This window comes from Bradyrhizobium vignae, from assembly GCF_004114425.1.
Taxonomy (GTDB): domain Bacteria; phylum Pseudomonadota; class Alphaproteobacteria; order Rhizobiales; family Xanthobacteraceae; genus Bradyrhizobium; species Bradyrhizobium vignae.
Genome location: NZ_RDQF01000064.1, coordinates 1 through 40,628, shown reverse-complemented (window position 1 = coordinate 40,628; position 40,628 = coordinate 1). Strand labels below are relative to the sequence as shown.

Annotated in this window: 37 protein-coding genes; 27 read left to right on the top strand and 10 right to left on the bottom strand. The window is 64.2% G+C overall.

Annotated features, from left to right (window positions below; all coding sequences use genetic code 11):
- The 10 genes from EAV90_RS33805 to EAV90_RS33760 all read left to right on the top strand — a co-directional run.
- A partial coding sequence (locus EAV90_RS33805; protein ID WP_129145860.1) for an MFS transporter occupies positions 1 to 594 on the top strand: 594 nt, incomplete at its 5' end.
- 194 nt (positions 595 to 788) lie between these two features.
- Positions 789 to 1,895, top strand: coding sequence for an efflux RND transporter periplasmic adaptor subunit (locus EAV90_RS33800; protein ID WP_122404885.1), 1,107 nt, complete (start codon positions 789 to 791; stop codon positions 1,893 to 1,895).
- A gap of 283 nt (positions 1,896 to 2,178) precedes the next feature.
- Positions 2,179 to 5,316 carry an efflux RND transporter permease subunit gene (locus tag EAV90_RS33795; RefSeq protein WP_122404884.1) on the top strand — a complete coding sequence of 1,046 codons (3,138 nt, stop codon included), beginning with the start codon at positions 2,179 to 2,181 and terminating at the stop codon, positions 5,314 to 5,316.
- Between the two features lie 34 nt (positions 5,317 to 5,350).
- A complete protein-coding gene (locus EAV90_RS33790; RefSeq protein WP_129145859.1) occupies positions 5,351 to 5,950 on the top strand; it encodes a TetR/AcrR family transcriptional regulator in 600 nt (199 codons plus the stop codon).
- Positions 5,951 to 6,131: 181 nt separating this feature from the next.
- Complete coding sequence (locus tag EAV90_RS33785) at positions 6,132 to 6,755, top strand: flavin reductase family protein (protein WP_164937221.1); 624 nt, start codon at positions 6,132 to 6,134, stop codon at positions 6,753 to 6,755.
- A gap of 308 nt (positions 6,756 to 7,063) precedes the next feature.
- Positions 7,064 to 9,331 (top strand): acyl-CoA dehydrogenase, encoded by a 2,268-nt coding sequence (locus EAV90_RS33780; RefSeq protein ID WP_164937220.1) that lies wholly within the window; start codon positions 7,064 to 7,066, stop codon positions 9,329 to 9,331.
- Positions 9,331 to 10,614, top strand: coding sequence for an acetyl-CoA C-acetyltransferase (locus EAV90_RS33775; RefSeq protein WP_129145856.1), 1,284 nt, complete (start codon positions 9,331 to 9,333; stop codon positions 10,612 to 10,614). The genes EAV90_RS33780 and EAV90_RS33775 overlap by 1 nt, the downstream gene beginning before the upstream one ends.
- Before the next feature lie 2 nt (positions 10,615 to 10,616).
- Positions 10,617 to 12,713, top strand: a complete 2,097-nt coding sequence (locus EAV90_RS33770) for a 3-hydroxyacyl-CoA dehydrogenase NAD-binding domain-containing protein (protein ID WP_164937219.1) — start codon at positions 10,617 to 10,619, stop codon at positions 12,711 to 12,713.
- A 21-nt stretch (positions 12,714 to 12,734) separates the two neighbouring features.
- Complete coding sequence (locus EAV90_RS33765) at positions 12,735 to 13,145, top strand: acyl-CoA thioesterase (RefSeq protein WP_129145854.1); 411 nt, start codon at positions 12,735 to 12,737, stop codon at positions 13,143 to 13,145.
- A 224-nt stretch (positions 13,146 to 13,369) separates the two neighbouring features.
- Complete coding sequence (locus EAV90_RS33760) at positions 13,370 to 13,561, top strand: hypothetical protein (protein ID WP_122404878.1); 192 nt, start codon at positions 13,370 to 13,372, stop codon at positions 13,559 to 13,561.
- A gap of 237 nt (positions 13,562 to 13,798) precedes the next feature.
- Here the strand turns inward: EAV90_RS33760 and EAV90_RS33755 are convergent, their stop codons facing one another.
- A complete protein-coding gene (locus tag EAV90_RS33755) occupies positions 13,799 to 14,251 on the bottom strand; it encodes a nuclear transport factor 2 family protein (RefSeq protein WP_122406829.1) in 453 nt (150 codons plus the stop codon).
- A gap of 154 nt (positions 14,252 to 14,405) precedes the next feature.
- On the opposite strand from EAV90_RS33755, the gene EAV90_RS33750 reads away from it, so the two are divergent.
- Both EAV90_RS33750 and EAV90_RS33745 read left to right on the top strand, forming a co-directional pair.
- A complete protein-coding gene (locus tag EAV90_RS33750) occupies positions 14,406 to 15,092 on the top strand; it encodes an HAD family hydrolase (RefSeq protein WP_129145853.1) in 687 nt (228 codons plus the stop codon).
- 89 nt (positions 15,093 to 15,181) lie between these two features.
- On the top strand, positions 15,182 to 16,024 hold the full coding sequence (locus EAV90_RS33745) for a DeoR/GlpR family DNA-binding transcription regulator (protein ID WP_129145852.1): 843 nt from the start codon (positions 15,182 to 15,184) through the stop codon (positions 16,022 to 16,024).
- Positions 16,025 to 16,026: 2 nt separating this feature from the next.
- Here EAV90_RS33745 and EAV90_RS33740 read toward each other — a convergent pair whose 3' ends face one another.
- Together EAV90_RS33740 and EAV90_RS33735 are read right to left on the bottom strand one after the other, a co-directional pair.
- Entirely contained in the window at positions 16,027 to 16,443 is a 417-nt protein-coding gene (locus tag EAV90_RS33740; protein ID WP_122404875.1) for a type II toxin-antitoxin system VapC family toxin, read from the bottom strand.
- The gene (locus EAV90_RS33735) at positions 16,443 to 16,694 is read right to left on the bottom strand and encodes a type II toxin-antitoxin system Phd/YefM family antitoxin (protein ID WP_129145851.1); all 252 of its coding nucleotides are present in this window, start codon (positions 16,692 to 16,694) and stop codon (positions 16,443 to 16,445) included. Before EAV90_RS33735 ends, EAV90_RS33740 begins: the two co-directional genes overlap by 1 nt.
- Before the next feature lie 289 nt (positions 16,695 to 16,983).
- On the opposite strand from EAV90_RS33735, the gene glpD reads away from it, so the two are divergent.
- The 7 genes from glpD to EAV90_RS33700 all read left to right on the top strand — a co-directional run bounded on the left by glpD (position 16,984) and on the right by EAV90_RS33700 (position 24,698).
- Positions 16,984 to 18,534, top strand: coding sequence for a glycerol-3-phosphate dehydrogenase (glpD, locus tag EAV90_RS33730; RefSeq protein WP_129145850.1), 1,551 nt, complete (start codon positions 16,984 to 16,986; stop codon positions 18,532 to 18,534).
- A complete protein-coding gene (locus EAV90_RS33725) occupies positions 18,531 to 19,607 on the top strand; it encodes an ABC transporter ATP-binding protein (RefSeq protein ID WP_129145849.1) in 1,077 nt (358 codons plus the stop codon). Before glpD ends, EAV90_RS33725 begins: the two co-directional genes overlap by 4 nt.
- Before the next feature lie 11 nt (positions 19,608 to 19,618).
- A complete protein-coding gene (locus EAV90_RS33720; protein ID WP_129145848.1) occupies positions 19,619 to 20,704 on the top strand; it encodes an ABC transporter ATP-binding protein in 1,086 nt (361 codons plus the stop codon).
- Positions 20,704 to 21,678, top strand: a complete 975-nt coding sequence (locus EAV90_RS33715) for a carbohydrate ABC transporter permease (protein ID WP_129145847.1) — start codon at positions 20,704 to 20,706, stop codon at positions 21,676 to 21,678. The genes EAV90_RS33720 and EAV90_RS33715 overlap by 1 nt, the downstream gene beginning before the upstream one ends.
- Positions 21,678 to 22,484, top strand: a complete 807-nt coding sequence (locus tag EAV90_RS33710; RefSeq protein ID WP_091898072.1) for a carbohydrate ABC transporter permease — start codon at positions 21,678 to 21,680, stop codon at positions 22,482 to 22,484. The genes EAV90_RS33715 and EAV90_RS33710 overlap by 1 nt, the downstream gene beginning before the upstream one ends.
- 10 nt (positions 22,485 to 22,494) lie before the next feature.
- Positions 22,495 to 22,824 (top strand): DUF2160 domain-containing protein, encoded by a 330-nt coding sequence (locus tag EAV90_RS33705; RefSeq protein WP_129145846.1) that lies wholly within the window; start codon positions 22,495 to 22,497, stop codon positions 22,822 to 22,824.
- Positions 22,825 to 22,955: 131 nt separating this feature from the next.
- The gene (locus tag EAV90_RS33700; RefSeq protein WP_162500628.1) at positions 22,956 to 24,698 is read left to right on the top strand and encodes an ABC transporter substrate-binding protein; all 1,743 of its coding nucleotides are present in this window, start codon (positions 22,956 to 22,958) and stop codon (positions 24,696 to 24,698) included.
- An 80-nt stretch (positions 24,699 to 24,778) separates the two neighbouring features.
- Here the strand turns inward: EAV90_RS33700 and EAV90_RS33695 are convergent, their stop codons facing one another.
- Complete coding sequence (locus tag EAV90_RS33695; protein WP_129145845.1) at positions 24,779 to 25,486, bottom strand: TetR/AcrR family transcriptional regulator; 708 nt, start codon at positions 25,484 to 25,486, stop codon at positions 24,779 to 24,781.
- Between the two features lie 160 nt (positions 25,487 to 25,646).
- On the opposite strand from EAV90_RS33695, the gene EAV90_RS33690 reads away from it, so the two are divergent.
- Positions 25,647 to 26,843 carry an ABC transporter substrate-binding protein gene (locus EAV90_RS33690; protein WP_430644760.1) on the top strand — a complete coding sequence of 399 codons (1,197 nt, stop codon included), beginning with the start codon at positions 25,647 to 25,649 and terminating at the stop codon, positions 26,841 to 26,843.
- Between the two features lie 9 nt (positions 26,844 to 26,852).
- Entirely contained in the window at positions 26,853 to 27,896 is a 1,044-nt protein-coding gene (locus EAV90_RS33685) for an aromatic ring-hydroxylating dioxygenase subunit alpha (protein WP_129145843.1), read from the top strand.
- Positions 27,897 to 28,108: 212 nt separating this feature from the next.
- Here EAV90_RS33685 and EAV90_RS33680 read toward each other — a convergent pair whose 3' ends face one another.
- The 3 genes from EAV90_RS33680 to EAV90_RS33670 all read right to left on the bottom strand — a co-directional run bounded on the left by EAV90_RS33680 (position 28,109) and on the right by EAV90_RS33670 (position 31,600).
- Positions 28,109 to 29,209 carry an alkene reductase gene (locus EAV90_RS33680; protein ID WP_129145842.1) on the bottom strand — a complete coding sequence of 367 codons (1,101 nt, stop codon included), beginning with the start codon at positions 29,207 to 29,209 and terminating at the stop codon, positions 28,109 to 28,111.
- 177 nt (positions 29,210 to 29,386) lie between these two features.
- Positions 29,387 to 29,890 (bottom strand): DUF1993 domain-containing protein, encoded by a 504-nt coding sequence (locus EAV90_RS33675; protein WP_122404864.1) that lies wholly within the window; start codon positions 29,888 to 29,890, stop codon positions 29,387 to 29,389.
- A 393-nt stretch (positions 29,891 to 30,283) separates the two neighbouring features.
- Positions 30,284 to 31,600, bottom strand: a complete 1,317-nt coding sequence (locus EAV90_RS33670) for a lytic murein transglycosylase (protein ID WP_164937218.1) — start codon at positions 31,598 to 31,600, stop codon at positions 30,284 to 30,286.
- A 536-nt stretch (positions 31,601 to 32,136) separates the two neighbouring features.
- Between EAV90_RS33670 and htpX the strand changes: the two genes are divergently transcribed.
- Entirely contained in the window at positions 32,137 to 33,084 is a 948-nt protein-coding gene (gene htpX, locus EAV90_RS33660) for a zinc metalloprotease HtpX (RefSeq protein ID WP_122404862.1), read from the top strand.
- 135 nt (positions 33,085 to 33,219) lie between these two features.
- A complete protein-coding gene (locus tag EAV90_RS33655) occupies positions 33,220 to 33,855 on the top strand; it encodes a tetratricopeptide repeat protein (RefSeq protein WP_208738563.1) in 636 nt (211 codons plus the stop codon).
- A gap of 197 nt (positions 33,856 to 34,052) precedes the next feature.
- Here the strand turns inward: EAV90_RS33655 and EAV90_RS33650 are convergent, their stop codons facing one another.
- Both EAV90_RS33650 and EAV90_RS33645 read right to left on the bottom strand, forming a co-directional pair.
- Positions 34,053 to 34,415 carry a hypothetical protein gene (locus EAV90_RS33650; protein WP_129145840.1) on the bottom strand — a complete coding sequence of 121 codons (363 nt, stop codon included), beginning with the start codon at positions 34,413 to 34,415 and terminating at the stop codon, positions 34,053 to 34,055.
- 172 nt (positions 34,416 to 34,587) lie between these two features.
- Complete coding sequence (locus EAV90_RS33645; protein ID WP_122404859.1) at positions 34,588 to 35,394, bottom strand: hypothetical protein; 807 nt, start codon at positions 35,392 to 35,394, stop codon at positions 34,588 to 34,590.
- A 401-nt stretch (positions 35,395 to 35,795) separates the two neighbouring features.
- On the opposite strand from EAV90_RS33645, the gene EAV90_RS39855 reads away from it, so the two are divergent.
- Entirely contained in the window at positions 35,796 to 36,089 is a 294-nt protein-coding gene (locus EAV90_RS39855) for an antibiotic biosynthesis monooxygenase (protein WP_014497428.1), read from the top strand.
- An 82-nt stretch (positions 36,090 to 36,171) separates the two neighbouring features.
- On the opposite strand, the gene EAV90_RS33635 is transcribed toward EAV90_RS39855, so the two are convergent.
- Positions 36,172 to 37,617, bottom strand: coding sequence for a helix-turn-helix domain-containing protein (locus EAV90_RS33635; RefSeq protein ID WP_122404858.1), 1,446 nt, complete (start codon positions 37,615 to 37,617; stop codon positions 36,172 to 36,174).
- 222 nt (positions 37,618 to 37,839) lie between these two features.
- Between EAV90_RS33635 and EAV90_RS33630 the strand changes: the two genes are divergently transcribed.
- The 3 genes from EAV90_RS33630 (at position 37,840) to EAV90_RS33620 (ending at position 40,465) form a co-directional block, all read left to right on the top strand.
- Positions 37,840 to 39,471: an isocitrate lyase gene (locus EAV90_RS33630; RefSeq protein ID WP_129145839.1), complete on the top strand. Its 1,632-nt coding sequence runs from the start codon at positions 37,840 to 37,842 to the stop codon at positions 39,469 to 39,471.
- 32 nt (positions 39,472 to 39,503) lie between these two features.
- The gene (locus EAV90_RS33625) at positions 39,504 to 39,716 is read left to right on the top strand and encodes a DUF4170 domain-containing protein (protein WP_024341447.1); all 213 of its coding nucleotides are present in this window, start codon (positions 39,504 to 39,506) and stop codon (positions 39,714 to 39,716) included.
- A 194-nt stretch (positions 39,717 to 39,910) separates the two neighbouring features.
- On the top strand, positions 39,911 to 40,465 hold the full coding sequence (locus tag EAV90_RS33620; RefSeq protein ID WP_122404856.1) for a hypothetical protein: 555 nt from the start codon (positions 39,911 to 39,913) through the stop codon (positions 40,463 to 40,465).
- Positions 40,466 to 40,628: the final 163 nt, after the last annotated feature.

Here is a 40,628-nt window from a genome sequence, read left to right as displayed (position 1 = left end):
CTGGGCGAAGCCTTGTCCTCGCCGAAGGTGATCGCGCTCAGCCTGATCTATTTCGGCTTTGTCGGTGCGCTCTATGGCATGCAGTTCTGGCTGCCACAGATCGTCAAAGCGTTCGGCCTCACCAACGCGCAGACCGGCTTCGTCACCGCGATCCCCTATCTGTTCGGCACCATCGCCATGATCCTGTGGGCGCGGCATTCGGATGCGAGCCGCGAGCGCGTCATGCATGTCGGCGCCCCGCTGCTGCTCACCGCCGTCGCGCTCGGCGTCTCCTCCTATCTCACCGATCCCACCCTCACGATGGTGGTGCTGACGGTGGCCGCGGTCGGCGTGTTCTGCTGCTTCGGCGTGTTCTGGACCCTGCCGACCGCCTGGCTGTCCGGCACGGCGGCGGCCGGCGCCATCGCCCTGATCAACTCGATCGGCAATCTCGCCGGCTTCGGCGGTCCCTATCTGATCGGCTGGGTCAAGGAGGCCACCGGCCAGACCTCGACCGGCCTCCTGGTGCTCGCGGTGCTGCCGTTGATCGCCGGGACCCTCGTCTTCGTCGGCGGCCACGACAGCAAGCACGAGTTCAGCGAACAGAAGCGGTGAGGGCGAAACCCACCGCTGCGTAGATCTTATGGGTGACGGGTGGTCCAGGCGCCATCCGGGCACCCGCCTGGCAACGGTCCTCTCAAACGCTCACCAGCCTTGATGATCACACTTTCCTGATGACTGACGATTATTGACTTTTATCAGTGATTAGTCGACATTCCTCTCATTCGAGATGCTAGGAGTGTCCTTCGATGTTCGTCCGGTCCGTTTTGTCGAGCTATTCCAGGCTGTTGGCAGGTGTGTCGCTGGCCCTGATGGCCGCCAGCCTCGCCGGATGCAATGATACCGTCGCCGAGAAGGCCGAGCCTCCACGGCCGGTCCTGGTCGCGACCGCGCATTATGATGCCGAAACTCCGGAGCGCAGCTTCGTCGGGACCATCAAGCCGCGGATCGAAAGCGATCTCGGCTTCCGCGTCGCCGGCAAGGTGGCAAAGCGCCTGGTCGAAGTCGGCCAGACGGTCGAGGTCGGCCAGCCGCTGGCCACCCTCGACGAGGTCGACCTGAAGCTCCAGGCCGAGCAGGCGGTAGCGGAGCAGACCGCCGCAACCGGCGTGCTGGCCCAGGCCGCTGCCGCCGAGCAGCGCGCCAAGGATCTGAAGGCGAAGGGCTGGACCACGGATGCGCAGCTGGATTCGAGCCGTGCGGCCGCCGACGAGGCCCGCGCACGCCTCGATCGCGCCGTTCGCTCGGTCGAGCTGACCAAGAATTCCCTTTCCTACGCGACGCTTGTTGCCGACGCCCGCGGCGTCGTCACCGCAACGCTGATCGAGCCCGGCCAGGTGGTCGCCGCGGGCCAGGCTTCGATCCGTGTCGCCCGCTTTGCCGAGAAGGAAGCGGTCGTCGCGATCCCTGAGACGCTGGTTGGACGCGCCAAGTCGGGCGTCGCCAGCGTCACTCTTTGGTCCGAGCCGGATAAGAAATATGCGGCCAAGCTGCGCGAGATCGCGCCGGCCGCCGACCCGGCCACGCGCACCTATCTGGCAAAGTTCTCGCTGCCCGAGGCGGACGACAAGGTCGCGCTCGGCATGACCGCGACGCTGACGCTGTCTGACGCCGCAACCGAGCGCGTCGCCCGGCTGCCCCTGTCGGCGCTGTTCAACGAAGGCGGCAAGCCGTCCTTCTTCGTTGTCGACGACAATGGCTCCGTCACCTTGAGGCCGGTCGCGGTGAAGTCCTACGAGAGCAACGACGTGCTCATCACCGGCGGTGTCGAAGAGGGCGCCAAGATCGTCGCCCTCGGCGTGCAGAAGCTCGATCCGAGCCAGCGGGTGCGGATCGTGTCGTCCCTGAGTTTCTAGTTTCCGTCATTTCGGGGCGCGCGTAGCGCGAACTACGGTGCGCAATTGCGCCCCTGAGAATCTCGAGATTCCGGGTCTGGTCCTTCGGACCATCCCGGAATGACAAGGAAATTGAATTCCGTCGTGTGAGGTGAGTTTCGGCCTTTGTCCCTAAGCAAAGGCTGAAGCGGCGAAGCGATCCAGAACCTGCCCAGCCCCCTGGATTTGCTTCGCTGCCTCGCGACGACGGTTCGAACAGAGCGGCTGTGGTTGTTTGCAACTGGATCGTCTTTCGGAGAGTGCGATGAAGCGCTTCAACCTTTCGGCCTGGGCCGTCAGCCATCCGACGCTGGTTCTCTTCCTGATGGTCGTGCTCGGCGTTGCCGGCTTCTTTTCCTATGAGAAGCTCGGCCGTGCCGAGGATCCGTTCTTCACGGTGAAGGTGGTCAACGTGTCCGTGATCTGGCCCGGCGCAACCGCGCAGGAGATGCAGACGCAGGTCGCCGATCCCATCGAGAAGAAGATCCAGGAGCTGCCCTATTTCGAGAAGGTGCAAACCTATTCCAAGCCCGCCTTCACCGCGCTCCAGGTCACCTTCCGCGACAACACGCCGCCGAAGGACGTGCCCTACCTCTTCTACCTGCTGCGCAAGAAGCTGGTCGACGTGCAGGGCCAGCTGCCCTCCGGCATTCTCGGACCCGTCGTCAACGACGAGTTCTCCGACGTCGATTCCATCCTGTACATGATGACCGGCGACGGCGCCGACTATGCCCAGCTCAAGAAGGTCTCGGAAGGATTCCGTCAGCGCCTGTTGAAGGTGCCTGGCGTGACCAAGGTCGACGTCTACGGCAACCAGGACGAGCGCATCTTCGTCGAGTTCAGCCACGCCAAGCTCGCCACGCTCGGCATCACGCCGCAGGCACTGTTCGATTCCCTTGCCAAGCAGAACAACGTGACGCCGGCCGGTACGGTCGAGACTTCGTCGCAACGCGTGCCGCTGCGCGTCACCGGCGCGCTCGACGGCGCCAAGGCCGTCGCCGAGACCCCGGTCGAGAGCAACGGCCGCGTGTTCCGTCTCGGCGATATCGCCACCGTCACCCATGGCTTCGTCGATCCGCCGAGCTTCGTCGTGCGCCAGGAAGGCAAGCCCGCGATCGGCATCGGCATCGTCACCGCCAAGGGCGCCAACATCCTCGATCTCGGCAAGGAGGTCGAGAAGGCGACCGCCGAGTTCATGAAGGCCGTGCCGCAAGGCATCGACGTCAAGCTGATCGCCGACCAGCCCAAGGTGGTCGAGCACGCCGTCGGCGAGTTCGTTCACTCCTTCATGGAGGCGCTCGTCATCGTGCTGTTCGTCTCGTTCCTGGCGCTCGGCTGGCGCACCGGCATCGTGGTCGCGCTGTCGGTGCCCTTGGTGCTCGGCATTGTCTTCATCGTCATGAACACGATGTCGCTCGACCTGCATCGCATCACGCTCGGCGCGCTGATCATCGCGCTCGGCCTGCTCGTCGACGACGCCATCATCGCGGTCGAGATGATGGTGGTGAAGATGGAGCAGGGCTGGGATCGCATGCGCGCGGCGTCCTTTGCCTGGGAATCCACTGCGTTTCCGATGCTCACGGGGACGCTGGTCACGGCCGCTGGCTTCCTCCCCATCGGCTTTGCCAATTCCGCGGTCGGCGAATATGCCGGCAGCATCTTCTGGATCGTGGCGATCGCGCTGGTCGCCTCCTGGTTCGTGGCGGTGATCTTCACGCCCTATATCGGCGTCAAGCTGCTGCCCGACATGAAGGCCCACCACCACCATGATCCGCACGCGGTCTACGAGACCCGGATGTACCGGGGCCTGCGCGCCATCGTGCAATGGTGCGTCAACCATCGCATCACCGTGGTGGCCGCGACCGTCGGCGTCTTCATTGCTTCGATCGTCGGCTTCGGCCATGTCCAGCAGCAGTTCTTCCCGCTGTCGGAGCGGCCCGAGCTGTTCCTGCAGCTGCGCCTGCCCGAGGGTACCGCCTTCAACGTCACCGAGAAGGCGGTGAAGGAGGCCGAGACGCTGCTCAAGGATGACCAGGACATCGAAACCTACACCGCCTATGTCGGCCAGGGCTCGCCGCGCTTTTGGCTGGGCCTCAACCCGCAGCTGCCGAACGAGGCCTTTGCCGAGATCGTCATCGTCGCCAAGGGCGTCGAAGCGCGCGAGCGCGTCAAGGCCAAGATCGAGAACGCGGCAGCTGACGGTTTCCTCTCCGAGGCGCGCGTGCGCGTCGACCGCTTCAACTTCGGTCCGCCGGTCGGCTTCCCCGTCCAGTTCCGCGTGATCGGCCCCGACGCCAACAAGGTGCGCGAGATCGCCTATCAGGTCCGCGATGTCATGCGGCAGAACAAGAGCGTCAAGGACGTCCAGCTCGACTGGAACGAGCAGTCTCCCTATCTCAAGCTCGTCGTCGACCAGGATCGTGCCCGCGCCATGGGACTGACCCCGCAGGACGTCTCGCAGGCACTCGCGATGCTGATCTCGGGCGCGCAGGTCACCACCGTGCGCGACGGCATCGAGAAGGTCGGCGTGGTCGCCCGTGCGATTCCCTCCGAACGCCTCGATCTCGGCGGTGTCGGTGATCTCACCATCACCTCGCGCAATGGCGTCGCTGTGCCGCTGCAGCAGATCGCCAGAATCGAGTATTCCCACGAGGAGCCGATCATGTGGCGGCGCAATCGCGACATGGCGATCACGGTGCGCTCCGACGTCGTCGACGGCGTGCAGGCGCCCGATGTCACCAACCAGATCACGCCGAAGCTGAAGGCGATCAAGGATCATCTCGAGCCGGCCTACCGGATCGAGCCGGGCGGGGCGTTCGAAGAGTCTGCCAAGGGCAATGCCTCGATCTTCATCCTCTTCCCGGTGATGGTCATGGTGATGCTGACGCTGCTGATGATCCAGCTGCAGAGCTTCTCGCGCTTGATCCTGGTGTTCCTGACCGCGCCGCTCGGCATCGTCGGTGCCTCGCTCGGCCTCAACGTTGCCAATGCCCCGTTCGGCTTCGTGGCCCTGCTCGGCCTGATCGCGCTCGCCGGCATGATCATGCGCAACACCGTGATCCTGGTCGACCAGATCGAGACCGACGTCTCCCACGGCCTGACCCGGCGCGAGGCGATCGTGGAAGCGACCGTCCGCCGCGCCCGTCCGGTGGTGTTGACGGCGCTGGCCGCCATCCTCGCCATGATCCCGCTGTCGCGCTCGGCCTTCTGGGGCCCGATGGCGATCACCATCATGGGCGGCTTGTTCGTCGCGACCTTCCTGACGCTCCTGTACCTGCCGGGTCTTTACGCCCTGTGGTTCAGGAAGAGCCTGGACGAGGCCGGCACCGCCGAACAGCCTGCCGCGCCGCAGCATGGGAGCGATGACCGGCGCGCAATTCCACTTGCTGAGGCGGCTGAATAAGTGAGATGAAGTACTGAGGAACGAGTCCTGAGAGATGACACTGGTTGCGGAACATATCGAAGGCGACACCCGGGATCGTATTCTCGAGGTGGCTGAGCGGCTGTTCCGCCAGATCGGTTACCAGAAGACCACGGTCGGCGACATCGCCAAGGAACTCCGGATGAGCCCCGCCAACGTCTATCGCTTCTTCGAATCGAAGAAGGCGATCCACCAGGCGGTGGCCCGGTCGCTGATGGGGGAGGTCGAGCTCGAGGCCCAGCGGATCGTGGCGAGGCCCGGTCCGGTCAAGGAGCGCTTCCGCGAGTTGCTCACCACCATCCACCGCATGAACACCGAGCGCTATGTCGGCGACAACAAGCTGCATGAGATGGTCGAGATCGCCATGCAGGAGGACTGGGACGTCTGCGTCTCCCACATGGAATGTATCGCCGGATTGATTGGGCAGATGATCGCGCAAGGCGTGGCCTCCGGCGAGTTCGAGGCTCCCGACCTGCAACTGGCTGCGCTCTGTTCCTGCACCGCGATGATGCGCTTTTTCCACCCGCAGATGATCGCCCAGTGCGCCACCAAGCCGGGCCCGAACATCGACCAGATGATCGATTTCGTCATCGCGGGTCTGTCCCTGCGCCACTGACGGGCGGGGCCGTTTCTTCCTATAAGCAGGCCGACCGCTCCGGGCTGACCGCCGCGTGGCGGCCCAGGACGGATCATCAAACTCCGTCATTGCGAGCGTAGCGAAGCAATCGAGGCTGTCTCCGCGGACGGATTCCGGCTTGCTTCGCTGCGCTCGCAATGACGAGCAGGGGAAAGCCAGCGTGACCGACAAAGACCTCCACTTCTACGAGCCCTCCAAGGGCCACGGCCTCAAGCACGACCCCTTCAATGCCATCATCGCGCCGCGGCCGATCGGCTGGATCTCTTCGCGCGACGCCAGGGGCCACGTCAATCTCGCGCCCTACAGCTTCTTCAACGCGTTCTGCTACGTGCCGCCGATCATCGGCTTCTCCTCTACCAACTGGAAGGACACGGTCGAGAACATGCAGCAGACCGGCGAGTTCGTCTGGAATCTGGCCACGATGGACCTGGCGAAGCACATGAATGCGACTGCGGCCCATGTCGCCCCCGAGGTCGACGAGTTCGAGGTCGCGGGCCTCACCGCTGTACCCGGCAAGCTCGTCAACGTGCCGCGCGTGGCTGAGAGCCCCGTCGCCTTCGAGTGCAAGGTGTCCGATATCGTCCGCCTCAAGGGTGCCGACGGCAGGGAGGCCGACGCGTGGCTGACCCTCGGCGAGGTCGTCGCCGTCCACATCGACAAGGCCTTGATCAAAGATGGCGTCTACCAGACCGCCGCCGCCCGGCCCATCGTTCGCGCCGGCCGCCGCGGTGACTATTTCGAGATCAAGCCGGAAAACATGTTCGAGATGGTGCGGCCGGATTAGGCCGGCTTCTCTCTCCACACGTCATTCCGGGGCGCGCCGTCAGGCGCGAACCCGGAATCCATTCATCGACCCACGCTGCCGCACGATGGATTCTCAGGTGCGCAATTGAGCACCAGAGTTCACGCTTCGCGCGCTCCGGAATGACGGCGAGAGATCGACCCCATTTCTTCTCCCGGAACTGCCGCCGCACCCTCGCCGTTATGGTTCGGGGCCGCCAGGCCGCGTCAATTTTGCAGGCGAACGCTCCACCGCGGCCAGCCAATTTCCGCTAAAATGCCCGACACCCGCGCCGATGCATGAGGTCCGCCATGAGCTTCCGCCGCGACACCCTGACAAAGCTGATCTTCTCCCGGGCGCGCGGCGTGTTGCCCGCGATGTCCGATACCGAGCGCGAGGCACTGGAGGCGGGCGACGTCTGGTGGGATGCCGATCTTTTCACCGGCAACCCTGATTGGTCGAAGCTGCTGAAGGTCCGGCAGCCGACGCTAACGGACGAGGAACGGGCCTTCCTCAATGGTCCCGTCGACGAGCTCTGCGCCATGCTCGACGAGTGGAAGATCTTCTGGGAATTGCGCGATCTGCCGCAGGACGTCTGGCACTTCGTCAAGCGCGAAAAGTTCTTCGGCATGATCATTCCGAAGGAGTTCGGAGGGCTCGGCTTCTCGCCCTACGCGCATTCGGAAGTGGTGCGCAAGATCTCGACCCGCTCGATCGCCGCGGCCGTTACCGTGATGGTGCCGAACTCGCTCGGTCCCGGCGAGCTCCTGATGCGGTTCGGCACCAGGGAGCAGCAGCAGCGCTGGCTGCCGCGCCTCGCCGACGGCCGCGACATTCCCTGCTTCGGCCTCACCAGCCCGGAAGCCGGCTCCGACGCCGCCTCCATGGTCGACACCGGCATCATCTGCAAGGGCGACTTCGAGGGGCGCGAGGTCGTCGGCCTCAGGTTGAACTGGCACAAACGCTACATCACGCTCGGTCCGGTCGCGACGCTGCTCGGCCTCGCCTTCAAGGCCTATGATCCCGATCGCCTCGTCGGCGATCAGGAAGAGCACGGCATCACCGTGGCGCTGATCCCGACCAACCTGCCCGGCGTCGAGATCGGGCAGCGCCATCTGCCCTCGATGCAGGTATTTCAGAACGGCCCGAATCGGGGCCGCGACGTGTTCATCCCGCTCGACTATGTCATCGGCGGCAAGGAGCGGCTCGGACAAGGCTGGAAGATGCTGATGACCGCGCTCGCCGCCGGCCGCGGCATCTCGCTGCCGTCGCTCTCTGCTGCGGGTGCCGCCTATGCCGCGCGCACCACCGGCGCCTATGCCCGCATCCGCGAGCAGTTCGGCATCTCGATCTCCAAGTTCGAAGGCGTCGAGGAGCCGCTCGCGCGCATTGTCGCGACTGCCTACCAACTCGATGCGGCGCGCCGGCTAACCTGCGCGGCGCTGAATGCCGGCGTTCATCCCGCCGTCATCTCCGGCATCATGAAGCTGCACGCGACCGAGCGGATGCGGGTTGCGATCGACGACGCCATGGACATCCATGGCGGCAAGGCCGTGATCGACGGTCCGCAAAACTATCTCGGCAATCTCCATCGCGCCGTGCCGGTCGGCATCACGGTGGAAGGCGCCAACATCCTGACCCGCAATCTCATCGTGTTCGGGCAGGGCGCCATCCGCGCCCATCCCTATCTGCTCGACGAAATGAATGCGCTGGCGGATGCCGATCGTGAGCGCGGGCTCACCGCGTTCGACAAGGCGTTCTGGAAGCACGCCGGCCACAGTTTCCGGACACTGTTCCGCGCCTTGGGCCGCAGCTGGACCTTTGGCGCATTCGCGCCGGCGCCCGATGCGGGCGAGGCTACGCCATTCTACCGCCAGCTCTCGCGCTATTCGGCGGCCTTTGCGCTCTGCGCCGACCTGACGCTGCTGACGCTCGGCGGCGCGCTCAAACGCAAGGAGATGCTGTCGGCCCGCTTCGGCGACATCCTGTCCGAACTTTATCTGCTCTCGGCCGCGCTGAAGCGCTGGCAAGATGAAGGCCGCCAGAAGGAAGATTTTGCCGCGTTGGAATGGTGCATGGCGACCGGCTTCAAAACCATCGAGAGCCGGCTTGCCGAAATCCTCGCCAATCTGCCCAACCGGTTCGTCGCCGGCTTCCTCAAGGTCGTGGTCCAGCCTTTCGGCGCCCGTGTGCTCGGCCCTTCCGACCGCGTCGTGCACCGATGCGCGAGCCTGGCGCTGGAGCCATCGGCGGCACGCGAGCGCCTCACGCCGGATCTGGCCCATGTCGATGACGACGGCGGCTTTGCCCGGCTGGAACGCGCGTTCAAGCTGGTCGCGAGCACGGACGCCATCGCCAAGCGCCTGCGTGCCGCGCGCGTCCGCGACTGGAAGGAGGCGGTCACAAAAGGCGTGATCACGCAAGCCGAGGGCGAGCAACTCGCCGCTGCCCGCGAAGCCGTCGCAAAGGCGATCGAGGTCGACGATTTTGCGCCGGATGTACTGTCGCCGATTTACAAGAAAACCGTCAACGTGCATCAGTTCTTCCAGGAACTCGGTGAACAGAGGGCGGCGAGCTGATGGCGCGACCGGTATTCATCGTCGACGGCAGTCGGACCCCGTTCTTGAAGGCGCGTTCGGGGCCAGGTCCGTTTACGCCGGTCGATCTCGCCGTGCAGTGCGGCCGGCCGCTCCTGGCGCGCCAGCCGTTCGTCCCTGACAGCTTCGATCAAGTCATCCTCGGCTGCGTCAACGTGATCGCGGACGAGATGAATCCCGCCCGCGTTGCCGCGCTCCGGCTCGGCATGGGCGAGGACATGGTCGCCTTCACCGTGCAGATAAATTGCGGCTCCGGCATGCAGTCGATCGACACCGCCTACCGCTACATCCGCGAAGGCCATGCCGACATGATCCTCGCCGGCGGCACCGAGGCGCTCAGCCACGCGCCGCTGGTTTGGCCAAACGCGGGCGTGCGCTGGTTTGCCGGCCTTGCCACCGCCAAGGGCGTTGCCGCGAAGATCGCCTCGGCGTTCAAGCTGCGGCCGCGCTATCTCAAGCCGATCATCGGTCTCGAGCGCGGCCTGACCGATCCCGTCACCGACCTGAACATGGGCCAGACCGCCGAGGTCGTCGGCCATCTCTTCGGCATCACGCGCGCGCAGTCCGATGCCTATGCCGCCGAGAGCCATCGCCGCCTCGCGCATGCGCAAGGCGCGGGTTTTCTCAAGGGCGAGGTCGAGACCGCCTTCTCACGCGACGGCAAGTTCTTCGACCACGATGACGGCGTGCGGCCGGACTCGACGCCCGAGTCTCTGGCAAAGCTGAGGCCGGTGTTCGAACGCCCCTGGGGGCAGGTCACCGCCGGCAATTCCTCGCAGATCACCGACGGCGCGTCCTGGATCATTCTGGCTTCCGACGCGGCGGTGGCCAAGCACAAGCTGACGCCGAAGGCCGTCATCGTCGACAGCCATTGGGCTGCGCTCGACCCCAGCATCATGGGGCTCGGTCCGGTGATGTCCGTGACGCCGCTGCTCACGCGCAACGACCTCACCATCAAGGACGTCGAGACCTGGGAGCTGAACGAGGCTTTCGCCACCCAGGTGCTCGGCTGTCTCGGCGCCTGGAACGACGACAAGTTCTGCCGCGAGATTCTCGGGCTCGACGGCGCGGCCGGTGAGATCGACCGCGATAGGCTTAATATCGACGGCGGCGCCATCTCGCTCGGCCATCCCGTCGGCACCTCCGGCAACCGCATCGTGCTGCATCTCGTCAACGCGATGAAGCGGCTCGGCACGCGGCGCGGCGTTGCCACCGAATGCATCGGCGGCGGGCTCGGCGGCGCCATGCTGATCGAGGCGGTGTGACCATGGATTCCAAGATCATGACTGCGCTTGGCGACCGGCTGCTGGAGCTCGGGCCCAAGCCGGCGGCAGACAGTCGCTACAAGCATTTCAAGTTGACGCGCGATGCCGACGGCGTCGCCTGGCTGCTGTTCGATCGCGCCGAGACGAGCGCCAACACGCTGTCCTCCGACGTGATGGAGGAGTTCGACGCCGTGCTTGCAGCGATCGAGACCGAGCGTCCCGCCGGCCTCGTCATCCGCTCGGCAAAGCCCTCCGGCTTCATTGCGGGCGCCGATGTCAACGAATTCCGCGGTGCGTCCGACCCTGGAATGGTGGAGACGCGCATCCGCGCCGCGCATGCGGTGGTCGACCATCTGGAAGCCTTGAGGCTGCCGACGGTCGCGGTCATCCACGGCTTCTGCCTCGGCGGCGGGCTCGAGGTGGCGCTGGCCTGTCAGGCGCGCATCGCCATCGACGGCGCGCGCTTCGGCTTCCCGGAGGTGATGCTCGGCCTGCATCCCGGCCTCGGCGGTACCGCGCGGTTCACCGCGCTGGTCAATCCGACCCAGTCGATGGCGCTGATGCTGACCGGCCGCACCATCGACGCGCGCCGGGCAAAATCACTCGGCCTCGTCGATGCCGTGACGCAGGAGCGGCACGTCCAGGGCGCCGTGAGGGATGCGCTGTTCGGCCGGCTCAAGCGGTCCAAGCCCGGTCTGCTCGCGCGTGCGGCCAATCTCGGAGCGATACGTGGCCTGCTGGCCAAGCGCATGCGTGCGGAGGCGGCAAAGGCCGCATCCCGCGAACATTATCCCGCGCCTTACGCGCTGATCGATCTCTGGGAGACCCATGGCGGCAGCAAGGCCGCGATGCTGAAGGCCGAGCAGGCGTCCTTCGCCAAGCTGATGGTGACGCCGACCGCGCAGAATTTGATCCGCGTGTTCTTCCTGCGCGAGCAAATGAAGAAGGCCGCAGGCTCCGGCAGCACGGTGAAGCACGTCCACGTCATCGGCGCCGGCGCCATGGGCGGGGACATCGCGGCCTGGTGTGCGGGGCAGGGGCTGCGCGTCTCGCTCGCCGACATGAAGCCGGAGCCGATCGCGGGCGCGGTCAAGCGGGCGGCCGAGCTCTACGGCAAGATCATCCGCAAGCCCACGGAGGTGCGCGACGCGCTCGACCGCCTTATCCCCGACATGGACGGTGAGGGTGTCGGTAACGCCGATCTCATCATCGAGGCAGTGCCGGAGAAGCTGGAGCTGAAGCAGAAGGTCTATGCCGGCCTCGAACCACGGATGAAGCCCGGTGCGATCCTCGCCACCAATACCTCGAGCATTCCGCTTCAGGATCTGCGCACCACGCTGGCGCGGCCGGAGCGGCTGGTCGGCCTTCACTTCTTCAATCCGGTATCGCGGCTGCAGCTGGTCGAGGTCGTCAGCCATGACGGCAACCCCCCTGAGGCGCTGAAGGAGGCGCTCGCCTTCGTCGGCGCGATCGGCCGACTGCCGCTCGCGGTGAGGACCTCACCCGGCTTCCTCGTCAACCGCGCGCTGACGCCGTACATGCTGGAAGCGATGGTGATGCTGGACGAGAAGATCGACCAGCGCCTGATCGACGCCGCGGCCGAGCAGTTCGGGATGCCGATGGGGCCGATCGAACTCGCCGATCAGGTCGGGCTCGACATCTGCCTCGACGTCGGCGACATGCTGCGCACCAAGTTCGGCGATCTCCTGCCGCCGACGCCGGCCTGGCTGCGCGAGAAGGTCGCCAAGGGCGAGCTCGGTCGCAAAGCCGGCAAGGGTTTTTACACCTGGAGGGACGGCAAGGCCGTGAAGGCGCCGCTGCCGGAGACCGGCCCGCGCGTCACCGACCAGATGATCGATCGCCTGGTGCTGCCGATGTCCAATGTCTGCATCGCGTGCTTGCGCGAAGGCATCGTCGATGATCCCGATGCGGTCGACGGCGCCATGATCTTCGGGACCGGCTATGCACCGTTCCGTGGCGGTCCGCTGAACTATGCCCGCACGCGCGGCGCGGAAAACATTGTATCCACCCTGCGTGCGCTGGCGGAGCGATTCGGCGAGCGCTTCGCGCCCGATCCGGGCTGGGACAATTTCAATTGAGCAATCTCGAGCGAGAGAGGCATGAACGAACAAGCCACGACCGGGCCGAGCGGTGATCTCTGCATCCGCACGCTGGCGATGCCCGCCGACACCAATGCCAACGGTGACATCTTCGGCGGCTGGCTGCTGAGCCAAATGGATGTCGGCGGCGGCGTGTTCGCCTCGAAGGTCGCGCGGTCGCGCACCGTGACGGTCGCGATCGAGGCGATGAATTTTCGCAAAGCGGTCTATGTCGGCGATCTCGTCTCGGTCTATGCCAATCTCGTGCGCGTCGGGCGCACCTCGCTGACCGTGCATCTCGAGGCCTGGGCATTGCGGCGCAAGGAGCTGCATCCGTTCCTCGTCACCGACGGCAATTTCACCTACGTCTCGATCGACGATCACGGCCGCCCACAGCCGATCCAGCGAAACGATCCGCCGAGCGCGACGTAGTCGCGCGCGACGCTCTGCCTCATCTCACGACGACGCGGCAAGCGCTGCCAAACGCGGCGCCCGTGCGTCATGCCCGTCGCGGCTTCGCCAAGAACCAGTCATAAAACGGATGAGGTACCAGCGTACTCAATTGGGTGTCGATTCGGGGTGGAAACGGCCTCAAATGCCTGGGAACCTTTGGGCAGGAGCACCGTTATTTGCCCGCACTGAGGAATCCACGGACCATGCCGGACAGCTACATCATCGAAGTCGATTCGCAGACCGCGGGTATCGTCGTTCGTTCTTCTGGAGGCTATCGCTTTTTCGCGTCATCCGACCGCTTCAACCGTCTCGAAGGCCAGCTCTTCCGCAACGCGCGCGAAGCAGAACGCGCCGCACGCAGGCTGGTGAATGGCGATGTAAAGGAGGCGGCGTAAGCGCCTTCCGCTGGTGATTTTGATGCGCGAAGCGTGGTCGGAATTTTTTGCCGCGCACGCCGCTGCCCTTCTCCCCTTGTGGGAGAAAGTGGCGCGAAGCGCCGGATGAGGGGTTCTATCGGCGGCCTCAAAGGCAGGTTGCCCCGCGGAAGTATACCCCTCACCCGACTCGCCGCTATGCGGCGAGCCGCCCTCTCCCACAAGGGGGCCCACAAGGGGAGAGGGTCAGAAGCGCGGTCACAGCTTCGTCGCTGCGCGCGACAAGAGCTTCCACTCGTCGCCCTGCTTCTGCCAGTTCATCAGGATGTGAAGGTTGGTGGATACTTTCTTCCCATCGGCTGCCATCTCCTGCTCGCCCAGCCAGTGGAAACGCACGATCGCTGCAGGGCCGACGACCTTGATGGTGGGATCCTTATATTCGATCGACAGGAATTTCGATTTGCCGTCCGTGGCATTGGCGATGAACGTCGCCTTGTCCTCGACCTTGCCGCTGGAATGGCTGTAGCTCAGCTCCTCCGCGCACAGCGCGCCCAGCGCTTTCGGATCGGCCGCGATCTGGGCAAGGCGGAAGGCCTCGACCTGCTTCGCCACGGCTTCCTCTTCCGCTGAAGCGGCGAGCGCCGGCATGGCGAACGCGAGCGCCGAGACGGCGAGAGTCGAGAGAGCCAGATCGCGTCGGTTGATCGTCATCGTTTCCTCCTTTTTGATCTTGGCCAGAGTGTTGCAGCCGCGCGCGGCTTTGTCGAGTGTCGCGGCATCGTCATGCACGCGCATGATTGCGCGACAGAGGCAATATTGATACCCCTTCTGTATTGATATGTTGGGTATTCGGAAAAGTGCGGAAATGATCGAGGCGAAAGAGCGAGCAATGGGGCGGGCATTGCTGTTCGATATCGACGGCACACTGGCCGACACCGATGCCCTTCATCGCGAGGCCTTCAATCGCGTGTTCGGCCCGCGCGGCCATGTCGTAGATGACGAGCGCTTCAAGCGCGAGCTCCAGGGCTTTTCCAACGTGTCGATCGGGGAGCGATTTCTGCCGGACGAAACGCCGGAACGACGGATCGCCATCCTCGACGAGAAGGAGGCGATTTTTCGCGGCCTCGTGGCGGGCCGGATCGCGCCGCTGCCGGGCCTGATGGCGCTGCTCGACCGGGCGGACGCCGCCGGCATCCCCATGGTCGCGGTGACCAACGCGCCGCGTCTCAACGCGGAGCTGCTGCTGTCGGGGCTTGGCATCACCGAGCGGTTCAAGGCGATCGTGATCGGCGACGAGCTGCCGCACGGAAAGCCGCATCCGCTGCCCTATCAGGAAGGGCTGCGCTTCGTCGGCGCCAGCGCGGCGGGCTCCATCGCGTTTGAGGACTCCCGCTCCGGCGTGCAATCGGCCGCCGCGGCCGGAATCCCGACCATCGGGATGCGCACCACGCTCGGCCATGCCGATCTCGTTGCAGCCGGCGCTATTGCGTCCGCGAGCGCCTATGACGATCCTGACCTGCTCGCGCGTGTTGCCACGGCAATGGCGTGGTGAGATTCCTGGTCGGCTAGCCGGTGGGTTCCGGCATTGACCGGAAGCGCGAACCGCCGCACCATGCATCATCCTGATTTGAGGCCGTTGCCGTGACCGGACTGACCCATCGCCAAGCCGAAATCCTCAACATCGCGCGCGCCTCCGGCCGCGTCATGGTCGACGAGCTGGCGCGCCGGTTCGAAGTCTCCGCGCAGACCATCCGCAAGGATCTCAACGATCTCTGCGAACGGAGATCGCTGACCCGCATTCATGGCGGCGCCATTATCGCCTCCGGCGTGGAGAATCTCGCCTATGAGGCGCGCCGTTTCGTCGCCGCCGACGAGAAGAAGGCGATTGGCGCTGCAGCCGCCTCGCTGATCCCGAACGGTTGCTCGCTGTTCATCAACATCGGCACCACGACGGAGGAGGTCGCGAGCGCGCTGACCTCGCACGAGGACCTCCTCGTCATCACCAACAATCTCAATGTCGCGATGCTGCTCTACCGCCATCCCCGCATCGAGGTGGTGGTGGCCGGCGGCACGGTGCGGCGCGCCGACGGCGCGGTGGTCGGCTCGACCGCGACGCAGCTGATCGGCCAGTTCAAGGTCGACTATGCCATCATCGGGGCGTCCGCGATCGACGAGGAGGGCGCGCTGCTCGACTTCGACTATCGCGAGGTTCAGGTGGCGCAGGCCATCATCGCCAATGCCCGCAGCGTCATGCTGGTCGCCGATTCCACCAAGCTGCGCCGCAGCGCGCCTGTGCGCATCGCCCACATCACCCAGATCCAGACCTTCGTGACCGACCAGGAGCTGCCCGAGCGCCTCGCCACGATCTGCCACAGCAAGGGCATCGAGGTGGTGGAGGCGCTGCCGAAGGGGGCGGATATCGACGATGCGGCCGATGCTCAGGATGCGGCATCGGAAGTCGCGCCGGTCGTGCGGCTGCGCTAAATTTAGGTGCCGCTCCACGGATTCAGCAGCGTCACGCCCGTAGGGTCGAAATCCCCCACATTGCGCGTAACGACCGTCAAGCCGTGAACAAGCGCGGTCGCAGCGATAAGGGCGTCGCGTTCGGCCCACGGGTTGGGAACATGCAGCTGGGCGCAACGCTGCGCCACGGCGGTGTCGATCGCCAGAATCCTTCCTTCGAAGCGGGCCAGAATGTGATCGTTGATCCAGGCACGCAGGACAGCACCTTGCGCCGCGTCTTTGCGCTCGATCAGACGCGCACCAAGTTCAATCTCAAGAATCGAGATGGCGGACATGAAAAAATTCGCCGCAGGCACAGCATTGGCCCAAGCGAGGACATTGCGATTGGCCTTATCCGGCCGCCTCAGTTCGGAAATGACATTGGTGTCGAGCAGAAACATCAGTCGAGATCAGCGGGCCTGGAGATGCCGACGGTCACGCGAGGCGGTTCGAAATCGAAATCCGCGTTCGCCTGTGCCAGAGCTTCGGCAAGGCTCATATGCCCGCCGCTCAGGCGCAAATAATCCTCGATCCTCAATAGGACATGGGCCGGGCGACCGCGGTCGGTAATAAAGACGGGACCCTGCGATGCGGCTTTCTTGGCGCCGCTGGTATCTTGATTGAATTGTCGGCTGGTCAGGGTGGTCACCATCGTTTGAGCCTCCAAGCCGTGGCTATGCTCCGCCTGCGGAATCTACGTAGAGATGTTGCTACATTCAAGTCCGCGAGCACGTCGGTCGGCGGGCCCACGTCAGCCTGCCGTTCAATCAAGCTGTTTGCCCCTAAATCTGCCCGTCCGGCTGCTGATTTCGCTGTCTCATTGCCGTTGAAAAAGTTCCTCTTTCACTTTCTTTCGTCTCTCTTTCGTCTTGCTTTCGTTTTGCGGTGTGATCTAATCAAAAACGAAAGTAACCGCTCGAGGAACGGGCGGTCGCCGGGGGATGCGTCTGTTGGAGCGTATTTTCGATCTCGCCATCATCGGAGGCGGTGTTAACGGTTGCGGCATCGCGCGCGACGCGGTAGGCCGCGGCAACACGGTTTTCCTGTGCGAAATGAACGATTTGGCGAGCGGAACCTCGTCCTGGTCGACCAAGCTGGTGCATGGCGGCCTGCGCTACCTCGAATATTACGAGTTTCGGCTGGTGCGCGAGGCGCTGATCGAGCGCGAGATCCTCTGGGGCATCGCGCCCCACATCATCCGCCCCCTGCGTTTCGTTCTGCCGCATCATGCAGGGCTCCGCCCCGCCTGGCTGCTGCGCCTAGGCCTCTTCCTTTATGATCACATCGGCGGCCGCCATCTGCTGCCCGCCACGCGCTCGGTCGATCTCAAGCGCGATCAGGTCGGCAAGCCGCTGATCCCGAACCGCTACAGCCGCGCCTTCGAATATTCGGACTGCTTCGTCGATGACGCCCGCCTCGTCGTGCTCAACGCGCGCGATGCCGCCGACAAGGGTGCGGAGATCCGCACTCGCACCCGCGCCACCGAGATCCGCCAGGCCGACGGCCTCTGGATCGTCAACATGGTCAACATGCTGACCGGCGAGCGTTCGCAGGTCCGGGCGCGTGCGCTGGTCAATGCCGGCGGTCCCTGGGTCGAGGACGTGCTCGGCCGCGGTGCCGGCGTCAATGCCAAGGCAAAAGTCCGCCTGGTGCAGGGCTCGCACATCGTCGTGAAAAAGCTCTACGACCACGACCGCGCCTACATGTTCCAGAACGCCGACGGCCGCATCATCTTCGTGATCCCGTACCAGGACGATTTCACGCTGATCGGCACCACCGATCGCGACTATGACGGCGATCCCGCCAAGGTGAAGGCGACGGCTGAGGAGATCGAATATCTCTGCAAGGCGGCGAGCGAATATCTGGCCAAGCCCGTGACGCCCGAGGATGTGGTTTGGACCTATTCCGGCGTGCGTCCCCTCTACGACGACGGCGCCAGCGAGGCCAAGGCCGCAACCCGCGACTACGTGTTCGAGCTCGACACGCCCGGCGGGACGCCGCTGCTGTCGATCTATGGCGGCAAGATCACGACCTATCGCCGGCTCGCCGAGGAGGCGCTGGAGCGGCTCGCGCCCTATCTTCGCAGTGCCAAGGCGCGCGAAGGGTGGACCGGCAAATGGCCGCTACCCGGCGGAGATATGGACGTCTCCGCCGTCGATGGCCTGATTGCGGAATTGCGGCGCGGCTATCCGTTCCTCAGCCACGAGCATGCCCGGCGCCTCGCGCGCGCCTATGGCACCCGTGCCATCAAGCTGCTCGGCGATGCGAAATCCGCCGCCGATCTCGGCCAGGCCTTCGGTGCGACCCTGACCGAGCGCGAGGTCCGCTATCTCATGGCCAATGAATGGGCCGTCACCGCCGAGGACATCGTCTGGCGTCGTTCCAAGCTCGGCCTGCGACTAACCGCCGACGAGATCGCGGCGCTTGACGACTGGATCAGGACCCACGCCGTGCCGCAAAGTCCTCTGCTGGAAGCGGGAGGACGCTCATGACCGTGACACTCGATCACGTGACCCGGACCGTAGATGGCGTGCCGCACATTCGGGACGTCTCGCTGACGCTGGAGAGCGGCACGCTCAACGTCCTGCTCGGGCCGACGCTGTCGGGCAAGACCTCGATCATGCGATTGCTCGCGGGCCTCGACAAGCCGACATCAGGCAAGGTGCTGGTCAATGGCAAGGACGTCACCGGCGCCGACGTGCGCCAGCGTTCGGTCGCGATGGTCTATCAGCAGTTCATCAACTACCCCTCGCTGACGGTCTACGAGAACATCGCTTCGCCCTTGCGCGTGCAGGGCAAGCCGCGCGATGAGATCGAGGCGCGCGTGGCGGAGGCGGCAAAGCTGCTGCGGCTCGAGCCATTCCTGAAGCGCACGCCGCTCCAGCTCTCCGGCGGCCAGCAGCAGCGCACCGCGATCGCCCGCGCGCTGGTCAAGGGCGCCGATCTCGTGCTGCTCGACGAGCCGCTCGCCAATCTCGACTACAAGCTGCGTGAGGAGCTGCGCGCCGAGCTGCCGCGCATCTTCGAGGCCTCCGGCGCGATCTTCGTCTATGCCACTACCGAGCCGAGCGAGGCGCTGCTGCTCGGCGGCAACACGGTGTGCATGTGGGAGGGGCAGGCGCTGCAGATGGGCGAGACCTCTAACGTTTACCGCCGGCCGCAGACCTTGCGCGTCGCGCAGGTGTTTTCGGATCCGCCGCTCAATCTCGTCGGCCTCGAGAAGGGAAATGGCATGGTCCAATACGCCGGCGGGAGTGCAGCGCCCGCGTCCGGGCTTTATGCCGGTCTGCCCGACGGCTTCTACCGCATCGGCTTCCGTGCCCATCAGCTCGGGCTCGCAAGTGGCCAGGCCGATCGCCACGCCTTCCACGCCACTGTCACGGTGACCGAGATCACCGGTTCGGAGAGTTTCGTGCATCTGACCCGCGATGGATCGAACTGGGTGGCCGTGCTGCACGGCGTGCACGAATTCGAGCCCGGCCAGACCATCCATGCCGTGCTCGATCCCAATGATGTTTTTGTGTTCGACGCGGCTGATCGCCTCGTCGCAGCACCGAGCTCCTGAGGAGGTGCGTCATGGCCCGCATTGACCTCGTCGATCTCGCCCACTCCTACGGCGGCAACGGTGCCGCGCCGGAGAGCTTTGCGCTCAAGCCCGTCACCATGACTTGGCGGCAGGGCGGCGCCTATGCGCTGCTCGGCCCGAGCGGCTGCGGCAAGACCACGCTGCTCAACGTCATTTCCGGCATCATCACGCCTTCGCGCGGAAAAATCATGTTCGACGGTGTGGACATCACACCGCTGTCAACCCAGAAGCGCAACATCGCCCAAGTGTTCCAGTTTCCGGTGATTTACGACACCATGACGGTCGGGCAGAATCTGGCGTTCCCGCTGAAGAACCGCGGCGTGCCGAAGGCCGAGATCGACCGGCGCGTCGCCGAGATCGGCCGCCTGCTCGATCTCGAACCCTATCTCAATCGCAAAGCAACTCGGCTCACGGCGGATGCCAAGCAGAAGATCTCGCTCGGCCGCGGCCTCGTCCGCTCCGATGTCGCCGCTGTGCTGTTCGACGAGCCGCTGACGGTGATCGATCCCGAGCTGAAGTGGCAGCTTCGCTCCAAGCTGAAGGCGCTGCATCGCGAGCTCGACCTCACGATGATTTACGTGACCCACGACCAGACGGAGGCGCTGACTTTCGCCGACACCGTGGTCGTCATGCATGACGGCCGCGTGGTGCAGAGCGGCACGCCGGCCGAGCTGTTCGACAAGCCGGCGCATACCTTCGTCGGCTATTTCATCGGCTCGCCCGGCATGAACATCCTGCCAGCGGAGGTGCGGGGACGCGAGGCCAGGCTCGACGGCCACGTCATCGCGCTCAACCGCAGCTACGACAACCTGCCTGCGGGAGCGAAGATCGAGATCGGCGTCCGTCCCGAATTCGTCGAGGTGGTCGCGCCCGCGCCGGGCCTGCTCACCGCGAAGATCGAGCGCATCGACGATCTCGGCCGCATCCGTTTCGCGCGTGCGCGCCTTGGGGACGCAAAGCTCGCGGCGCGCGCCCCTGGCGGCTTCACCAGTCCGGACGGCACCGCCGGGCTGAAATTCGACCCGTCGCATGTGCACGTCTATGCCGACAGCCTTCTGGTGGAGGGAGCCGCCTGATGGACAAGACCGTCAACCAAAAAGCCTGGTTCCTGGTGCTGCCGGTGTTCCTGGTCGTCGCCTTCTCGGCGGTGCTGCCGCTGATGACGGTGGTGAACTATTCGATGCAGGACACGTTCGGCAATAACCAGTTCTTCTGGAACGGCGTCGGCTGGTTCAAGGAACTGCTCGATCCCTCGACCGATCTCGGCGGCCGCTTCCTCGCCTCGCTCGGGCGTAACCTGTTTTTCTCGCTGGTGATCCTCGCCATCGAGGTGCCGCTCGGCATCGTCGTCGCGCTGTCGATGCCGCGCGAGGGCTGGACGGTCGCGGCCTGCCTCGTGATTCTCGCGCTTCCGCTCTTGATTCCGTGGAACGTGGTCGGAACCATCTGGCAGATCTTTGGCCGTCCGGACATCGGCCTGCTCGGCTATGTGCTCAACGCTGCCGGCTTCGACTATAATTACGTCTCCAACGACATCGATGCCTGGGTCACCGTCATCGTGATGGACGTCTGGCACTGGACCAGCCTCGTCGCGCTGCTCTGCTACGCTGGCCTGAAGTCGATTCCCGAAGCCTATTACCAGGCCGCGCAGATCGACGGCGCCTCGCGCTGGGCGGTGTTCAAGGCGATCCAGCTGCCCAAGATGAATCGCGTGCTGCTGATCGCCGTGCTGCTGCGCTTCATGGACAGCTTCATGATCTACACCGAGCCCTTCGTCGTCACCGGCGGCGGGCCCGGCAACTCCACGACGTTCGTGTCGATCGAGCTCGTCAAGATCGCGCTCGGCCAGTTCGACCTCGGCAAGGCCGCGGCGCTGTCGCTGGTCTACAACCTGATCATCCTGATCGTCTGCTGGATCTTCTACACCGTCATGACCAATGCCGGCGTCGAACGCAAAGTCCAGGCTTCGAGCGAGGAGGCGACGGAGCCGAAGCCTTCGGCCGCGCTCAAACCCGTGCCCGCGCTCAAGCCAAAGGAAGGAGTGGCCTGATGCATTCGATCCCCGGCCGCCGGCTCGTCATGGGGCTGTTCCTGATCTTCCTGCTGCTGCCGATCTATTGGCTCGTCAACATGAGCTTCAAGACCAACAGCGAGATCGTCTCGACGATGACGCTATGGCCGCACACCCCGACGCTGCAGCACTACAAGCGCATCTTCACCGACGAGAGCTGGTATTCCGGCTACATCAATTCGCTCGAATACGTCGTCCTCAACACCATCATCTCGATCGCTGTGGCGCTGCCTGCGGCCTATGCGTTCTCGCGCTACCGCTTCCTCGGCGACAAGCACCTGTTCTTCTGGCTGTTGTCGAACCGCATGGCGCCGGCCGCGGTCTATGCGCTGCCGTTCTTCAACCTCTATTCGGCAATCGGGCTGTTCGACACGCCCTGGGCCGTCGCGCTCGCGCACTGCATCTTCAACGTGCCGCTGGCGGTCTGGATCCTCGAAGGCTTCGTCTCCGGCGTGCCGCGCGAGATCGACGAGACCGCCTTCCTCGACGGCTATTCCTTTCCGCGCTTCTTCATCAAGATCCTGGTGCCACTGATTGCGAGCGGCATCGGCGTCGCCGCCTTCTTCTGCTTCATGTTCTCCTGGGTCGAGCTTCTGCTGGCGCGCACGCTGACCTCGGTGCAGGCCAAGCCGATCGCCGCGATCATGACGCGCACGGTCTCGGCCGCCGGCATGGACTGGGGCCTGCTCGCGGCTGCCGGCGTGCTCACCATCATCCCGGGCGCGCTGGTGATCTGGTTCGTCCGCAACTACATCGCGCGCGGCTTCGCGCTCGGCCGCGTATAAGGGGGCGACCATGGAGTCTATTGCATGGATGGCCTGGACGCTGCCGACCGCGATCTTCTTCGCCGGGCTGGCCTGCACGCTCGCGGTGATGACGTGGCTCGCTGCGGTCTATCCGGAGGCCGAGCGCATCGGCGTTCTCAGTATTCCGACCACGCGCGGCGACCGTCTGTTCATCTCGCTGATCGCGGCCGCCGTCATCCATCTCGTGTGGATCGGCCTCGTCGGGACCGATCCGATCGCCACGCTGCCGATCGGCGAGGAGGGGTTTGAAATTTCGAGCCTGTGGCTCGCAAGTGGAATTTCGCTGGCCACGGCAGTGCTTGTTTTTCGCACGGTCTGAAGCTCGCGAAGGGACGGCCAGATCCGGGGGGCAACCCGGACCTGTATAAAAGTTTGTCGCTGCAACGGAGGAACAACATGCGACAGTTTAGGAGAAGGAAAGGTCCATTGACCAAGAATAGTTTTCTGACCATGTCCAGCGCCGCTGCGATCGTAGCAGTGTCGTTCGCCGTCTCGGCGCCCGTTCGCGCCGCCGACGACGCCGTGATCCAGAAGTGGATCGCGGAATTCCAGCCCTCGACGCTGTCGAAGGAAGATCAGAAGAAGGAGCTGGAGTGGTTCGCCAAGGCCGCCGAGCCGTTCAAGGGCATGGAGATCAACGTCGTCTCCGAGACCATCACGACCCACGAATACGAGTCGCAGACGCTGGCCAAGGCGTTCTCCGAGATCACCGGCATCAAGCTCAAGCACGACCTCATCCAGGAAGGTGACGTCGTCGAGAAGCTGCAGACGCAGATGCAGTCGGGCAAGAACGTCTATGACGGCTGGATCAACGACAGCGACCTGATCGGCACGCATTTCCGCTACGGCCAGACCGTGGTGCTGTCGGATTACATGACCGGCGAGGGCAAGGACGTCACCGATCCCATGCTCGACGTCAACGACTTCATCGGCAAGTCTTTCACGACGGCTCCGGACGGCAAGCTCTACCAGCTGCCCGACCAGCAGTTCGCCAACCTCTATTGGTTCCGCTACGACTGGTTCACCAATCCGGACTACAAGGCCAAGTTCAAGGCCAAGTATGGCTACGAGCTCGGCGTGCCCGTGAACTGGTCCGCCTATGAGGACATCGCCGAGTTCTTCACCAACGACATCAAGGAGATCAACGGCGTCAAGGTCTACGGCCATATGGACTATGGCAAGAAGGACCCCTCGCTCGGATGGCGTTTCACCGACGCCTGGCTGTCGATGGCCGGCAACGGTGACAAGGGCATTCCGAACGGCCTGCCGGTCGACGAATGGGGCATCCGCATGGAAGGCTGCCGCCCGGTCGGCTCATCGGTGGAACGCGGTGGCGACACCAACGGTCCGGCCGCGGTCTACTCGATCACCAAATATCTCGAGTGGCTGAAGAAGTATGCGCCGCCGCAGGCGCAGGGCATGACCTTCTCTGAAGCCGGCCCCGTTCCGGCGCAGGGCAACATCGCCCAGCAGATGTTCTGGTACACCGCCTTCACCGCCGACATGGTGAAGCCGGGCATCGCCGTGATGAACGCGGACGGTACGCCGAAGTGGCGTATGGCGCCCTCGCCCCACGGTGCGTACTGGAAGGAAGGCATGAAGCTCGGCTACCAGGACGCCGGCTCCGCGACGCTGCTGAAGTCGACCCCGCCGGACCGCCGCAAGGCAGCCTGGCTCTATCTCCAGTTCATCGTCTCCAAGTCGGTGAGCTTGAAGAAGAGCCATGTCGGTCTCACCTTCATCCGTGAATCCGACATCTGGGACAAGTCGTTCACCGAGCGTGCGCCGAAGCTCGGCGGCCTGATCGAGTTCTACCGCTCGCCCGCCCGCGTGCAGTGGACCCCGACCGGCAACAACGTGCCCGACTATCCGAAGCTCGCGCAGCTGTGGTGGCAGAACATCGGCGATGCGTCGTCCGGTGCGAAGACGCCGCAAGCCGCGATGGATGCCCTTGCGGCTGCCCAGGACTCCGTGATGGAGCGTCTGGAGAAGTCCGGCGTGCAGGGCGCCTGCGGTCCGAAGCTGCACAAGAAGGAGAAGCCGGAGTACTGGTTCGCCAAGGCCGAGAAGGACGGCACCATCGCGCCCCAGCGCAAGCTCGCCAACGAGAAGCCGAAGGGCGAGACGGTCGACTACGACACGCTGATCAAGTCGTGGCCGGCGACCCCGCCGAAGCGCGCGGAAGCGAAGTAAGCGGCGCGCAGCGTCATCAAAATGAAAGGCCGGGAGCGATCCCGGCCTTTTTCTTTCATGCCGCATTCACTTCGCCGACCTTACTCCTTCCGCTTCACAGAATCTTCGATCATCTTCTGCACGTGTGCAAGCCAGGCGTTCCGCATCGCCTGGTCCGCAAGATCGATCTGCGTGTAACTCGACAACGTGTAGAGGTTGGCGCGGTAGAAATAGGTGAGCGAGAGGATCGACAGATAAAGATGGAAGCGGTCGCAGTCCGCCCTGAACTCGCCCCGTTCGACCCCGCTCTGGAGCACGCGCTCAAGCATGCCGAGCTGCGTATTGGCGAAGCTGCGACGGATATTGTTCTTGACGTGACGGCCCTTGAAGAGATTTTCCGTGGCGAGAATGCTCAATAGCTCCGGATGGGCCCAATAATAGTTCCAATTGAAGGCAACCAGCGCCGCCAGCGACTGGCGCGGGCTGGAAAAATCGAGGTCGAGCGCCTCTTCCGACGCGACCAGATCGGCATAGCAATGCTCGATGACCTGATGAAAGAGCTTCTCCTTGCTCTTGAAGTAATAATAGAGCATCCGGTCGTTGCTCTTGGCGGCCTTGCTGATGCGATCGACCCGCGCGCCGCCGTAGCCTTCGCGGGCAAACTCGGCGACGGCCGCACGCAGAATGGCTTCACGGGTCTGATCGGGCGCTCGCGTCCGTCGAACCGTTGAGGCCCTTTTCCGCTTGGCCGCCCGCTTGAGGCGCGGGCCGGCCAGTGTACGGGCTGGCAGCTCTGTATCGTTGGCCATTGCGTATCCCAGGGAATCACAGCCAGCAGGATGGGGCCTGCCGCTTTTTTGGCAAGCCCCGCCGATTCTTCGCCATTGACAACCATCAGCCCGTGGTATTCGCTATGTAGTAAGTACTACATACATACGCGAGTCCCAATGGCGGGAGGCTGATATGCGCATTTCGGCTGCTGCGAAGTTCGTCGGACTTATCCTGGCGGTGGCCTGCGCCCCAGGCCGGGCCGCAGAGCCACCGCCGATCAAGATCGGCGAGATCTCAAGCTATTCGGCCCTCCCGCTGGGGACCCGCGGTTATCGCCAGGGCTGGGAGCTCGCGCGCGACGAGATCAACGGGAAAGGCGGCGTGCTCGGCCGCAAGCTCGAGATCATTGCCCGCGACGACGCCGGCAAGCCGGACGTGGCCATCACCGCAGCCGGTCAGCTCGTCGACGGTGAGCAGGTCGAGCTCCTGACGGGCACGATCCTCTCCCATGTTGGCCTTGCCGTCGCCGATTTCGCCAAGCAGAAGCGGACATTCTTCCTCGCCTCGCAGCCCCTGACCGATGCTCTCATCTGGGAGAAGGGCAATCGCTATACGTTCAGGCTGCGGCCGAGCACGTATACCCAGGCCTTCATCCTGGCAAAGGAGGCGGCCAAGTTCCCCGCGCGGCGCTGGGCGACGATTGCACCGAACTACGAGTTCGGTCAGGCGGCGGTGGCGAGCTTCAAGCGCGAACTGAAGCGATTGAAGCCCGACGTCGAATTCGTCTCCGAGCAGTGGCCGCCGCTCGGCAAGATCGATGCCGGTGCAGTCGTGCAGGCAATGGCGGGGGAGAACCCGGATGCCATCTTCAATGCGACGTTCGGATCGGATCTTGTCAAGCTCGTGCGCGAGGGATCGACGCGAAATGCCTTCGCGAACCGCGCCGTGGTAAGCATTCTCTCCGGCGAGCCGGAATATCTGGCACCGCTGAAAGATGAGGCGCCGCCCGGCTGGATCGTGACCGGATATCCCTGGAGCGAGATCAAGACACCTCAGCATGACTCGTTCTTGAAGGCCTATATCGCCCGATTCAAGGAGCCGCCCAACATCGGCGCGCTCATCGGCTACACCAACACGCTGGTCCTCGCGAAGGCGATCGAGACCGCCGGCTCGACCAAGTCCGACGATCTGATCAAGGCGATGGAACATCTGAAGGTCGATACGCCGGTGGGGCCGATCGCGTTCCGTGCGATCGATCATCAATCCACCATGGGCGTCTACGTCGGCAAGCTCGCAGTGCGAGACGGCCAGGGCATAATGACCGACTGGCGCTATGTCGACGGTGCCGATTACCAGCCCGCCGACGCCGAGGTCATGGCCAAGCTCAAGAACTAGAGGTGCCGCATGAACCTGTTCGCTCCCCGCAATACCTGGTACCCGCTGACGTGGTCTCGCAACGTCACGCGCTCGCTGTCGCGCCACCGCATCCTCGGCATGGACCTTGTCGTCTATCGCAGCGAAGGGGGTGGCGTCGTTGCGCTCGACGACGCATGTCCACACCGGTTGGCGCCGCTGTCGATGGGCAAGCTCAAGGGCGATGCGATCGAGTGCGGCTATCACGGCATGACGTTCGGGGCCGACGGTCGCTGTGTCCGGATTCCGGGGCAGCCGATGATCCCGCCGAATGCACGTGTGTCGTCCTATCCGCTCAGGGAGAAGATGGGACTGGTCTGGATCTGGCCCGGCGATCCCGCACTCGCCGACCCCTCGCGGATCTATGATCTGCCGCAATACGGTCAGAACGACTGGCATGCGGCGGAAGGAGACGCTCTTCGAATCGAAACCAACTATCTCAACCTTGCCGACAATCTCTGCGATCCCGCGCATGTCAGCTTCGTCCACCTGTCGACGCTCGGCAATTCGGCCAGCGAAGACATTCCGGTGGAGCACACTTTTTCCGAGGATGGCGTGCTGGTGTGGCGGTGGATCAGGAACGCGCCGCCGATCCCGCTGTTCGCCAAGTACGGCAATTTCGCCGGCAACGTCGATCGCTGGCATTACTATGACTATATCGCGCCCTGTATCGCGGTGATCGATTTCGGCAGCGCGGATGCCGGCAAGATCGCAGATCCCATTGACCGGGACGGGGGACTGCGCATCTTCGCATGCCACTTCATCACGCCGGTCGACGACCACATCTGCATCGACCACTGGCTCCATGTGCGCAATTTTGCGCTTGACGACGGCGACGTCGATCAGCGCCTGCACGCCGATTTCCGTATCGCCTTTAACGAGGACAAGGAGATTCTGGAGCGAATCGAGAAGGTCGCGCAGGCCCGCCCCAATGCCAAGACAATCCGTCTCGCCATCGATGCCGCCCCGCAGCGCATGCGTCGCATCGTTGAACGCATGGTGGCTGCGGAGAGCGAGACGCGCGCATTGGCGTGAGCCTGCCGGCAGGCACAGGCCGGCAGCAGCCCCGGCCTTCTCGAGTGGTGAGCGGATCCTCTTGCCGCACAGTCATTGCGAGCGCAGCGAAGCAAATCCAGAGTCGTTCCGCGGATGCAGTCTGGATTGCTTCGTCGCATCAGTGCAAAATTGCTTCGCAATTTTGTCACTGCCTCCTCGCAATGACGGAGGATGGAGTGACGACGGGGCGGCTACTCCGCCGGCTCGGCCGCCAGCGTCGGATAGTCCGTATACCCCTTGGCGCCGCCGCCGTAGAACGTGGTCTTGTCCCAGTCGTTCAGGCCTGCGCCCTGCTTCAGCCGCTCGACCAGGTCGGGGTTGGAGATGAACGGCTTGCCGAAGGCGATGAGATCGGCCGCGTTCGCCTCCAGCATCTTGGTGGCGAGGTCGAAATCGTAGCCGTTGTTGGCGACGTAGGCGCCGGAGAACCGCTTGCGCAAGGAGGCATAGTCGAACGGCGCGATGTCGCGCGGGCCGCCGGTGGCGCCCTCGACGACGTGGAGATAGGCGAGCTTGAGCGCGCTGAGGCCATCGACGATGTGGTCGAAAAGCGGTTGCGGGTTGCTGTCGGAGAGATCGTTCGCCGGCGTCACCGGCGAGATGCGGATGCCGGTACGGTCGCTGCCGGCCTCAGTGGCAACAGCCCCGGCGACTTCCAGCATCAGCCGCGCGCGGTTCTCGATCGAGCCGCCATAGGCATCGGTGCGCTTGTTGGCGCCGTCCCGTGCGAACTGGTCGAGCAGATAGCCGTTGGCGCCGTGGATCTCGACGCCGTCGAAGCCGGCCTCCAGCGCGTTCTTCGTCGCACGCTTGAAGTCGTCGATAATGCCGGGAATTTCGGAAAGCTCGAGTGCGCGCGGCTCGGAGACGTCGGCGAAGCCGCCGTTGACGAAGGTCTTGCCCTTGGCGCGGATCGCGCTTGGCGCGACCGGAGCTGCGCCATTCGCCTGGAGATCGACATGCGAGATGCGGCCGACATGCCAGAGCTGGATGAAGATCTTGCCACCGCGCTCGTGGACGCGGTCGGTGACCTTGCGCCAGCCGGCGACCTGATCCTTCGAGTAGATGCCGGGCGTGTCTTGATAGCCTTGGCCCTGTTGCGAAATCTGGCTCGCTTCAGTGATCAGGAGGCCTGCGGAGGCGCGCTGGGCGTAATAGTCGGCGGCGAGTGCGCCGGGCACGAACGTGCCGGGAACGGCGCGGTTGCGCGTCAGCGGCGCCATGACCAGGCGGTTGGCCAGCGTGATCGGGCCGAGCTTGTAGGTCTCAAGCAATTTGGTCAAACGGCTCATGGGAAATGCTTCCAGGCGGTGAGAGGTCTTGAACACTTGTGCATCGCGACATCAGGCGCAAGGGATGAGCCATACGGAAAGTGCAGGCGAGCTACGCGTCAACGCCCGCGTAGCACAATTCATACGCCATTTTGGCCACGACAGTGGAATACGGCTGTCGTGGCCGTGCAATCGCAATCAGTTTGCACCCAGGAAATCGCGCTTGCCGATCTCGACGCCGTTGTGGCGCAAAATACCGTGGGCGATCGCGGCGTGGAAATAGAAGTTCGGCAGCGAGAACGAGCTCAGGAATTGCTGGCCCTTCATGGTGATGGATTTGTCGGGGCCGGCCGGGAAGGTGACGTCCCTGACATCGGCGCCTTCGAACTGCTCGGGCTTGAACGACTTCACATAGTCGATCGTCTTCGCCAGCCGCTGCTTCAATTCCGCGAAACTGGTCTCCGTGTCGGGCGTCGACGGCACCTCGCTGTGGGTCAGCCGCGCGCAGCCCTTGGTGGCGAAATCGCTGACGAGCTGGATCTGCTTCGACAGCGGCAGCATGTCCGGGAAGAGGCGGGAGCCGAGCAACACGCCGGGGTCGATCTTTTTCGCTGCACAATGCGCCTCGGCCTTGGTGAGCAGGCCGGTCAGGCTGTTCAGCATTTGCAAATAGGCGGGAACGACGGCGTCGTGGAAGGACATGTGATGCTCGCTTCGATGAGGGAAAATCTCAGGAGAAAACCTGAGTTACTCACATGGGAATGTCATGGAAAAATACAATCGCGAGAAGCGGCTTGTGCAATGCGAAAATTCTCTCCAGGTGTCATCGCCCGCGAAGACGGGCGATCCAGTAAGCCGAGACGGCAGTGATTGACCGAGAGGCCGCGGCGTACTGGATGCCCCGCCGGCCGCCTTCGCTAAAGCTTCGGCGCCCCTGGACCTTCACCCCGGCGAAGCCTTGGCGTAGCCGGGTCGCGGGGCATGAGAGAAGGGCTTAAAGCGCGATGAGATTTGGATGAATCGTCATCGCGCTTTAGCTTGTTGTTTACGCAGGATCTTTCCGGAAAACCGCTTCGCACTTTTCCGGATCATGCTTTAGCGCACCACGCCCGCCGGTTGCGCCTGCGCCGTGCTGCCGCGCATGCGGGCGAGCAGCTCTGCCGTCGGCCAGGAATCCGCCGGCAGGCCGTACTTGATCTGCATTGCCTTCACGGCCGCGCGGCTCTGCTGGCCGAGCACGCCGTCGATCTTGCCGACATTGAAGCCGGCTTGGACGAGGAGCTGCTGCAATTGCTTGAGTTCATTGAACGGCAGCTGCGCGACCGGCGCGGCAGGTTTGCGCATCGGCGGCGCGCCCGCGATGCGCGAGGCGAGATAGCCAGCCGTGGTCGAATAGATCAGCGAATTATTCCACTCCGTGTAGGCCGAGAAATTCGCGTATGCCATGAAGGCAGGACCGGTCCGTCCCATCGGCAGCAGCACGGAGGCCGGCAGGTTGTCGCTCGGCAGCGGTCGTCCGTCGGGATAGGTCACGCCCAACTGCGCCCATGTCGAGCGCGGCTCCCGCACCGTGAGATCGGTCTTCTCCCACGGCAGGTTTGGCGGCACCTTGATCTCTTCCAGCCATGGCTCGCCGCGCCGCCACTTCAATCCGTTTGCGATGTAGTTCGCGGTCGAGCCGATCACATCAGCCCTAGAGTGCAACAGGTCGCGCCGCCCGTCGCCGTCATAATCGACGGCGTAGTTGACGTAATGCACGGGCAGGAATTGGGTCTGCCCGAGCTCGCCGGCCCAGGAGCCGATCATCTCGTCGGGATGCAGATCGCCGCGGTCGATGATCTTCAGCGCGGCGATGGTCTCGTTCACGAACATCTCGGAGCGGCGGCAATCATAGGCGAGCGACACCAGTGATTTCAGCGTCGGCAGGTTGCCCATGTTGGCGCCGAAGTCGCTCTCGAGCCCCCAGAAGGCGGCGATCACGGCCGGCGGTACGCCATACTCCTTCTCGGCGCGCGCGAACGCGGCAGCGTATTGCTTGATGTGCTGCTGTCCGTTCTGCATGCGATAGGGCGCGGCCATGCGTCCGGCAAATTCAGTGAAGAGCTGGCCGAACACGCGCTGGCCGCGGTCGCGATTGACGATGCCCTGGTCGTAGACGAGATAGGGCGAAGCCTCCGCGATCGCGCGCTGCGACACGCCGGCGGCCGCCGCCTGTTGCTTCACGTCGGCCAGGAAGCGATCGAAGCTCGCGCCGTTATGGCACGAGGCCGCGCGCGGCGAGGGGGCCGTTGCTTTTGGCGCGACGGGCCTGGCGGGCGGCGGCGCGAACTGGGCGGAGGCGGGTAGTGCGAGGGCAAGCGAGACCGCGATCGTTGCGATCGCAAGGCGAGAACCAAGGCAGTTCATCGGCATCAATATCTCTGGTGCTGTCAGGGGAAGCCGCTAGGCGGCCAATACGGCGCGTTTCACCGCGAGGGGAAGGGCTGTGTCGCGAAGGAAGGTTTTCGGATAAAGGTAATCCTCGCCACGATTACCAGTTGGTTGCTTCGCGACTTCGTCATGATTCACGGAACATGTTCTTGATCTTGAATTCCTTGCGGCCGATACCGCCAGCTTCATACCAATGTATCTCAGCGAGATGGGTAGAGCCATCGCATAATCGGACTTGGGCAATACCCTTGCGCTTTCGCCAGCGTCCCTCCCGTAGATTCGCCGCAGCCGGGCAATTTCGCGATACCCGAGCCACTGGCGAAAGTTTCGACGTCGGTAATCTCGCCGAGAATTTCGAATTGCATGGCCGCGATCGTGCCCGGCCGTTCCGGCCCGGGTCAAGTGCCGCGGCTCCGCGACGCACCCGGAAACCTTGCACCCGGGCCGGGGTCATCCCCACCTGATATGTGCCGGCCTGCAGGCGTTCCAGCGGCCGCGGCCGGCCAGGAGGGACGGCCATGAACTATCTTCGTACCGCAATGCTGCTTGCAGGCCTGACCGCCCTGTTCATGGGCGTCGGCTATCTGATCGGTGGCGCCTCCGGCGCCATGATCGCGCTCGTCATTGCCGCCGCGACCAATCTCTTCACCTATTGGAACTCCGACCGCATGGTGCTCTCGATGTATGGGGCTCATGAGGTCGACCGTTCGACCGCGCCGGAGCTGGTCGGCCTCGTCGCCGAGCTCGCGGGCCGTGCAGGCTTGCCGATGCCGCGCGTGTTCCTGATGGACGAGATGCAGCCCAATGCATTCGCGACCGGCCGCAATCCTGAAAACGCCGCGGTCGCCGTCACCACCGGTCTTGTGCGCCAGCTCAGCCGCGATGAGCTCGCCGGCGTGATCGCGCACGAGCTCGCGCACATCAAGCATCACGACACGCTCTTGATGACCATCACCGCGACGATCGCCGGCGCCATCTCCATGCTCGCGCAGTTCGGCATGTTCTTCGGCGGCCACCGTGACAACAACAGCGGTCCGGGTATCGTCGGCTCGATCCTGTTGATGATCCTCGCCCCGCTCGGTGCCATGCTGGTCCAGATGGCGATCAGCCGCACCCGCGAATATGCCGCGGACAATCTCGGTGCGCGCATCGTCGGACAGCCGATGTGGCTGGCCTCCGCGCTGGTGAAGATCGAGGGTGCCGCCCACCAGGTCGCGAATTTCGAGGCCGAGCGAAATCCCGCGACCGCGCACATGTTCATCATCAATCCGCTGTCGGGCCACGGCGTGGACAATCTGTTCGCCACCCATCCCTCGACGCAGAACCGCGTTGCCGCCCTCCACCAACTCGCGGCCGAGCTCGGCACGCGCGCGGCACCGTCGGTCGGCGCCAACGAGAACTACCCGCCGCGCGGTCCCTGGGGCCACTCGTCCTCGCCTGGCCCCTCACGCGGGCCTTGGGGCTAACGGAACCGGTAGGGATTTGCGTCCGGCTTTGTGACCTGGCGCACACGGGGTCGTCCCCGCCGGTGTTAACAGTTCGGCGTGACCATTCCTTCGAAAGGGGATGCGCGGCCGGCCCTCTGCCGGCCGCCGTCGAAGATGACCAGAGCTGCCGTACCATTGCTGATCGTCCTTTGCGTGCTCGTCGGCCTGTCCACGCACATGGTCGTCAATTGCGGCGACGAAGACGATCCCGACATCTGCTCGGCCGTGATCGGCTTCTCGCCGCTGCGGGGCTCGCTGATCGCCTTCGCCTATGAGGGGCGCGGGCGGATCGCGCTGCGCCACGGCGATTTCAAGCGCGCCATCGCCGATTTCGACGAGGCCATCCATCTCAATCCCAACCGCGCCTCGCTCTATCGCGACCGGGCGCTGGCGCGCCGGCAGAACGGCGATCTCGAGCTTGCCATTGCGGATTACGACGAGGCGATCGCGCATGATCCCAAGCTCGCCGCACCCTATCACCAACGCGGTCTCGCGCTTGCCGCCACGGGCGATCTCGATCGCGCCATCCTGAGCTACAACACGGCGGTTCGCCTCGATCCCTCGGACGCACAAGCCCGCCTTGATCGGGGTCTGGCATTCCTCGCCCGAGGTCAGATCGACGACGCGCGCGCCGATTTTGAAGCCGCCCTGACGCTGCCGGCCGGCAAAGACGTCCGCGCCCGCGAGGCCGCACGTGCCAGGCTCGCCGAGCTCGCCAGCGCCGAGCCGCTCGCCGTGCCAAGGCGGTGAGAGATACCTAAAGCGGCATTCGCCGCTGCAAGCGAAGCCGGGTGAAAGGTTTCTATCCTCACGAACAGTCTGGCGAGCGGAAAGAACCCTCATCCGGCGCCATGGCCGAAGCTTCGTTTCGGCGTTCCTAAGAACGGCGGCTGAAGGCCGCCTATGCCACCTTCTCCCGCAGGGGGGAGAAAGAAAGAAAGCATCCACTACTTCGCCTTCTTGGCCTTGGCCTTCTTCGCCATTGCCTTCTTTGCCGGCTTCTCCTTCGCCGTCTTTTCCTTCACCGTCTTCTCCTTCACCGCAACCGGCGTGCTGGCGGCCAGGCGCATCGATCGGGCGTAGCTGTCGGCGACGTTGTCTGCGGACATCTGCAGGCGCTTGGCGGCGGCGGTGGCCTGCTCCATGGTGGCCTTGGCCAGCATCTTGAAGCGCTCGCCGGTCTCCTTGCCCTTGGCCTTGGCCGCAAGGCCGTTGAAGCGATCCCGCCGCTCCTTGGCGCGGGTCATCAGGCCCGTATGCAGCTGTCTGGCCAGTTGCCGGATCACGACATCCAGGTCGGCTTCCGCCATGTTCTCTTATCCCCTTCGAAAAACGATATCGATGCGGCGGGACTATGCAGATCGGGCCCCGCCTTGGCAATTCCCGCCGGCGCGTCATCCGCAGCTTCCGGCTGACAAAACAAAAAAGCCGCGCATTCCGCGCGGCTTTTGGGTGGTCTGGCTTGAGAACGCCAGGTCTGCCTCACTTCAGCGAGGCGACCGGGCCGTTCGAGGCCGCCGGCTCGGGATCGAAGCCGAACACACCGACCAGGTATTTGTAATAGTCCGGCATCTTCTCCTTGAGCGCCTCGCGCGACTTCGGATCGTGGAATTCGCTCTTTCCGGAGAGAAAGATGCTGGCGGTCACGGCGAAGAACTCCATGGGGTTCTTCATCGCATAGGATTCCTTGGGCAGCTGGTCCTTGGACTTGGCGAGGGCATAGTAGCCGATCACGCCCTTGTTGGCGTAGCCGTCCGGCAGCAGCCGCGCGTGATAGGCGTGCAGGAGCTCGTGCAGCAGCACGGCCTCCTTTTCGTAGCGCATCATGTCCGGCCGCAGCATGATCACGCCGAGCCCCGAATCGACCGCGAGATCGACGGCGTTCGGATTGGTCCAGCGCTGCTTGTCGTGGTCCCAGACCGTAAGGGTCCGGGGCGCGGTGCGTTGGATGTCCGGCGTGACCCGGCCGTAGCAGGCGGTGGCGGCGCCTTCGTCGAGGCAGGCGAGCTCGCTCGCGACGATCGGAACGGTGTGGAAGAAGCGCAGCACGCGCGGGGACAGGCCGACGCCTTCGACGACGTCGATCTGGCTCTTCAAGTTCTCGGTGAGCTTGGCGACATCCTTGCGGTCGCGGTTCTCGGAGATGTCGAACATGTAGCCGCGGTAGCTCTGGAAGCCCGGCGGCAGCGCCTGCGCTGCCTCAGCGGTCGCATCGAGCGCCCCGGCCCTGGATGGATTGGCAAACAGCGCGCCGACGATGGTTGCGGTCAGCAGCAACGCAATGCGCATGATGAACCCCCTGATGTCACTTCGCCCGGCACAATAGGCCGCCGTTGTTTGCGAAAAGTGAGTGCGGCGAGACTAAGGCACCGATGTTGAAGCGTGCTTAATCCTTGGTTGCAGATCGCGAAGGCGGATTAGGGCCGGGTTAACCAAGGAGAGCCGGCTCGAAGTGGCCATTGGCGAGGCCAGCAAACTGCTTCCCCGTCATCCCGAGGTGTGAGGCTGGCGATGCGGATGCATCGTCAGCCGAGCCTCGAAGGATGCACGGCCGGGATGCTGCATCCGGGCATCCTTGGCTCACTATGGGGGCGCTCGGCGTCGCCATAGTGAGCGCCTCAGGATGACGGGGTTTGCTGTCAGGTGTAAGCTCACAGCACCAAGCTTCAGATAGCCGGAAGGAGGATGCCATGTATGCCGCCATCCGTCAGGCCAAGGCGAAAAGCGGGAGCGCGGAAGAGCTGGCGCGCCGCATCAAGGACGGTGCCGTTCCAATCATCAGCGACGTCGACGGCTTCCGCGCCTATTATGTCGTCTATGCCGGCGACGACACGGTGACCGCGATCTCGATCTTCGACAAGTTCGAGCAGGCGGAGGAAGCGAACAGGCGCGCCATCGCCTGGATCGAGAAGGATCTCGGCCCGCTGCTCGCAGGACATGCGAGCGCGGCGGCCGGGCCGGTGATCGTGCATACGCTGGCGTGAAGTGCGGCAGTCTCGTGCCCCGGACGCAGCGCAGCAGCGCAAGAGCGCTGCTGCGCGTCCGGGGCACGAGAGCTGAATACCCTCACAACTCCCGTGCATTCGAGAAGGCGAAGCTCGACACCCGCCGCGTCGTCTCGTCCAGGATCAGCGTGCGCGTGATCGGCGGCTCGGCGCGCTGGGCGCAGTTTTCGCGCTCGCAGAGGCGGCAGTTGACGCCGATCGGTGTGCCCTCTGTCTTCTCCAGATCCATGCCGGCGGCGTAGGTCAGGCGCGCGGCGTGGCGGATCTCGCAGCCGAGGCCGATGGCAAAGCGCGGCTGCGGCAGCGGATGCGGCGCGACGGGGCGGCGCACCATCTGCGCGATCGAGAAATAGCGCGTACCGTCGGGCAGTTCGATCACCTGCTTGAGCAGGCGGTCCGGCGTGTCGAAGGTCGAGTGCACGTTCCACAGCGGGCAGGTGCCGCCGAATTTCGAGAACGGGAAGGTGCCGGAGGAGAAGCGCTTTGAGACGTTGCCGGCATTGTCGACGCGGAGCAGGAAGAACGGAATGCCGCGCGCATTCGGCCGCTGCAGGGTGGTGAGGCGGTGGCAGACCTGCTCGAAGCCGGCATTGAAGCGCTGCGCCAGCACGTGGATGTCGTAGTTGAGTGCTTCGGCGGCGGCGAGGAAGGCCGGGTAGGGCATCATCACGGCGGCCGCGAAGTAGTTGCCGAGTGTGATGCGGAACAGCCGCCGCGGCGCGTCGTCGAGCGGTCCGGCGCGGCCGATGATGGTCTCCAGATGCTGCGCACATTCGCCAAGCCCGAGCTGGAAGGCGAGCTGGAACGCGCGGCCGGGCGGGTCGACCAGCTCGGAGATCAGGAGCTGGCGGCGATGGCGATCAAAGCGCCGGAGCGTCTCGCGCATCACATCGACCGGCATGATGCGGGTCTGGATCGAATGCTTTTCGCGCAAGCGCGCGACCAGCGCCGCGTACAGCCCTTCGGCCGGCACGTTCAGCTCGTCGCGCAGATTTTCCGCGGCCTGCTCCAGCTCCGGAAAATAGTTGCGGTTGGCTTCGATCAGCTCGCGCACGCGCTCGACCGGATTGGCCTCGTAGCGCGTGCCAACGTCGCGGTCGGCCATCTGCGCGGCGGCCAGCGTCTCGCCCTGGCGGGCCTCGGTATAGGCGGCGTAGAGCCGCTGCAGCGCGTGAGTGACGCCGGGGCAGAGCTCGGCGAGGTCGCGCAGCTCCTGCTTGGGCACGTCGATCTGACGGAACAAGGGATCGGAGAAGACCTCGTTGAGCTCGGCAAAGAAGCGGTCCTCGTCCGCGGTGGCGAGGTCGCGCAAATCGAGATCATAGGTCTCGGCCAGCCGCAGCAGGATCTGCGCCGTAACCGGGCGTTGGTTGCGCTCGATCAGGTTGACATAGCTCGGCGATATCCCGAGCCCCTCGGCAATCTGGGTTTGCGACAGCCCCAATTGCTGCCGGATCCGCCGGAACCGCGGGCCGACAAAGAGTTTCTTGCCGGAATCGGCGGGCATTTCTCAGATCTCCGACGCTTCGAGGGCCAGCCCTGCTGACCAATTTTTACAAACTTTACAAAATAACATCTGTTACATGTTCTTATGTTACATGACATCACCAATAAAAAACAAGGCCTCTATACGAAGTTTCTGTTTTCACGTTTAGCTCCTGACACGCATTTCGCAATGCACTGTCAAGAATGTCGATGGCAAGCCATCGCCAGTGAAAGGATCAGGCACATGAACTACCAGCTCCGCGGCATCAACGCGCTCCAGCGCCCGGCCTCGTATCAGAGCGAGATCGAGGCGGCCCAGGCGCTTCTCGAGACCAAGCCGACCTGGAACGGCGTGACGGCCGAGGCCGTCGCCCGCATGCGCCTGCAGAACCGCTTCAAGACCGGCCTCGACGTCGCCCGCTATACCGCGGCGCTGATGCGGGCCGACATGGCCGCCTATGACAACGACCCCGCCAAGTACACGCAGTCGCTGGGGTGCTGGCACGGCTTCATCGCCCAGCAGAAGCTGATCTCGGTCAAGAAGCATTTCGGCAAGACTGATCGCACCTACCTCTATCTCTCGGGCTGGATGATCGCGGCGCTGCGCTCCGAGTTCGGTCCGCTGCCCGATCAGTCGATGCACGAGAAGACCTCGGTGCCGGCCCTGATCGAAGAGCTCTACACCTTCCTGCGTCAGGCCGATGCGCGCGAGCTCAACGACATCTTCCGCAGCCTCGACAAGGCGCGCAAGGAAGGCGACAAGATCCGTGAGAAGGAGCTGATCGAGAAGATCGACAACTTCCAGACCCATGTCGTCCCCGTCATCGCCGACATCGATGCCGGCTTCGGCAACGCCGAGGCGACCTATCTGCTCGCCAAGAAGATGATCGAGGCGGGCGCCTGCGCGCTGCAGATCGAGAACCAGGTCTCGGACGAGAAGCAGTGCGGCCACCAGGACGGCAAGGTCACCGTGCCGCATGAGGTCTTCCTGGCGAAGATCCGCGCCTGCCGCCACGCCTTCCTCGAGCTCGGCGTCGAAGACGGCATCGTCGTGACCCGCACCGACTCGCTCGGCGCCGGCCTGACGCAGCAGATCGCCGTCAGCCACAAGCCCGGCGACATCGGCGACCAGTACAACAGCTTCCTCGATTGCGAGGAGGTGACGCCGGAGAACGCCCGTAATGGCGACGTCATCATCAACCGTAACGGCAAGATGATGCGTCCGAAGCGGCTGCCCTCCAACCTCTACCAGTTCCGTCCCGGCACCGGTGCGGACCGCTGCGTGCTCGATTGCATCACCTCGCTCCAGAACGGCGCCGACCTGCTCTGGATCGAGACCGAGAAGCCGCATATCGAGCAGATCGCCAGCATGGTCGATCGCATCCGCAAGGTCGTGCCGAACGCCAAGCTCGCCTACAACAACTCGCCGTCGTTCAACTGGACCCTCAACTTCCGTTGGCAGGTCTACGACGCCTGGAAGGAAGCGGGCAAGGACGTCAGCAAGTACAACCGTGCCGAGCTGATGAAGGCGGAGTACGACGAAACTCCGCTGGCGCAGGAAGCCGACGAGCGCATCCGCACCTTCCAGGCGGATTCGGCCAAGCGCGCCGGCATCTTCCACCACCTGATCACGCTGCCGACCTATCACACGGCGGCGCTGTCCACCGACAATCTCGCCCGCGAGTATTTCGGCGAGCAGGGCATGCTGGGCTACGTCAAGAACGTCCAGCGCGCCGAGATCCGTCAGGGCATCGCCTGCGTGAAGCACCAGAACATGGCCGGCTCCGATATCGGCGACGACCACAAGGAGTACTTCGCCGGCGAAGCTGCCCTGAAGGCGGGCGGCGTCCACAACACCATGAACCAGTTCGGCTAACGAATCACGCTACTCTCGACAGGAGACTGACAATGACCAAAGGCAGCAATTTCTGGGTGATCGGCGGCGAGTTCGGTTCGATGAACTTCCACAAGCTCGTCGAAGGCTCGGCCCAGGTCAAAGGTCCCTTCAAGACCCGCAAGGAAGCCGAGGACTGCTGGCGCGAGGTCTCGGAAGAGAGCCGCCACAAGGCCGGCGTCCGCTTCTCGATCGTGGAAGAGCCGCAGCGCGCCCCGGCCGCCTGATCAGGCGGCTGCCGAGCTTACCTTAAGAAGACGTCCAAGGACGGATGGTCCCATCCAGGCCTAGCCTGGGTGGGATCGTCTGTTTTTGGCACAGGTAAACGTTGTGGGCGCCGTAAGTATCTGGAATTGTGGGCCTTTGCGGAGGGTGTGGTTGCTGATAGGTTAATGACGGACAGTCGAGGACGAGGCCGACAATGTCAGAGCCCGAGACCAGCGGGACCCATCCCGGCCAGCCACGCCCGGTGCGGCTGCGCGATGCGCTGCTGCGCGCGCGGATCGAGGCCGCCGACCGGACCGGCGTCGTCGTCGATCTCAGGGACGCCGAGGTGGCGCGGCTCGAGATCCTCAACGATGCGCTCGATCCCTTGTTCGCGCAGGTGCCGGACAAGATCGACCTGTTCGACCGCGGCATCAGCCAGGGCGATACGCCGCGACTATGGATCGACGTCGTCGCCCATATCGTGATGGGGCGCGACAAGCGGATGTACCGCTTCGTCCAGGACACCCGCTTCGGCCGCATCGTGCTTGCCGAATCACACGACACCGCTGTGATCGTCGATGCCGTTACCGACTACGTCGCGCGCCGCATGATCGAGCGCGAGCATGCGATGGCGGTCCTGCCCGAACCGCAAGCAGCGGCCGCCGAGCCGCCGCGCCGCTCACGCTTCTGGCCCTTCGTGTTCGGCTTCGTGCTCGGCGCTGCCGCCTTGTTCGGGGTCGCCGTGCTTGCGGTCTTGCGGAACTGGTGAGGCGCTCACCGTCGTCATTGCGAGGAGCCCTTGCGACGAAGATTCCATGGGGAGTGGATAGCGACCAGGTCTGAGGCCAGACTGAGGGTTGCTGAATCCATTCAACCTGGAGACGACGATGTTGCTCGATCATCCTTCCGACGGACTGGCCGCTATCCGCACG

Bases quoted from the DNA above. Each gene is read 5' to 3' on its own strand.
- EAV90_RS33800 (WP_122404885.1), top strand. From the start codon at position 789: ATGTTCGTCCGGTCCGTTTTGTCGAGCTATTCCAGGCTGTTGGCAGGT.
- EAV90_RS33795 (WP_122404884.1), top strand. From the start codon at position 2,179: ATGAAGCGCTTCAACCTTTCGGCCTGGGCCGTCAGCCATCCGACGCTG.
- EAV90_RS33790 (WP_129145859.1), top strand. From the start codon at position 5,351: ATGACACTGGTTGCGGAACATATCGAAGGCGACACCCGGGATCGTATT.
- EAV90_RS33780 (WP_164937220.1), top strand. From the start codon at position 7,064: ATGAGCTTCCGCCGCGACACCCTGACAAAGCTGATCTTCTCCCGGGCG.
- EAV90_RS33775 (WP_129145856.1), top strand. From the start codon at position 9,331: ATGGCGCGACCGGTATTCATCGTCGACGGCAGTCGGACCCCGTTCTTG.
- EAV90_RS33770 (WP_164937219.1), top strand. From the start codon at position 10,617: ATGGATTCCAAGATCATGACTGCGCTTGGCGACCGGCTGCTGGAGCTC.
- EAV90_RS33765 (WP_129145854.1), top strand. From the start codon at position 12,735: ATGAACGAACAAGCCACGACCGGGCCGAGCGGTGATCTCTGCATCCGC.
- EAV90_RS33760 (WP_122404878.1), top strand. From the start codon at position 13,370: ATGCCGGACAGCTACATCATCGAAGTCGATTCGCAGACCGCGGGTATC.
- EAV90_RS33755 (WP_122406829.1), bottom strand. From the start codon at position 14,251: ATGACGATCAACCGACGCGATCTGGCTCTCTCGACTCTCGCCGTCTCG.
- EAV90_RS33750 (WP_129145853.1), top strand. From the start codon at position 14,406: ATGATCGAGGCGAAAGAGCGAGCAATGGGGCGGGCATTGCTGTTCGAT.
- EAV90_RS33740 (WP_122404875.1), bottom strand. From the start codon at position 16,443: ATGTTTCTGCTCGACACCAATGTCATTTCCGAACTGAGGCGGCCGGAT.
- EAV90_RS33735 (WP_129145851.1), bottom strand. From the start codon at position 16,694: ATGGTGACCACCCTGACCAGCCGACAATTCAATCAAGATACCAGCGGC.
- glpD (WP_129145850.1), top strand. From the start codon at position 16,984: ATGCGTCTGTTGGAGCGTATTTTCGATCTCGCCATCATCGGAGGCGGT.
- EAV90_RS33725 (WP_129145849.1), top strand. From the start codon at position 18,531: ATGACCGTGACACTCGATCACGTGACCCGGACCGTAGATGGCGTGCCG.
- EAV90_RS33720 (WP_129145848.1), top strand. From the start codon at position 19,619: ATGGCCCGCATTGACCTCGTCGATCTCGCCCACTCCTACGGCGGCAAC.
- EAV90_RS33715 (WP_129145847.1), top strand. From the start codon at position 20,704: ATGGACAAGACCGTCAACCAAAAAGCCTGGTTCCTGGTGCTGCCGGTG.
- EAV90_RS33710 (WP_091898072.1), top strand. From the start codon at position 21,678: ATGCATTCGATCCCCGGCCGCCGGCTCGTCATGGGGCTGTTCCTGATC.
- EAV90_RS33705 (WP_129145846.1), top strand. From the start codon at position 22,495: ATGGAGTCTATTGCATGGATGGCCTGGACGCTGCCGACCGCGATCTTC.
- EAV90_RS33700 (WP_162500628.1), top strand. From the start codon at position 22,956: ATGTCCAGCGCCGCTGCGATCGTAGCAGTGTCGTTCGCCGTCTCGGCG.
- EAV90_RS33695 (WP_129145845.1), bottom strand. From the start codon at position 25,486: ATGGCCAACGATACAGAGCTGCCAGCCCGTACACTGGCCGGCCCGCGC.
- EAV90_RS33685 (WP_129145843.1), top strand. From the start codon at position 26,853: ATGAACCTGTTCGCTCCCCGCAATACCTGGTACCCGCTGACGTGGTCT.
- EAV90_RS33680 (WP_129145842.1), bottom strand. From the start codon at position 29,209: ATGAGCCGTTTGACCAAATTGCTTGAGACCTACAAGCTCGGCCCGATC.
- EAV90_RS33675 (WP_122404864.1), bottom strand. From the start codon at position 29,890: ATGTCCTTCCACGACGCCGTCGTTCCCGCCTATTTGCAAATGCTGAAC.
- EAV90_RS33670 (WP_164937218.1), bottom strand. From the start codon at position 31,600: ATGCCGATGAACTGCCTTGGTTCTCGCCTTGCGATCGCAACGATCGCG.
- htpX (WP_122404862.1), top strand. From the start codon at position 32,137: ATGAACTATCTTCGTACCGCAATGCTGCTTGCAGGCCTGACCGCCCTG.
- EAV90_RS33655 (WP_208738563.1), top strand. From the start codon at position 33,220: ATGACCAGAGCTGCCGTACCATTGCTGATCGTCCTTTGCGTGCTCGTC.
- EAV90_RS33650 (WP_129145840.1), bottom strand. From the start codon at position 34,415: ATGGCGGAAGCCGACCTGGATGTCGTGATCCGGCAACTGGCCAGACAG.
- EAV90_RS33645 (WP_122404859.1), bottom strand. From the start codon at position 35,394: ATGCGCATTGCGTTGCTGCTGACCGCAACCATCGTCGGCGCGCTGTTT.
- EAV90_RS39855 (WP_014497428.1), top strand. From the start codon at position 35,796: ATGTATGCCGCCATCCGTCAGGCCAAGGCGAAAAGCGGGAGCGCGGAA.
- EAV90_RS33635 (WP_122404858.1), bottom strand. From the start codon at position 37,617: ATGCCCGCCGATTCCGGCAAGAAACTCTTTGTCGGCCCGCGGTTCCGG.
- EAV90_RS33630 (WP_129145839.1), top strand. From the start codon at position 37,840: ATGAACTACCAGCTCCGCGGCATCAACGCGCTCCAGCGCCCGGCCTCG.
- EAV90_RS33625 (WP_024341447.1), top strand. From the start codon at position 39,504: ATGACCAAAGGCAGCAATTTCTGGGTGATCGGCGGCGAGTTCGGTTCG.
- EAV90_RS33620 (WP_122404856.1), top strand. From the start codon at position 39,911: ATGTCAGAGCCCGAGACCAGCGGGACCCATCCCGGCCAGCCACGCCCG.